General features: G+C 70.5%; 38 protein-coding genes and 1 tRNA gene (1 of these 39 running past the window's edge). 21 read left to right on the forward strand and 18 right to left on the reverse strand.

Going from position 1 to position 57,671, the window contains the following annotated elements; translation table 11 throughout:
• Positions 1 to 164: 164 nt before the first annotated feature.
• The gene (locus tag ACH4EW_RS29165; protein ID WP_398262051.1) at positions 165 to 1,964 is read right to left on the reverse strand and encodes an AMP-dependent synthetase/ligase; all 1,800 of its coding nucleotides are present in this window, start codon (positions 1,962 to 1,964) and stop codon (positions 165 to 167) included.
• Between the two features lie 114 nt (positions 1,965 to 2,078).
• Positions 2,079 to 2,927 carry a formate dehydrogenase accessory sulfurtransferase FdhD gene (fdhD, locus tag ACH4EW_RS29170; RefSeq protein WP_398261985.1) on the reverse strand — a complete coding sequence of 283 codons (849 nt, stop codon included), beginning with the start codon at positions 2,925 to 2,927 and terminating at the stop codon, positions 2,079 to 2,081.
• A gap of 292 nt (positions 2,928 to 3,219) precedes the next feature.
• Between fdhD and ACH4EW_RS29175 the strand changes: the two genes are divergently transcribed.
• Both ACH4EW_RS29175 and ACH4EW_RS29180 read left to right on the forward strand, forming a co-directional pair.
• Positions 3,220 to 4,170, forward strand: a complete 951-nt coding sequence (locus tag ACH4EW_RS29175) for a beta-ketoacyl-ACP synthase III (protein WP_398261987.1) — start codon at positions 3,220 to 3,222, stop codon at positions 4,168 to 4,170.
• A 350-nt stretch (positions 4,171 to 4,520) separates the two neighbouring features.
• Positions 4,521 to 5,195: a class I SAM-dependent methyltransferase gene (locus ACH4EW_RS29180; RefSeq protein ID WP_398262053.1), complete on the forward strand. Its 675-nt coding sequence runs from the start codon at positions 4,521 to 4,523 to the stop codon at positions 5,193 to 5,195.
• A 61-nt stretch (positions 5,196 to 5,256) separates the two neighbouring features.
• Here ACH4EW_RS29180 and ACH4EW_RS29185 read toward each other — a convergent pair whose 3' ends face one another.
• Entirely contained in the window at positions 5,257 to 5,802 is a 546-nt protein-coding gene (locus ACH4EW_RS29185; protein ID WP_398261989.1) for a GNAT family N-acetyltransferase, read from the reverse strand.
• Positions 5,803 to 6,122: 320 nt separating this feature from the next.
• Between ACH4EW_RS29185 and ACH4EW_RS29190 the strand changes: the two genes are divergently transcribed.
• The 16 genes from ACH4EW_RS29190 (at position 6,123) to ACH4EW_RS29265 (ending at position 26,711) form a co-directional block, all read left to right on the forward strand.
• Positions 6,123 to 7,304: an ROK family protein gene (locus ACH4EW_RS29190; RefSeq protein ID WP_398261991.1), complete on the forward strand. Its 1,182-nt coding sequence runs from the start codon at positions 6,123 to 6,125 to the stop codon at positions 7,302 to 7,304.
• 182 nt (positions 7,305 to 7,486) lie between these two features.
• Entirely contained in the window at positions 7,487 to 9,013 is a 1,527-nt protein-coding gene (locus ACH4EW_RS29195; protein WP_398261993.1) for a sugar ABC transporter ATP-binding protein, read from the forward strand.
• A complete protein-coding gene (locus tag ACH4EW_RS29200) occupies positions 9,010 to 10,059 on the forward strand; it encodes an ABC transporter permease (protein WP_398261995.1) in 1,050 nt (349 codons plus the stop codon). The genes ACH4EW_RS29195 and ACH4EW_RS29200 overlap by 4 nt, the downstream gene beginning before the upstream one ends.
• 109 nt (positions 10,060 to 10,168) lie before the next feature.
• Entirely contained in the window at positions 10,169 to 11,206 is a 1,038-nt protein-coding gene (locus tag ACH4EW_RS29205) for a substrate-binding domain-containing protein (protein WP_398261997.1), read from the forward strand.
• 68 nt (positions 11,207 to 11,274) lie between these two features.
• Positions 11,275 to 12,516: a Gfo/Idh/MocA family protein gene (locus ACH4EW_RS29210; RefSeq protein WP_398261999.1), complete on the forward strand. Its 1,242-nt coding sequence runs from the start codon at positions 11,275 to 11,277 to the stop codon at positions 12,514 to 12,516.
• A 12-nt stretch (positions 12,517 to 12,528) separates the two neighbouring features.
• Positions 12,529 to 13,533, forward strand: coding sequence for a sugar phosphate isomerase/epimerase family protein (locus tag ACH4EW_RS29215; RefSeq protein ID WP_398262001.1), 1,005 nt, complete (start codon positions 12,529 to 12,531; stop codon positions 13,531 to 13,533).
• Positions 13,534 to 14,095: 562 nt separating this feature from the next.
• A complete protein-coding gene (locus ACH4EW_RS29220) occupies positions 14,096 to 17,824 on the forward strand; it encodes a ThuA domain-containing protein (protein ID WP_398262003.1) in 3,729 nt (1,242 codons plus the stop codon).
• Between the two features lie 143 nt (positions 17,825 to 17,967).
• On the forward strand, positions 17,968 to 19,086 hold the full coding sequence (locus ACH4EW_RS29225) for an inositol-3-phosphate synthase (RefSeq protein WP_398262005.1): 1,119 nt from the start codon (positions 17,968 to 17,970) through the stop codon (positions 19,084 to 19,086).
• Entirely contained in the window at positions 19,083 to 20,171 is a 1,089-nt protein-coding gene (locus ACH4EW_RS29230; protein ID WP_398262007.1) for an SCO3242 family prenyltransferase, read from the forward strand. The genes ACH4EW_RS29225 and ACH4EW_RS29230 overlap by 4 nt, the downstream gene beginning before the upstream one ends.
• Complete coding sequence (locus ACH4EW_RS29235) at positions 20,168 to 21,025, forward strand: sugar phosphate isomerase/epimerase family protein (RefSeq protein WP_398262009.1); 858 nt, start codon at positions 20,168 to 20,170, stop codon at positions 21,023 to 21,025. The genes ACH4EW_RS29230 and ACH4EW_RS29235 overlap by 4 nt, the downstream gene beginning before the upstream one ends.
• Positions 21,026 to 21,047: 22 nt before the next feature.
• The gene (locus tag ACH4EW_RS29240) at positions 21,048 to 21,713 is read left to right on the forward strand and encodes an EboA domain-containing protein (protein WP_398262011.1); all 666 of its coding nucleotides are present in this window, start codon (positions 21,048 to 21,050) and stop codon (positions 21,711 to 21,713) included.
• Positions 21,713 to 22,561, forward strand: coding sequence for a TatD family hydrolase (locus ACH4EW_RS29245; protein ID WP_398262012.1), 849 nt, complete (start codon positions 21,713 to 21,715; stop codon positions 22,559 to 22,561). The genes ACH4EW_RS29240 and ACH4EW_RS29245 overlap by 1 nt, the downstream gene beginning before the upstream one ends.
• Before the next feature lie 4 nt (positions 22,562 to 22,565).
• Complete coding sequence (eboE, locus tag ACH4EW_RS29250) at positions 22,566 to 23,741, forward strand: metabolite traffic protein EboE (protein WP_398262013.1); 1,176 nt, start codon at positions 22,566 to 22,568, stop codon at positions 23,739 to 23,741.
• Positions 23,738 to 25,147, forward strand: coding sequence for a nucleotide pyrophosphatase/phosphodiesterase family protein (locus ACH4EW_RS29255; protein ID WP_398262015.1), 1,410 nt, complete (start codon positions 23,738 to 23,740; stop codon positions 25,145 to 25,147). Before eboE ends, ACH4EW_RS29255 begins: the two co-directional genes overlap by 4 nt.
• Positions 25,148 to 25,196: 49 nt before the next feature.
• On the forward strand, positions 25,197 to 26,348 hold the full coding sequence (locus ACH4EW_RS29260; protein WP_398262017.1) for a sugar phosphate isomerase/epimerase family protein: 1,152 nt from the start codon (positions 25,197 to 25,199) through the stop codon (positions 26,346 to 26,348).
• A gap of 275 nt (positions 26,349 to 26,623) precedes the next feature.
• Positions 26,624 to 26,711: transfer RNA gene (locus ACH4EW_RS29265), tRNA-Leu, on the forward strand.
• A gap of 211 nt (positions 26,712 to 26,922) precedes the next feature.
• On the opposite strand, the gene ACH4EW_RS29270 is transcribed toward ACH4EW_RS29265, so the two are convergent.
• The 13 genes from ACH4EW_RS29270 to ACH4EW_RS29330 all read right to left on the reverse strand — a co-directional run bounded on the left by ACH4EW_RS29270 (position 26,923) and on the right by ACH4EW_RS29330 (position 39,007).
• The gene (locus ACH4EW_RS29270) at positions 26,923 to 27,129 is read right to left on the reverse strand and encodes a hypothetical protein (protein ID WP_398262019.1); all 207 of its coding nucleotides are present in this window, start codon (positions 27,127 to 27,129) and stop codon (positions 26,923 to 26,925) included.
• A gap of 320 nt (positions 27,130 to 27,449) precedes the next feature.
• Complete coding sequence (locus ACH4EW_RS29275; protein ID WP_398262021.1) at positions 27,450 to 27,656, reverse strand: DUF397 domain-containing protein; 207 nt, start codon at positions 27,654 to 27,656, stop codon at positions 27,450 to 27,452.
• Positions 27,653 to 28,480 carry a helix-turn-helix domain-containing protein gene (locus ACH4EW_RS29280; protein WP_398262055.1) on the reverse strand — a complete coding sequence of 276 codons (828 nt, stop codon included), beginning with the start codon at positions 28,478 to 28,480 and terminating at the stop codon, positions 27,653 to 27,655. The genes ACH4EW_RS29275 and ACH4EW_RS29280 overlap by 4 nt, the downstream gene beginning before the upstream one ends.
• A 687-nt stretch (positions 28,481 to 29,167) precedes the next feature.
• On the reverse strand, positions 29,168 to 30,022 hold the full coding sequence (locus ACH4EW_RS29285; protein WP_398262023.1) for a hypothetical protein: 855 nt from the start codon (positions 30,020 to 30,022) through the stop codon (positions 29,168 to 29,170).
• On the reverse strand, positions 30,003 to 30,875 hold the full coding sequence (locus tag ACH4EW_RS29290; RefSeq protein ID WP_398262025.1) for an aldo/keto reductase: 873 nt from the start codon (positions 30,873 to 30,875) through the stop codon (positions 30,003 to 30,005). Before ACH4EW_RS29290 ends, ACH4EW_RS29285 begins: the two co-directional genes overlap by 20 nt.
• A 29-nt stretch (positions 30,876 to 30,904) precedes the next feature.
• Complete coding sequence (locus ACH4EW_RS29295; RefSeq protein ID WP_398262027.1) at positions 30,905 to 32,092, reverse strand: cupin domain-containing protein; 1,188 nt, start codon at positions 32,090 to 32,092, stop codon at positions 30,905 to 30,907.
• 14 nt (positions 32,093 to 32,106) lie between these two features.
• Positions 32,107 to 32,244 carry a hypothetical protein gene (locus ACH4EW_RS29300; protein ID WP_398262029.1) on the reverse strand — a complete coding sequence of 46 codons (138 nt, stop codon included), beginning with the start codon at positions 32,242 to 32,244 and terminating at the stop codon, positions 32,107 to 32,109.
• Between the two features lie 400 nt (positions 32,245 to 32,644).
• Complete coding sequence (locus ACH4EW_RS29305) at positions 32,645 to 33,478, reverse strand: helix-turn-helix domain-containing protein (RefSeq protein WP_398262031.1); 834 nt, start codon at positions 33,476 to 33,478, stop codon at positions 32,645 to 32,647.
• On the reverse strand, positions 33,475 to 33,990 hold the full coding sequence (locus ACH4EW_RS29310) for a DUF6879 family protein (protein ID WP_398262033.1): 516 nt from the start codon (positions 33,988 to 33,990) through the stop codon (positions 33,475 to 33,477). The genes ACH4EW_RS29305 and ACH4EW_RS29310 overlap by 4 nt, the downstream gene beginning before the upstream one ends.
• The gene (locus ACH4EW_RS29315; RefSeq protein WP_398262035.1) at positions 33,974 to 34,183 is read right to left on the reverse strand and encodes a hypothetical protein; all 210 of its coding nucleotides are present in this window, start codon (positions 34,181 to 34,183) and stop codon (positions 33,974 to 33,976) included. The genes ACH4EW_RS29310 and ACH4EW_RS29315 overlap by 17 nt, the downstream gene beginning before the upstream one ends.
• A gap of 427 nt (positions 34,184 to 34,610) precedes the next feature.
• Positions 34,611 to 35,369 carry a thioesterase II family protein gene (locus ACH4EW_RS29320; RefSeq protein WP_398262037.1) on the reverse strand — a complete coding sequence of 253 codons (759 nt, stop codon included), beginning with the start codon at positions 35,367 to 35,369 and terminating at the stop codon, positions 34,611 to 34,613.
• 285 nt (positions 35,370 to 35,654) lie between these two features.
• Positions 35,655 to 38,204 (reverse strand): FtsX-like permease family protein, encoded by a 2,550-nt coding sequence (locus ACH4EW_RS29325; protein ID WP_398262039.1) that lies wholly within the window; start codon positions 38,202 to 38,204, stop codon positions 35,655 to 35,657.
• Positions 38,204 to 39,007, reverse strand: coding sequence for an ABC transporter ATP-binding protein (locus ACH4EW_RS29330; RefSeq protein ID WP_398262041.1), 804 nt, complete (start codon positions 39,005 to 39,007; stop codon positions 38,204 to 38,206). The genes ACH4EW_RS29325 and ACH4EW_RS29330 overlap by 1 nt, the downstream gene beginning before the upstream one ends.
• Before the next feature lie 297 nt (positions 39,008 to 39,304).
• Between ACH4EW_RS29330 and ACH4EW_RS29335 the strand changes: the two genes are divergently transcribed.
• The 3 genes from ACH4EW_RS29335 to ACH4EW_RS29345 are packed head-to-tail and all read left to right on the forward strand — an operon-like array spanning position 39,305 to position 42,872.
• A complete protein-coding gene (locus tag ACH4EW_RS29335) occupies positions 39,305 to 40,591 on the forward strand; it encodes a sensor histidine kinase (RefSeq protein ID WP_398262043.1) in 1,287 nt (428 codons plus the stop codon).
• Positions 40,579 to 41,268, forward strand: coding sequence for a response regulator (locus ACH4EW_RS29340; RefSeq protein WP_398262045.1), 690 nt, complete (start codon positions 40,579 to 40,581; stop codon positions 41,266 to 41,268). The genes ACH4EW_RS29335 and ACH4EW_RS29340 overlap by 13 nt, the downstream gene beginning before the upstream one ends.
• A complete protein-coding gene (locus ACH4EW_RS29345; RefSeq protein WP_398262047.1) occupies positions 41,265 to 42,872 on the forward strand; it encodes an MFS transporter in 1,608 nt (535 codons plus the stop codon). Before ACH4EW_RS29340 ends, ACH4EW_RS29345 begins: the two co-directional genes overlap by 4 nt.
• A 151-nt stretch (positions 42,873 to 43,023) precedes the next feature.
• Here ACH4EW_RS29345 and ACH4EW_RS29350 read toward each other — a convergent pair whose 3' ends face one another.
• Together ACH4EW_RS29350 and ACH4EW_RS29355 are read right to left on the reverse strand one after the other, a co-directional pair.
• Complete coding sequence (locus ACH4EW_RS29350) at positions 43,024 to 53,970, reverse strand: type I polyketide synthase (RefSeq protein WP_398262057.1); 10,947 nt, start codon at positions 53,968 to 53,970, stop codon at positions 43,024 to 43,026.
• A gap of 72 nt (positions 53,971 to 54,042) precedes the next feature.
• The coding region annotated (locus ACH4EW_RS29355; protein ID WP_398262049.1) for an SDR family NAD(P)-dependent oxidoreductase crosses the window boundary (this coding region is incomplete at its 5' end): on the reverse strand, positions 54,043 to 57,671 show 3,629 of its 3,920 nt. The annotated region continues 291 nt past the right edge of the window.

Consider the following 57,671-nt stretch of genomic DNA (forward strand, 5'->3'; position numbering starts at 1 on the left):
ACATTCCTGTCGGCCCTCCCACCCACGATCCCGGCAATCGTGAGGGACCAACGACCCCACCCCTACTCGAATCACGCCTTTCTCAGCAGAATCCTTCAGGCCGATGCACTGCGAATGAATCCCGGTAGCACGTGCGTGCTCCACCGCTGAGGCACGGCCGCGCCTCAGCGGTACAGCGCGTCGACCTCCGCCGCGTACGCCGTCTCGATCGCCTTGCGCTTCAGCTTCAGGGACGGCGTGAGCAGACCCTGCTCCTCGCTGAACGGATGCGCCAGGATCCGGAACGTACGGATCGACTCGGCCTGGGACACCGCTGTGTTGGCGGCCACCACCGCCCGCCGGACCTCCATCTCCAGGTCCGGATCACGCACCAGATCCTCCGGTCTCATCGGCGGCCGCCCCTGCATGGACAGCCAGTGGTCCACCGATTCCCGGTCCACCGTCACCAGCGCCGCGATGTACGGCCGGTCATTGCCGACCACGATGCACTGCGCGACCAGTGGATGCGCCCGTACCCGCTCCTCCAGGCCGGCCGGCGACACACTCTTGCCGCCCGACGTCACCAGGATCTCCTTCTTCCGCCCGGTGATCGTCAGATAGCCGTCCTCGTCGAGCGCACCCAGATCCCCGGTGGCCAGCCACCCGTCGCGCAGCACTGCGGCGGTGGCCTTCGGGTCGCCCAGATAGCCCGCGAACACATTGTCGCCGTGCACCCAAACCTCGCCGTCCCCGGCGATGCGCACGGTGGTGCCGGGGATCGGCTGCCCCACCGTGCCGTACCGGGTGCGCTCCGGCGGATTGGCGGTGGCCGCCGCGGTCGACTCGGTCAGCCCGTACCCCTCGTACACCGTGATGCCCGCACCTTCGAAGAACAGCCCGAGCCGCCGCTGCATCCCCGAACCGCCGGACATGGCGTGCCGGATCCGGCCGCCCATCGCCTCGCGAACCTTCCTGTACACGACCTTGTCGAAGAACTGGTGCTGCATCCGCAGCCCGGCGGACGGCCGCGGGCCGGTCCCGAACGCCCGCGCCTCCACCGCCTCGGCGTACTTCACCGCGATGTCCACGGCCTTGTCGAACGGCTCGGCCCTGCCCTCCGCCTCGGCCTTGCGCCGGGCGGCGTCGAAGACCTTCTCGAAGATGTGCGGCACCGCCAGGATGAACGTCGGCCGGAACGACACCAGGTCCGGCATCAGCGCCTTCGCCGACATCTCCGGCTGATGGCCCAGCTTCACCCGGCCGCGGACCGCGGCGAGCTCCACCATCCTGCCGAAGACATGCGCCAGCGGCAGGAAAAGGAGAGTGGCGGCCTCGTCGCCCGGCTTGGAGCGGAAGACCGGCTCCCAGCGGGAGGCCATGGTGTCCGTCTCGAACATGAAGTTGGCATGCGTGATCACACAGCCCTTGGGACGTCCCGTCGTACCCGAGGTGTAGATGACGGTCGCCACCGACTCGGGCCTCACCGCGCGCCTGTGGCGGTGCACCACCTCGTCCTCGACATGGGTGCCCGCGTCGACAAGCTCGGTCACCGCGCCCGCGTCCAACTGCCAGAGCCGTTTGAGCTGCGGCAGCCGGTCGATCACCGTCGCGACCGTCATCGCATGGTCCTCGTGCTCGACCACGACGGCGGACACACCGGCGTCGTGCATCATCCAGAAGACCTGTTCGGCCGAGGACGTCGGGTAGACCGGCACGGACTGGGCGCCGACCGTCCACAGCGCGAAGTCGAAGAGCGTCCACTCGTAGCGCGTACGCGACAGCAGGGCCACCCGGTCGCCGAATCTGACGCCGTGCGCGATCAGCCCCTTGGCGAGCGCCAGCACCTCGTCGCGGAACGTCGCCGCAGTGACATCCTGCCAGTGTCCGCTCGCGTCTTTTCGGCCGAGCGCGACCCGGTGCGGATCGTCTTCGGCGTAGTCGAACACCACATCGGCCAGCCCGCCCACGAGGGGCGCGGCCGCCATGGGTGGGACAGTGAACTCGCGCAATGACCTGCTCCTTGTGGCGCTCCGCACAGCGCCGTGACGCTACCCCACCGGGCGGCGCGGCGGGAGGGCCCCGTAACGGCGGACAGGTTCTCAGCCCTGGCCGACCGTCGTCCCCAGGGCAATGCGGTGCTCACCCGCGTACACGTTCATGGAAGGACCCCGCAGAAAGCCGACGAGGGTCAGTCCGGTCTCGGCCGCCAGATCGACGGCCAGGGACGACGGTGCCGAGACAGCCGCGAGCATCGGGATCCCCGCCATCACCGCCTTCTGGGCCAGCTCGAACGAGGCCCGCCCCGACACCAGCAGAATCGCCCGGGACAGCGGCAGCCGGTGGTCGGTCAGAGCCCGGCCGACCAGTTTGTCGACCGCGTTGTGCCGGCCGACGTCCTCGCGGATGTCGAGCAGCTCACCCGTCTCGGAGAACAGCGCCGCCGCGTGCAGCCCCCCGGTCCGGTCGAAGACATGCTGCGCGGCGCGCAGCCGGTCGGGGAGGGCGGCGAGCAGGGCGGGCTCGACCCGGACCGGGGGAGCGTCGGCGACCGGATGCCGGGTCGTGGTGCGTACCGCGTCCAGGCTCGCCTTGCCGCACAGCCCGCAGGACGACGTGGTGTACACATTGCGTTCGAGTGTGATGTCAGGGAGCGGGACGCCGGGGGCGAGCTTCACATCCACGACGTTGTACGTGTTGACGCCGTCCGCCGTGGCCCCGGCGCAGTAGACGATCGACTGCACCTCGGAGCCGTCACCGATCACGCCCTCGCTCACCAGGAACCCCGCCGCCAGCGCGAAGTCGTCGCCCGGCGTGCGCATCGTGATGGCGAGCGGCTTGCCGTTCAGCCGGATCTCCAGGGGCTCTTCGGCGACGAGCGTGTCGGGGCGCGTGGAGACGGCCCCGTCCCGGATACGGATGGTGCGGCGACGTTCGGTGACCCGTCCCATAGCGGTTAAACCCGATTCTGTACGTGTTGGAAGCCGAACCGGGCCTTGACGCAGAGGTTGCCGTGGGTCACCGGATCGTCGTGCGGAGAGGTCCGGCAGGCGTTCTCCGGGACTGCGCCCGCGGCCCGCATCTGGCCACAATGCGGCCTACAGTATGCCTTCTGGGTGGTCAAGGCTGTCGTCAAGCCTCCAACGACCGGATGCTATTCCTGTGGGATCACGTGCCCCCGTACCGGGCAGTAGCGACCAACACTGGATGGTTCCTGCCCTATGTAGCGAGGGGATCTTGTACATGACCGGCTCACGTGTCGTGGCGCTCGGCCACTATCAGCCTGCCAAGGTGCTGACCAACGACGATCTGGCGGCCATGGTCGACACCAGTGACGAGTGGATCACCAGTCGCGTCGGCATCAAGACTCGCCATGTCGGAGGCCCTGACGAGCCGGTGGACGAGATGGCCGCGCACGCGGGGGCCAAGGCGCTCGCCGCGGCGGGGCTGCAGCCCGCCGAAGTCGATCTGGTTCTTGTCGCGACCTCCACCGCGATCGACCGATCACCGAGCATGTCGGCGCGGGTCGCCGCCCGGCTCGGCATGGGCATGCCCGCGGTGATGGACATCAACGTCGTCTGCTCCGGCTTCACTCACGCACTCGCCACAGCCGACCATGCGATCAGAGCGGGCGCGGCCGAGCATGTCCTTGTCATCGGCGCCGACAAGATGGCGGACATCGCGGACTGGACCGACCGCAGTACCTGTGTCCTGCTCGGTGACGGAGCCGGTGCGGCGGTCGTCGTCGCGGACCCGGACGGCGGCGACCGGCCCGGGATCGGCCCCGTTCTGTGGGGATCGGTGCCGGAGATGGGGAACGCGGTACGGATCGAGGGGACGCCCCCGCGGTTCGCGCAGGAGGGGCAGTCCGTGTACCGCTGGGCCACCACGCAGTTGCCGCCCATCGCCCGCAAGGTGTGCGAAAAGGCCGGTGTCGCCCCCGAGGACCTGGCCGCGGTGGTACTGCATCAGGCCAATCTGAGGATCATTGAACCGGTCGCCAGGAAGATCGGTGCGGTCAATGCGGTCATCGCCCGGGACGTAGTGGATTCCGGCAACACATCCGCGGCCTCTATCCCGATGGCCCTCTCCAAGCTGGTGGAACGCGGTGAGGTCCACAGCGGAGCGCCGGTGCTGCTTTTCGGCTTTGGTGGGAATCTTTCGTACGCGGGTCAGGTGATCCGCTGCCCCTGAGGGGCGTTGCAGCGGCTGAGCACCGAGGGCCGGGTCGATCTGCGGCCCGCCCAGGGTGCGGTGGGCGCGGCCGGCGGTGTGCCGGGCCCCCACCGTCGTCGTCGGGGGCGGGCCGGACCTCCTCGGACTGCCACAGGCCGCGCCGGGCGTCGGCGGGCCGGCGGATCAGTGGCAGGGTGCCCAGCAGTTTCCGGATCATCCTCAGCCGGTCGTCGTCGATGTCGCTGACGCGGTCGACGCCCACCCCGTACCGGTCCCTTCTCTGAACTACCGATGGCCCAGGCGAACGGGCGGGAGGGAAGATCGTGATTCTCTGGCTCGCCTCAGCGCCAGGGACTACGGTCGTGAGCGTGATCGAACACAATGCCCTCAGTGTCACCCGCGAGGCCTACGACGCCGCTGCCCCTATGTACGCGCAGCTGTTCCGCGACGAACTGCGTGACAGGCCTTTGGACCGCGCGATTTTGAGTGCCTTCGTCGAGGTCGTCAGTGCGAGTGGGGACGGTCGGGTCGCAGATCTGGGGTGCGGGCCCGGCCATATCACCGCTCATCTGGATGGGCTGGGGCTGGCGGCGTTTGGCGTTGATGCCTCTCCTGCGATGATCAAGTCAGCTCGACAGGCTTACCCGGGCCTGCGGTTCGACGTGGGCTCGATGGCCGCGTTGGACATCGCTGACGGCGCGCTGGGAGGTGTACTTTCACGTTGGTCCATCATCCACACTCCGCCGCGAGAACTCCCCTTCATCTTGGCGGAGTTCCACCGTGTGCTGGCACCTGGCGGCCACCTTCTGGTCGGCTTTTCGGCCAGCGACGACCCGTCTCACTCGACGCAGGTCTTCGATCACGCAGTCGCACCCGCCTATCGGTGGTCGCCTGATCACCTCGCCGCGATGTTGCGCACGGCCGGTTTGGTCGAGGTGGCCCGGATGGTTCGCGAGCCTCAGCCCACCGACCGGCGACAGTTCAAGGAGATTCACCTGCTCGCCCGCAAATCCGAGGCAGGGTCTGCCCAGCCGAACGCGTGACCGCACCCGGCCTGCCGGGCGGAAAACCGTTGGGCTCCAGGCGTCGACTCGTGATCAGGGCTCAGAGGGGATCGAGGAGCATCAGGACCTCGTCCCGGGTGTCGTTGGGCGCGAGGCGGAGTGCCCCGGGCCAGCGACCGACCTCACGCCATCCGAGTCGGCTGTAGAAATCCTCCAGCCCCTCGTCTCCCCGGGCCGCGAGATGGAGCTGTTCGAGCCACAGTTCGGTGCGGGCGATCTTCCGCAGCTCACACATGAGGGCGGAGCCGACGCCGCGTCCGCGGAATTCGGGGTGGGCTTGAAGGTGGTTGACCGTGCCCCAGTGCCCGACGAGCCGGTAGGGGTCACGGTTGAGGACGACCCATCCGGCAAGAACATCGTCGAATCTGGCGGTGATGAGTCGGCTGTGTTGTGGGTGGAGGCGGCTGAGGAGCTTGTCCGTGACGGGCGCGACGTCGTGGTCTTCGACGGGTGGGAAGGGGAAGCCGGCGGCGCCGCCCGCGTTGGTGACTGCGATCCAGCATTCGATCAGCTGACGTCGGAGTTCGGGAGTGACCTCCTGGGCTTCGGTGATCTGGACGAGGTCGGGTATGCGTTTGTGCGTCATGAAAAGCAGCATGTCAGCGGGGTCTGACATCGGGATGAGTCAGCTTTTTGAGTTCCGGCGGCCGACCTCGGTGGCGTGGGCGGCCCTGGACGGCCCGATTCGGCACCGATGAATTCCGGCCCGGCCCGTCCCGGTACGCGCTTCGAACGTCTCCTGTGCCGGTGGCCGGCCCACGACCGGCCGAACGGCTTTGTCCTCGGTGTGGAGAAAGTTGTAGCGGATTCCTGCGCAACTTCTTCCCACTCCCGGCAACCGCTGCTACGTTCCCCTCGAAAGCCCGACGGACAGGCCGATGTGGCGGGGAGGGGCGTGTGAGACGTATGACGGCACGACCCGCGAATGCACATCAGGCGCGACTGCTCGGGCTGTTGCGCGACGGCGGGCCCAACTCACGGGCTCAGCTGGGGGATCAGGTCGACCTCTCCCGCTCCAAGCTCGCCGTCGAGGTCGACAGGCTGCTGGAGACCGGGCTCGTCGTGGCCGACGGACTCGCCGCATCCCGCGGAGGGCGTCGCTCGCACAACATCCGGCTGGCGCCGCAGCTGCGCTTCCTCGGCGTCGACATCGGTGCCACATCCGTCGATGTGGCCGTCACCAACGCCGAGTTGGAGGTTTTGGGCCACCTCAACCACCCCATGGACGTGCGCGAAGGGCCCGTCGCCGTCTTCGAGCAGGTGCTGTCCATGGCGGCCAAGCTGCGGGCCTCCGGGCTGGCCGAAGGCTTCGACGGCGCGGGCATCGGTGTGCCCGGACCGGTCCGCTTCCCCGAAGGGGTACCGGTCGCACCGCCGATCATGCCCGGCTGGGACGGCTTCCCGGTCCGCGAGGCGCTCAGCCAGGAACTGGGCTGCCCCGTCATGGTCGACAACGATGTGAACCTGATGGCGATGGGGGAGCAGCACGCGGGCGTCGCACGCTCCGTGGGCGACTTCCTCTGCGTCAAGATCGGTACGGGCATCGGCTGCGGCATCGTCGTCGGCGGCGACGTCCACCGCGGTACGACGGGCAGCGCCGGAGACATCGGCCACATCCAGGTCGAACCCGAAGGACGCGCCTGCGCCTGCGGCAACCGGGGCTGCCTGGAAGCCCACTTCAGCGGTGCCGCGCTCGCCCGCGACGCCGAGGACGCGGCGCGTGCCGGGCAGTCGGCGGAACTCGCGGGCCGGCTGGAGGCGGCCGGAAAGCTCACCGCCGCCGATGTGGCCGCCGCCGCGGCCGCCGGCGACGCCACCTCGCTCGACCTGATCCGCGAAGGCGGCAACCGGGTCGGCCAGGTCATCGCGGGACTCGTCAGCTTCTTCAATCCCGGACTGGTGGTGATCGGCGGCGGTGTGACCGGCCTCGGCCACACGCTGCTCGCCAGCGTCCGGACCCAGGTCTACCGGCAGTCGCTGCCATTGGCCACCGGCAATCTTCCCATCGTGCTGGGCGAGTTGGGGCCGGCCGCCGGAGTGATCGGCGCTGCCCGCCTCATCAGCGACCACCTGTTCTCACCGGCCTGACCCTGACTTCCGGGCCGGCAGTACATCGGCACACACCGGAAATACCCGAAACACCGGAAATACCTGAGATACCGGAGACATCTGCACCGCCGCACCTGGTACAGCCCTGCTTGCTCACCGGCCTTCCCCAAGCTCTCGGCTGCGCTCGAGCAGGGGAGACCCCATTCGCCGAGGGGATCGTCATGGCACCAGAACCACCCCTGCTCACCATGTCCGGCATCACCAAATCGTTCCCCGGAGTACGCGCCCTCGACGGCGTGGACCTGGAGGTCCAGGCCGGCGAAGTCCACTGTCTCCTCGGGCAGAACGGCGCCGGCAAGTCCACCCTCATCAAGGTGCTCGCCGGGGCGCATCAGCCCGACGGCGGCGAGATCACCTGGCGCGGCGCACCGGCCGCGCTCAAGTCGCCCATCGCCGCGATGCGCCTGGGCATCGCCACCATCTACCAGGAACTCGACCTGGTCGAGGGTATGTCGGTCGCCGAGAACGTCTTCCTCGGCCATGAACCCACCACCGCCCGCTTCGTCGTCCGCACCCGCGAGGGCCGCATGGCGGCCGCCGCACTGCTGAAGCGTCTGGGCCACCCGGAGATCGACCCGGCCCGGGCGGTCGGCGAACTGTCCGCCGCCCAGCAGCAGATCGTCTCCATGGCACGGGCGCTCTCCCACGACGTACGGCTCATCGTGATGGACGAGCCGTCCGCCGCACTCGACCCCGACGAGGTCGACAACCTCTTCCGTGTCGTCGACGCCCTCACCGCCGACGGGGTCGCCGTCGTGTACATCTCGCACCGCCTGGAGGAGATCCGCCGGATCGGCGACCGGGTGACCGTGCTCAAGGACGGCCGCGCAGTCGTCGTGGGACTGCCCGCCAAGTCCACACCGACACGCGACATCGTTGCCATGATGACCGGCCGCAAGGTCGAATACGTCTTCCCGCCACGCTCCACGGGCAGCGCGGAAGCAGCAGTGGCGGAGCCGGTGCTGAAGGTCGAAGGACTGGCCAGGAAGGGCGAATTCGCCCCGGTGGACCTGGAACTGAGGCCCGGCGAGATCGTCGGTCTGGCCGGACTCGTCGGCTCGGGGCGTTCCGAGGTCCTGGAGACCGTCTACGGTGCCCGCAAGCCGAGTGCCGGGCGGGTCACCGTGGCAGGCAAACAGCTCCGGCCCGGCAGCGTGCGCGCGGCCGTCGCCGCCGGCATCGGGCTCGCCCCCGAGGAACGCAAGGCGCAGGCCCTGCTGATGCTCGAATCCGTCACCCGTAACGTCTCCGTCTCTTCGATGTCCCGCTTCTCCCGGGCCGGCTGGATGGACCACAGGGCCGAGCGCGGGGCGGCCCGCGCCGCCACCCGCGAACTCTCACTGCGCCCCGACAACCCGGACACCCCCGTCCGCACGCTCTCCGGCGGCAATCAGCAGAAGGCCGTCCTGGCCCGCTGGCTGCTGCGCGGCTGCCGGGTCCTGCTGCTCGACGAACCGACCCGCGGTGTCGATGTCGGCGCGCGCGCCGAGCTCTACGCCGTGATCCGCCGGCTGGCCGACGAAGGCCTCGCAGTGCTGCTCGTCTCCAGCGAGGTGCCCGAAGTGCTGGGCCTCGCCGACCGGGTGCTGGTGCTCCGCGAGGGCCGCGTCGTGCATACCGCGGACGCCCGGGAGCTCGACGAGCACCGCGTACTCGACCTGGTCATCGAAGGGAGCCCGACGTCATGACGCAGCCCGTCTCCTCGGCGCAGCAGGGCGGGCCGGAAAAGGGGGCCACCCCCGCCTCGGTCGCCGAACCCCGTAAGAAGGGCGGACCTTCGCGCACCTTCGGCCTGCGCGCGGACGTCCGTAACCTCTCGCTCCTCGGCGTTCTCGCCGTACTTGTCGCCGTCGGCGGATTCACCGAGCCCGATGCCTTTCTGGACACCGGGAACCTTCAGCTGATCCTGACCCAGTCGTCCGTCATCGGCGTCGTCACCGTCGGGATGACCTTTGTCATCACCAGTGGCGGCATCGACCTGTCGGTCGGTGCGATGGTCGCGCTCGCCTCCGTCTGGGCGACCACGCTCGCCACCCAGGAGTACGGCTTCGCGGGGATTCTGTTCACCGCCGTGATCGTCGGGCTCGGTGCCGGGCTGGTGAACGGGGTGCTCATCGCCTATGGCCGGATGGTGCCATTCATCGCGACGCTGGCCATGCTCGCCTCGGCCCGCGGGCTGGCCCTCCAGATCACCGACGGCAAGACCCAGATCGTCACCGTCAAGTCGGTCCTCGACCTGGGCCTGCCCGACTCGTACGTCCTCGGCATCCCGCCCCTGGTCATGATGTTCGCCGCGGTGACCTTCATCGGTTGGCTGGTGCTGAACCGTACGACCTTCGGACGGCGTACCGTCGCGGTCGGCGGCAACGCGGAAGCGGCCAGGCTGGCCGGCATCGACGTACGACGGCAGCGGCTCTGTCTCTATCTGCTCTCCGGACTGTGCTGCGGCATCGCCGCATTCATGCTGATCATCCTGTCCGGCTCGGGACAGAACACCAACGGCAATCTTTACGAGCTCGATGCCATCGCCGCAGCGATCATCGGCGGCACCCTGCTCAGCGGTGGACGCGGCACCATCGTCGGCTCTGTGCTCGGCGTCCTCGTCTTCACCACCATCACCAACATCTTCGCTCTCAACAATCTGCAGAGCGACGTCCAGCAGATCGCCAAGGGTGCGATCATCGTCGCCGCCGTCCTGGTACAGCGCCGCACATCGGCGCACGGGGAGACCTGAGCCCTCAGAGCCTGTCGGGCGCACTCCCGGCAGCTCCGCTTCTCCATCCCACCCACCGCCCGTACGCCATGTGTGACATGTCATGCACCGGATGAAGGGTTTGACAGCCATGCCAGAAACCAGCCGCAGACGACTGCTCTTCGGCACCGCGGCCGCCTCCGCGGGCGCCCTCCTCACCGCCTGCACCAGCAACGAGCCCAAGAAATCCCAGACCGCGCAGAGCAATCAGCCCGCCGCCGACGACAAGCCCGGCAAGCCCGTCACCATCGGCTTCGCGGGCCCTCAGGCCGACCACGGCTGGCTCAACGCCATCAACGAGAACGCCAAGTCGCGGGCGGCGAAATACTCCGAGGTGACCCTGGAGATCACCGAGGGCTCCAACGACACCGCCGCCCAGATCGGCCAGGTCAAGACCCTCATCAACAAGAAGGTCGACGTCCTCGTCATCCTCCCTGCCGACGGCAAGGCGCTCACCCAGGTCGGTCTGGAAGCGATGAAGGCGGGCATCCCCGTCGTCAACCTGGACCGGATCTTCGCCTCGCCGCAGGCGTACCGCTGCTGGGTCGGCGGCGACAACTACGGCATGGGCCTCAACGCCGGTACGTACATCGGTGAGCAGCTCAAGGACAAGGCGAACGCCAAGGTGGTCGAGCTGGCCGGCATCGACAACCTGGAGCTCACCAAGCAGCGCAGCCAGGGCTTCGCCGACGCACTGAAGAACTACCCCAACATCAAACTGGTGGCCCGCCAGGCAGCTGATTTCACCGTGGAGTCGGGCCAGGCGAAGATGGCCCAACTCCTTCAGGCACAGAAGAAGTTCGACGCCCTGTGGAACCACGACGACGACCAGGGTGTGGGCGCGCTGCGCGCCATCCAGCAGGCGGGCCGCGACGAGTTCCTGATGGTCGGCGGCGCCGGGGCCAAGTCCGCGATGGATGCCATCAAGGCCGACAACAGCGTGCTGAAGGCCACCGTTCTCTACCCGCCGACGATGGCCGCGTCCGCCATCGACCTGGCCCGCGCCCTCGGACAGGGCAAGGGCATCGGCGGCCTGGCCGAACTGGAGATCCCGACCGGTCTCACCCTCTACTCGGCCGTGGTCACCAAGGAGAACATCGACCAGTACCTGCCGACGGGCTTCAGCTGATCCGCCCCGCAGGAGGGTGCCGACCCTCCTGCCGCACCCATCGAACGACCGACGAGGAGGAAGCCCGGATGGCCCGTAGGGAAGAGACGGATCAGGAGGCCGCAACGCCACCGCCCACATTTCGGCCGATGACGAGTGCGCCGACGCTCGGCATCGGCATGGTCGGATACGCGTTCATGGGCGCCGCCCACTCGCAGGGGTGGCGCACCGCGGGACACGTCTTCGAGCTGCCGATGAAACCGGATCTCGCCGCGATCTGCGGACGCGACCGGGCGGCGGTCGACGCCGCGGCGGCCCGCCACGGCTGGGCAGCGGCGGAGACCGACTGGCGGGCCCTCATCGCCCGGGACGATGTGCAGCTCGTCGACATCTGCACCCCCGGCGACAGCCATGCCGAGATCGCCATCGCCGCCCTGGAGGCGGGCAAGCACGTGCTGTGCGAGAAGCCGCTCGCCAACACGGTCGCCGAGGCCGAGGCCATGACCGAGGCAGCGGAGCGCGCGGCAGCCCGCGGCCAGGTGGCGATGGTGGGCTTCAACTACCGCAAGGTGCCCGCTATCTCGTACGCCCGGCAGCTGATCGCCGAGGGGCGGATCGGCACTCTGCGGCATGTCCGCGCCACCTACCTCCAGGACTGGCTCGTGGACCCCGAATCACCGCTCACCTGGAGGCTGAAGCGGGAACACGCCGGCTCGGGAGCGCTCGGCGACCTGGGGGCGCACATCGTCGACCTGGCACAGTATCTGGCGGGGGAGCTGCTGGTCGGGGTGTCGGCGGTCAGGGAGACCTTCGTGACGGAACGGCCGCTGCTCGCCGGTCCGTCGGCCGGGCTCTTCGGCGCCGCGGACCCGGGAGCGCGAGGAGCTGTGACCGTCGACGACGCTGCGCTCTTCACCGGCCGGCTCGCCTCCGGGGCGCTGGCCTCGTTCGAGACGACCCGGATGGCGGCCGGACGGAAGAACGCGTTGCGGCTGGAGATCAACGGGGAGCGCGGCTCGCTCGCCTTCGATCTGGAACGGCTCAACGAACTGTCCTTCCACGACCACACCGAACCTGCCACCGCGGCGGGGTTCCGACGCATTCTCGTCACCGAACCCCAACACCCCTACCTGGAGGCGTGGTGGCCGCCGGGCCACGCCCTGGGCTACGAGCACACCTTCATCCACCAGGCCCGTGACCTGGTGCGGACGATCGCCGAAGGAGCCGCCCCCGCACCGTCGTTCGCCGACGGACTTCAGGTGCAGCGGGTGCTCGCAGCGGTGGAGGAGAGCGCCGAGAAGAACTCCGTACACACCCCCGTAGTTCTCTAGGAGGTCCTGCGCATGCCCCGTCCCTTCACACTCTTCACCGGCCAGTGGGCCGACCTGCCGCTGGAGGAGGTCTGCCGGCTCGCCCGGGACTTCGGCTACGACGGGCTCGAACTTGCCTGCTGGGGCGACCACTTCGAGGTCGACAAGGCTCTAACCGATCCCGGCTATCTGGACGGGCGGCGGCAGCTGCTCGACAAGTACGGACTGAAGTGCTGGGCGATCTCCAACCACCTCGTCGGCCAGGCAGTCTGTGACAACCCGATCGATGAACGGCACCAGGGGATCCTGCCGGCGCGGATCTGGGGAGACGGTGAACCCGAAGGAGTACGCCGCCGGGCCGCCGAGGAGATCAAGAACACCGCCCGCGCGGCCGCCGCCTTCGGGGTGCGTACCGTCATCGGCTTCACCGGCTCCTCGATCTGGCACCTGGTCGCGATGTTCCCGCCGGTCCCGCCGCACATGGTCGAGCGGGGATACGAGGACTTCGCCGCGCGCTGGAACCCGATCCTGGACGTCTTCGACGCTCAGGGCGTGCGGTTCGCCCACGAGGTGCACCCCAGCGAGATCGCGTACGACTACTGGACCACACACCGCGCACTGGAGGCCGTCGGTCACCGGGCCGCGTTCGGGCTGAACTTCGACCCCAGCCACTTCGTCTGGCAGGACCTCGACCCGGTCAACTTCCTCTACGACTTCCGGGACCGGATCTACCACGTGGACTGCAAGGAGGCACGCAGGCGCCTGGACGGCCGTAACGGTCGCCTCGGCTCCCATCTGCCGTGGGGCGACCCGCGGCGCGGCTGGGACTTCGTCTCCGCCGGGCATGGTGATGTGCCGTGGGAGGACGTCTTCCGGATGCTTCGGGCCATCGAGTACGAGGGGCCGGTCTCCGTCGAGTGGGAGGACGCGGGGATGGACCGGCTGACGGGTGCGCCGGAAGCGCTTGCCACGCTGAAGCGGTATGACTTCGACCCACCGTCCGCGTCGTTCGACGCGGCGTTCGGAGGCGGCGACTGACCGCTGCCGCACCGGCGCTGCCCCCGGACCCGCGTTCCTCGGACGGCGAACCACGTCCGTCAGGAGGTTGAGGACCGGGGTCCGGGGTGGAGTCGAGCCCGGAAGAGGGGTGGGGACGGGGAGAGGGCCCGGGGCCGCACCGCGCTCATTCCTGCCCTCTTCCCTCTTTCGGCCTCACCCACGATTGGCAGCGGCGTCGCAGCGCCTGGGACCTTCGCCTCCCGCGTTGTCGTCAGTCGCGATGACTCCGCCATCACTCCTTCCTCCGCCTTGGATTCGAAGGCCCCAGGCACTGCTCCTTCTCCCACTGCCAATCGTGGGTGAGGCCGTTTGTCCTGGAGCGGGAAGAAGTTCAACAAGACCGTTGCGCCAGGGCTTTCCGTTCCGGACGAACAGGTCTACCGTCCTCATCGCGTACATGGCACATCCCTGGTCACCGGCGCCCCACAGGCCCCGAATGGCCTGCGCGGCAGTCCCCGCGCTGAACGGCACGGCAGCATCCGCCCGTACAACCGGCACGGCAGCATCCGCCCGTACAACCGGCACTCTCCGGAGGACACTCGTGCACAGAACCAGATCCAGAAGCAGGAACAGAACGCGGCTCCGAGTCCGTAAATCCCTCGCGCTGCTCACCGGTGGCCTGCTCGCCGCGGCCGCTCTCGCCCTGGGCGCCTCGCCCGGAGCGGTCGCGGCGGGACCGTCCTCGCCGGCCGCCTCCGACGCCGCGGCCGAGGAATTCCAGCAGGTCACTCTCGCCAAGGGCGTTGCCGAGACCGGTGAGCCCATGACGCTGGCGGTGCTCCCCGACCGCAGCGTTCTGCACACCTCGCGCGGCGGCGAGGTGTGGCTCACCGACAGCGGAGGCAACACCACGCTCTCCGGCGTTCTCCCCGTCTACTCGCACGACGAGGAAGGCCTCCAAGGCGTCGGCATCGACCCGGACTTCAGCGAGAACCGGGCGATCTATCTGTACTACGCGCCCCCGCTGAACACCCCGTCCGGAGACGCACCCGAGAACGGCACCGCCGCCGACTTCGCCAAGTTCGACGGAGTGAACCGGCTCTCGCGTTTCGTCCTCAAGCAGGACGGCACCCTCGACACCGCCAGCGAGAAGAAGGTCCTCGACATCCCTTCCTCGCGCGGCATCTGCTGCCATGTCGGCGGTGACATCGACTTCGACGCTCAGGGCAACCTGTATCTGTCGACCGGCGACGACTCCAACCCGTTCGCCTCCGACGGCTACACCCCGATCGACGAGCGGCCCGATCGCAACCCCGCGTTCGACGCCCGCCGCAGCTCCGGGAACACCAACGACCTGCGTGGCAAGATTCTCCGTATCAAGGTTGCCGACGACGGCACGTACACCGTCCCTGAGGGGAATCTCTTCGCCCCCGGCACGCCCAAGACCCGCCCCGAGATCTATGCGATGGGCTTCCGCAACCCGTTCCGCTTCACCGTCGACAAGCCCACCGGCATCGTGTACGTCGGTGACTACGGGCCCGACGCGGGTGCGGCCGACCCCAAGCGCGGGCCGGGCGGGCAGGTCGAATTCGCCCGCGTGACCAAGGCCGGCAACTTCGGCTGGCCGTTCTGCGCAGGCAAGAACGACGCGTACATCGACTACGACTTCGCGACGAAGACGTCCGGTGCGGCCTTCGACTGCGCCGCACCGAAGAACACTTCCCGGTACAACACCGGGCTGGTCGACCTTCCTCCGGCCGAGCCCGCCTGGATCCCGTACGACGGTGCGTCCGTGCCCGAGTTCGGCAACGGCTCCGAGTCCCCGATGGGCGGACCCGTCTATCACTACGACGCCGGCCTCGACTCGGACGTGAAATTCCCCGAGGCCTACGACGGGAACTTCTTCGCCGGAGAGTTCGGCCGACGCTGGATCAAGCGCATCGACCAGGAATCCGACGGCACGGTCAAGTCCATCAACGCCTTCCCGTGGTCGGGAACCCAGGTGATGGACATGACGTTCGGACCCGACGGTGCGCTGTACGTCCTGGACTACGGAACCGGCTTCTTCGGCGGCGACCAGAACTCGGCGCTCTACCGCATCGAGAACATCGCCGGCGGGCGCTCGCCGATCGCCAAGGCCACCGCCGGCAAGACCTCGGGCACCGCACCGCTCAAGGTCGCCTTCTCCTCGGCCGGAACCACCGACGCCGACGGTGACGCTCTCACCTACACCTGGGACTTCGGCGACGGCGGCACGTCGACCGTTGCCAACCCCACGTACACGTACAAGAAGAACGGCACCTATACCGCGACCGTCACCGCCAAGGACCCCACCGGACACACCGGCTCGGCGAACATCCATGTGACGGTCGGCAACACGGCCCCCAAGGTGAACCTCGAACTCCCCGGTGACGGACAGTTGTTCTCCTTCGGGGACGAGATTCCGTTCAAGGTGACCGTCACCGATCCCGAGGACGGCACCATCGACTGCTCCAAGGTCGAAGTCCGGTTCATCCTCGGCCACGACAGCCACGGTCACCCCATCACCACGGCCAACGGCTGCACCGGCACCATCAAGACCGAGATGGACGGCGGACACGACCCCAACGCCAATATCTTCGGAGTCATCGACGCCTCGTACACGGACGGCGGGGGCGGCGGCCAGGCCGCACTGTCCGGACACGACCAGGCCGAGGTGCAGCCGCGCCACCGGCAGGCCGAGCACTACGGCGCCTCCTACGGCGTCGCACCGCAGAACAAGGCGACCGCGCACGGCGGAAAGACCGTCGGCAACATCCACAACGACGACTGGATCTCCTTCAAGCCGTACCTCCTCGGTGACTCCACCAAGCTGACCGCCCGGATCTCCTCCGGCGGCGTGGGCGGATTCCTGGAAGTCCGGTCCGGATCCCCGACCGGCACGATCCTCGGCTCCGCACCCGTACCGGTGACCGGCGCCTGGGACAACTTCCAGGACATCGACGTACCGCTGCGCGGCGTTCCGAAGAAGTCCACCGAACTCTTCCTGGTCTTCAAGGGAGGCACCGGAGCGCTCTACGACATCGACGACTTCGAGCTCTCCAACAGCGCCCCCGACAGGACCGCCAAGCGGGTCCTCGTCTTCTCGAAGACGGCCGGCTTCCGGCACGACGCGATTGCCGACGGCATCGCGGCACTGAAGGAACTCGGCAAGAACAGCAACATCACCGTCGACGCCACGGAGGCGGCCGGCCAGTTCACCACCAGCAACCTGGCGCGCTACGACGCCGTCGTCTTCCTGTCGACGACCGGTGATGTGCTCAATGGCGACCAGCAGAAGGCATTCGAGAACTATGTGGCCACCGGCGGCGGCTACATGGGCATCCACGCGGCGGCGGACACCGAGTACGACTGGTCGTTCTACGGCGGACTCGTCGGGGCACACTTCTCCTCGCACCCCGCGATCCAGCCCGCCACCGTCCGTGTCGAGGACCACAACAACCCGGCCACCTCCCACCTCGACGCCGAGTGGAACCGCACCGACGAGTGGTACAACTACCGCACCAACCCGCGCGGTCAGGCCAAGGTCCTCGCCACGCTCGACGAGACGACCTACACCGGAGGCACCATGAAGGGCGATCACCCGATCACCTGGTGCCAGACCTACCAGGGCGGCCGCTCCTTCTACACCGGCCTCGGCCACACCAAGGAGTCGTACACCGAACCGGCCTTCCGCCAACTGCTGCTCGGCGGTATGCGGTACGCGGCCGGTCAGGTGCAGGCCGACTGCAAGCCCGTCACCGGCTACCGGTCGATCTTCAACGGCAGGACACTCGAAGGCTGGAAGCAGGCGGGCCCAGGAAAGTTCGACATTGTCGACGGTGAACTGCGCTCCGAGGGCGGCATGGGGCTGCTCACGTACCAGGCCAAGGCACTCGGGTCGTACTCGCTCAAGCTCGACTGGAAGATGCAGGGCGACGACAACTCCGGTGTCTTCGTGGGCTTCCCGGAGTCCGACGATCCGTGGTCCGCGGTGAACAACGGCTACGAGGTCCAGATCGACGCCACCGACGCACCCGACCGCACCACGGGCTCGATCTACACCTTCAAGGCCGCGGACATCAGGGCCCGCGACCGGGTCCTGAGGCCGCCCGGCCAGTGGAACAGCTACGAGATCAAGGTCCAGGGCGAACGTCTCCAGGTCTTCCTCAACGGAGTGAAGATCAACGACTTCACCAACACCGATCCGGTACGGAGCCTGAAGGACGGCTACATCGGCATCCAGAACCACGGTGCCGATGACCACGTGTCCTTCCGCAACATCCAGCTGAAGGAACTGCCCTCGGCATAGGGCGTGTTGCGAAAGTACCGTCCGGCCGGGGGCGGGCGGGCAGGGACATCCTGCCCGCCCGCCGTCCCCATCCGATCCTGTCCCCCTCGTCGCACAGCGCCACTTGCTCTGCCCAGCCAGGACCCCAGCCAGGGAGGCAGCCCGTGTCAGCGCCCGTTGTTCGTACCGGAGTCTGGTTCATCGGAGCACGCGGCTCCGTCGCCACCACCGCCACGGCGGGGTGCGCGGCGGTCGCGGCGGGGCTCCACCCGGCGGCAGGCCTGGTCACCGAGACACCGCCCTTCGCCGACAGCGGGCTGCCCGGCCTCACCTCACTGGTCTTCGGCGGACATGACACGGTCGGCTGTCCGCTGCCCAAACGGGCCGAGACACTGGCCGACGGGGGAGTGCTGCCGCACGGCCTGCCCTCGGCGGTACGCTCCGAACTCGCCGCCGCCGACGCGGAGATACGGCCCGGCGGGCCACTGCCCGGCGACACCCGCAGCGACGAAGAACTCATCACCGCCTTCGCCGCCGACCTCGCGGACTTCGGACACCGCAACGACCTGGCCAGGACGGTCGTGGTCAACGTCGCCTCCACGGAACCGGTCCCGGCCCCCGGTGAGCGGCGGCTGCCCGCCAGCTCGCTCTATGCCGCGGCAGCGCTCCGGGCCGGCTGCCCGTACATCAACTTCACCCCTTCGACCGGGCTGCGCACCCCCGCCCTTCAGGACGCCGTCGCAGGCTGCGGACTTCCTCACGCGGGCCGCGACGGCAAGACCGGCCAGACGCTGCTCCGCTCCGTGCTCGCCCCGATGTTCGTGCAACGCGCCCTGCCCGTACGGGCCTGGTCGGGCACCAACCTGCTGGGCGGCGGGGACGGAGCGGCGCTGGCCGACCCGGGCGCGGCCGCGGCCAAGAACGCGGGCAAGGAACGCGTCCTCGCCGACACACTGGGAACCGCGCCCGAAGGCGAGGTCCACATCGACGACGTACCGGCCCTCGGCGACTGGAAGACGGCCTGGGACCACATCGCGTTCGACGGGTTCCTCGGGGCACGCATGGTGCTCCAGACGACCTGGCAGGGGTGCGACTCCGCACTGGCCGCGCCCCTGGTTCTGGACCTGGCCAGACTGGTGGCCCGCGCCCACGAGAAGGGGCTGACCGGCCCCTTGCCCCAGCTCGGGTTCTACTTCAAGGACCCGGACGGCGGCCCTGCCGCACTCTTCGAGCAGTACATGGCGCTGCTCGCCTTCGCCGAAACGCTGCGGGGGGAGAAGTGACGGTACGGGCCTGGGCGGAGCTGCTGCGGGTGTCGGCGTTGTTCACCGTCCCCGGCGACGCACTCGCCGGGGCGGCCGCGACGGGCCGGCGCCCCGACCGGGGCACCGCGCTCGCCATGGGCGCGTCGCTCTGTCTGTACGAGGCGGGGATGGCGCTCAACGACTGGGCCGACCGCGACGAGGACGCCGTCGACCGCCCGCACCGGCCGATCCCCTCGGGCCGCATCGCTCCCGGCGCGGCCCTCGCGGCGGCAGGCGCGCTGACGGCCGCGGGCCTGGGCCTCGCCGCACGGGCCGGCCGCCCGGCCCTCGCGGTCGCCATGGGGCTGGCGACGACGGTCTGGGCGTACGACCTCCGCCTCAAGCACACCCCGGCGGGTCCGGCGGCGATGGCGGCGGCACGAGGGCTGGATCTGCTGCTCGGGGCCACCGCCACAGGTGCGGTGAAGAGGACGACGGGATCGGGGTCGGGCTCGGGACCGCGCATGGGGTCGGGATCGGGGGCAGGTGCGGGTGCGGGGTCGGGCCCGGGGGCGCGCACGCGCTCGGCCGCGGCTTCGGCTCCGCGTGGCTTCGTTCGCGGCGCCCTCCCGGCCGGTGCCCTCCCGGCCGCCGGCCTGCTCGGGGCGCACACCTATGCCGTCACCGCCGTCTCACGGCACGAGACCCAGGGCGGATCCACCACGACACCCCTCGCCGCGCTCGCCGCCACTGCCGCACTGGGCGCCGCGGCGCTGCGCGAGCAGCGCGGACCGGGGGACGCGACCCCGGATGCGGGACGCGGCAGGAAGCGGGAGCCGCACGGGTCGTACCGGCCATCGGCGCCCCCCGCCTTCACCGCCCCCCGCCTCCTGCTCACCGCGCTCACCGGCTCCTACTTCCGTACCGCCGCGAGGCCCCTCCTCCACGCCGCCCTCAACCCGTCCCCGCCGCTCACCCAGCGCGCCGTCGGCGGCGGCATCCGGGCGATGATCCCGCTCCAGGCCGCCCTCGCCGCCCGCGCGGGAGCAGCAGGTACGGGGCTCGCCGTCATGGGACTCGTACCCCTCGCCCGCACCCTGGCCCGGAAGGTGAGCCCCACATGACGATCCGCCTCGGCTACGGCACCAACGGGCTCACCGACCTCCGCCTGGACGACGCCCTCGCACTCCTCGCCGATCTCGGGTACGACGGCGTCGGCCTGACCCTCGACCACATGCACTTCGACCCCCTCGCCCCCGACATCGCCGCGCGCACCCGCCACGTGGCGTCAAGGCTCCAGGAACTGGGCCTCGGCGTCACCGTGGAAACCGGCGCCCGCTACATCCTCGACCCCCGCCGCAAGCACGGTCCGTCCCTCCTCGACCCGGACCCCGAGGCCCGTGCGGCCCGCACCCGGCTGCTCGTCCGGGCCGTCGGCATCGCCGCCGACCTCGGCGCCCACGCCGTGCACTGCTTCAGCGGCATCACCCCACCGGACACCACCCCCGACACCGCATGGCAGCGGCTCACCGACTCCCTCGCCCCCGTCCTGGACGCCGCCGACCGCTCCGGCATCCCCCTGGCGATCGAGCCCGAGCCCGGACACCTCCTCGCCACCCTCGCCGACTTCCACCACCTCCGCGTCCTCAGCGGCGATCCACCACCGCTCGGACTCACCCTGGACATCGGCCACTGCCAATGCCTGGAGCCCGCCCCGCCCGCCGACTGCGTCCGCGCCGCCGCGCCCTGGCTGCGGCACGTCCAGATCGAGGACATGCGCCGCGGCGTCCACGAACACCTCCCGTTCGGTGAAGGCGAGATCGACTTCCCGCCCGTACTCGAAGCGCTCGACGCCCTCCCGGCCACCGGCTACCGCGGCCTCACCGTCGTCGAACTGCCCCGTCACTCCCACGCCGGCCCCGAACTCGCCCGCACCTGCGTCGAGTTCCTCCGCAAGCACAGTCCGTCGAGCCGCTGAAACCGCCGAAGGGAGCAACGCCATGCCTGAGACCGCGACGACCACCCCGCTGCTGACCCGCAAGGAACTCGACGCACAACTCGGCGGCGCCGCGCGCGCCTGGCTCGACGAGGCCCTCGCCGAGGCCGAACACGCCGCCTCCCACGAGGACATCGAACAGCCCGGCGGCCCGTACGCCGTACCGCCGTGGGAACTGCGGTACGCCGCGGCCGGCCGCTGCTGCGGACTCCAACACGCCGACTCCGTACGCGCCCTGCTGCTCATCGAAGCCCGCGCCGCACTGCCCGCCCTGACCAGGCTCTACGAACAGGGCACCGCAGCCGAACGACGCGCCGTCCTGCTCACCCTGCACCGGCTGGACCTCGGCCCCACCGCCCTTCCGCTCGTCGAGGACGCCCTGCGCACCAATGACACCCGGCTGGTCGCCGCGGCCGTCGGCCCGTACGCCGCCGCCCATCTCGACGCGCACAACTGGCGCCACGCCATTCTCAAATGCCTGTTCACCGGTGTCCCCGTGGATGCCGTCGACCAACTGGCACAGCGCTCGCGCGGCGACGCGGAACTCGCCCGCATGCTCGGTGACTTCGCGGCCGAACGCCTCGCCGCGGGCCGCAGCGTCCCCGCCGGTCTCACCCGCGTGCTCGACCTCACCACCCCCGGCCCTGCCGCCCCCACGGAGGAGTCCTGATGCGCATCTTCGACCCCCACATCCATATGAGCTCCCGCACCACGGACGACTATCAGGCGATGTACGACGCGGGTGTCCGCGCCCTCGTGGAACCCTCCTTCTGGCTCGGCCAGCCCCGCACCTCACCCGCCAGCTTCTTCGACTACTTCGACGCCCTGCTCGGCTGGGAACCCTTCCGCGCCGCCCAGTACGGCATCGCCCACCACTGCACGCTCGCCCTCAACCCCAAAGAGGCGAACGACCCCCGCTGCACCCCCGTCCTGGACGCCCTGCCCCGCTATCTCGTCAAGGACTCCGTCGTCGCCGTCGGCGAGATCGGCTACGACTCCATGACCCCGGCCGAGGACACCGCCCTGGCCGCACAGCTCCAGCTCGCCGCCGACCACGGCCTGCCCGCCCTCGTGCACACCCCGCACCGCGACAAGCTCGCCGGTCTGCACCGCACCCTCGACGTCATCCGCGAATCCCACCTCCCGCCGGAGCGGGTCCTGCTCGATCACCTCAACGAGACGACCGTGAAGGACGCCATCGACAGCGGCTGCTGGGCCGGCTTCTCCGTCTACCCCGACACCAAGATGGACGAAGACCGCATGATCGAGGTCCTCAGGACCCACGGCACCGAGAAGATCCTGGTCAACTCGGCCGCCGACTGGGGCAGGAGCGACCCCCTCAAGACCCGCAAGGTGGGCGACGCGATGCTCGCCGCCGGGTTCGACGAGGACGATGTCGACCAGGTGCTCTGGCGCAACCCCGTCGCCTTCTTCGGGCAGAGCGGACGGCTCCAGCTCGACATCGCCGCGCCGGAACCACTTCACGAGGGCAACTCCATCCTGCGCGGCGGGGAGTGAGGCGATGCGCTTCCGCCACCCCGACGGCTCCACCGTCCACCTCTCGTACTGCACCAACGTCCACCCCGCAGAGACGCTCGACGGGGTCCGCACCCAACTGCGCGACCACTGCGAACCGGTCCGCAAACGCCTCGGCCGGGACAGACTCGGCATCGGCCTCTGGCTCGCCAGGGACGCGGCCCGCAGCCTGATCGACGACCCGTCCCGGCTGCGCTCCCTGCGCGCCGAACTGGACCGCCGCGGCCTGGAAGTCGTCACCCTCAACGGCTTTCCGTACGAGGGATTCGGCGCCGACGAGGTCAAGTACCGGGTGTACAAGCCGGACTGGACGGACCCCGAGCGGCTCGCCCACACCACCGACCTTGCCCGGCTCCTGGCCGGTCTGCTCCCCGACGACGTCACCGAAGGGACCATCTCCACCCTCCCGATCGCCTGGCGCACCCCGTTCGACTCCGACGCCGAGGCGGCCGGTCTCGCACACACCGCGCTCACCACCCTCGCGCAGCGCCTCGACGCGCTGGCCGAACTCACCGGCAAGTCCATCCGTATCGGCCTCGAACCCGAGCCGGGCTGCACGGTCGAGACCACCGCCGACGCCATCGCACCGCTCACCGCCGTCGGACACCCGCGCATCGGCATCTGCATCGACACCTGCCACCTGGCCACCTCCTTCGAGGACCCCGACAGCGCCGTCGACGCACTCGGCACAGCGGGCATCCCGGTCGCCAAGGCCCAGCTCTCCGCCGCACTGCACGCCGAACACCCCCACCTCCCCGAGGTACGCACCGCACTCGCCGCCTTCGCCGAGCCCCGCTTCCTCCACCAGACCCGCACCGGCACCGCCGCCGGGCTGCGCGGCACCGACGACCTCGACGAGGCGGTCACCGGCGGGGCCCTGCCCGACGGCGCCCCATGGCGCGCCCACTTCCACGTCCCCCTGCACGCACCTCCCGCACCACCGCTCACCTCCACCCTTCCCGTGCTCCGGTCCACGCTGGCCCGACTGGTCGGCGGCGCACGACCCCTCACCAGGCACCTGGAGGTCGAGACATACACCTGGCAGGCGCTCCCCGCCGCACTGCGCCCCCGCACCCGCACCCAGCTCGCCGACGGCATCGCCGCCGAACTCACCCTCGCCCGCGACCTCCTGGTCGACCTCGGCCTCAAGGAGCTCCCATGACCGCAGCCGAGCCGACCACCACGCAGCCCACCACGCCCACCCCGCTCCTCGTTCTCGATGTCGTCGGCCTCACCCCACAGCTCCTCGACCACATGCCGCACCTCAAGGCCCTGGGGCAGTCCGGCACCCACGCCCCTCTCGGTACCGTTCTCCCCGCCGTCACCTGCGCGGCCCAGTCCACCTTCCTCACCGGCACCACCCCCGCCGAACACGGCATCGTCGCCAACGGCTGGTACTTCCGCGAACTCGGCGACGTCCTGCTCTGGCGCCAGCACAACGGACTGGTCGCCGGGGACAAACTCTGGGACGCCGCCCGCCGCGCCCACCCCGGCTACACCGTCGCCAACATCTGCTGGTGGTACGCGATGGGCGCCGACACCGACATCACCGTCACCCCGCGCCCCGTCTACTACGCCGACGGCCGCAAGGAACCCGACTGCTACACCCGGCCGCCCGCCCTGCACGACGAACTCACCGAGAAACTCGGCACATTCCCCCTCTTCCACTTCTGGGGCCCCGGCGCCGACCTCGTCTCCTCCCAGTGGATCATCGACGCGACCCGGCACATCCTCGACACCCGCCACCCCGACCTGGCCCTGTGCTACCTCCCGCATCTCGACTACGACCTGCAGCGCTACGGCCCCGACGACCCCCGCTCGTACCGGGCCGCAGCCGATCTCGACCGGGCCGTGGCACCCCTCCTGGACGACGCCCGCCGCGAAGGCCGCACCGTCGTCGCCCTCTCCGAATACGGCATCACCCGCGTCGACCGGCCCATCGACATCAACCGGGCCCTGCGCCGCGCCGGCCTCCTGGAGGTCCACACCCAGGACGGCATGGAATACCTCGACCCGATGGCCTCCCGCGCCTTCGCCGTCGCCGACCACCAGCTCGCCCACATCTACGTACGCCGCCCCGAAGACCTCGAAGCAACCCGCGAGGCCCTCCAGGACCTCCAGGGCATCGATCAGCTCCTCGACGACGAGGGCAAGAAGGCACACGGCCTGGACCACCCACGCTCCGGCGAGCTGGTCGCCGTCGCGGACCCGGATGCGTGGTTCACGTACTACTACTGGCTCGACGACACCCGCGCGCCCGACTTCGCGCAGCTCGTCGAGATCCACCGCAAACCCGGCTACGACCCCGTCGAACTCTTCCTGGACCCCCAGGACCCGTACGTCCGGGTCAAGGCCGCCGCGGCCGTCGCCCGCAAGAAACTCGGCATGCGCTACCGCATGGCGGTCGTACCGCTGGATCCGGCACCTGTTCGCGGCAGCCACGGCCGCCTTCCCACGAGTGACGAAGAAGGTCCGCTCATCCTGTGCTCCACCCCCCACGCGTTCACCGGACCCGTCCGGGCCACCGAAGTGAAGTCCTTGCTCCTCACGCTCGCCGGCCTCGCATGAGACCGGTCCGTGCACAGCGTTTCGGGCATCTTCGAGAAAGAGAGAGACCGTGACCGCGTACAACGACCAGTCCGGAACGGACGGCGCCCTGCGCCGCAGCCTCGGCGTCAGCCGCCGCCACTTTCTGAGCACCTGCACGGCCGCTGCGGCAGCGGCGATCGCCGCGCCCGCCTTCGGCGCGTCGCCGGCCCTCGCCCGGGCCGCATCCGGCAAGGGGCGGGGCCTCGGCCGGGCTCTGGTCCCGGCGGCGAAACGAGGAATCATCCTCTACACCGTGCGCGATGCCACGGGACGGGATCCGCTCGGCACCGACCTTCCCTCGGGCTTCCGTGAGGTCTTCAGGGAATTGGCCCGCTACGGCTACCAGCAGGTCGAGTTCGCCGGGTACGGCCAGCACCCCAACGCACCCGGCGGAAGCAACCTCGAATCGGTGGAAGGCGCGAAGCTGCTGCGCTCGTGGCTGGACGACTACGGTCTGCGGGCCCAGGGCAACCATGGCTTCATCCCGTCGTCCTGGCCGCTGAGCCAGAGAGACCTGGACCAGTTCAAGCGCCACCTCGAGATGGCGAACATCCTCGGCATGGAACACATGGGCACCGGTGGGGACCCCACCGGCAGCGCCTACCGTGCCGACTGGGACGTGGCCGCCGACAAGTGGAACACGCTGGGACGGATCGCTCAGGATGCGGGCATCAAGCTGTACACCCACAACCACGACGCGGCCTACGGCTTCCTGCTCGACGGCGGCCCGCTGGACGCACAGGGCCGCCCCACCCGCAGCTCAGGCATCCGCAAGCTCGAGTACTTCCTTCAGGTCACCGACCCGAAGTCCGTATGGCTGGAGATGGACATCTTCTGGGCGCACGTCGCTCAGTACAAGTTCCACACCTACACCGCGCACGACGGATCGCAGCAGGAGAACATCTTCGACCCGGCGGCACTGGTCCGCTCCCACACCAAGCGCTACCCGCTGTTCCACGCCAAGGACGGCATCGCCAACACAACCAGCGGCAACGGCTACGACATGGTCCCCTTCGGTACCGGGGACATCGACTACCGGACGTTCTTCCGCCGCGTCGGGGCGAAGAACTACCACAACCCGATGGTCGAGCAGGACAACGCACCGAGCTCGACCGTCCCTGCGCAGTCCCTGAACCATGCTCGGACCGGCTACGACAACTTGGCGGCGCTGCGCAAGTAGGCATCGGCGGCACCGGACGGGCGGTCCGTGTCTCACCCCGAAATCCTGGCGACCAGGAACAGCACAAACGCAAACGTGCGCCTGGTGACATCAGGCACGGATTTACCAAGCGTACGCATTCGACGACAGAGTGTACGTAGGGCGGGGCAAGCGCGCCGGTTTGCAGCGAGCCCGTCCGGAGCACCGCACTGACCACAGGAAACGCAGGTGAGAGGCACCCCGAACCCCTGGTATTGTTTTCCATGTCGCCGCGGGAAACCGGGGCCGACCACCTGGTCCGGGTGGCGGAATGGCAGACGCGCTAGCTTGAGGTGCTAGTGCCCTTTATCGGGCGTGGGGGTTCAAGTCCCCCCTCGGACACCAGCAGAGACCCCAGTTGATCTGGGGTTTTTCTGTTTCTCCGGCTATGGCGTGACCAACCACGTGACCAACAGTCGAGCGAACTTCCTGGTCGGACCAGGGATGACAGGCCGAGACGGCTGGCACTGGAAGCGGCCGGCTTCTTCGCTGCCTCGGCGCGACGCCTGCCGTACCGCGCCATGGTGTAGCCCGGCGAGTTGTGCGGGGCGTTCGGCTAGACCTCTACCGGGTTCTCGTGGGCGTCCAGATCGTTCGTGATCTTCGACGCCCGCCAGTCGTGCAGCCGGAAGTTCTCCGGCAGATGCAGACGGTTGCATGCCGTCCGCCGGCGAGCCGATACCTTCTCGGGGTCCTGCGATCCGCCAGCCTCCCCCCGGTACAGCTTGAAGCCGTCTCGGGCGAACACGAGGTCGTGGTCCACCCAGAGATCCCCGAGGTGTTCCCGCTCCGCGTCCTGGCGTTCGGAGGAAGTGCGCCGTCTCGTGGTCGTTGAGGGTCGGGAAGTCCGGCTCAGCCGCCTTGATCTGCCGCTCGGTCGGCGGGTTCGCCGTGTGGGCCGGGTTGACCGCGAGGAGCTTCCTCGGTCCGGTCACCGAATCCAGCGCCGCCGACAGGATGCTGTGGATGTGGCGGATGCTCTTGGGGTCGAGCGGCTTGTCGCCATCGGCCTCGATCGGCGCGGTCTCCCCGACGCCCCGCGTCCGGTGGGGAACCGGACCCGGGGCGTCGCATGATCGTGCGTCAGTGATCGGCGGCGTACGAGACGAAGGCGGCCCACTGCCGGGGCGCGAAGGCGAGCTGGGGGCTCTGCCTGTCCTTCGAGTCCCGCACACGGACGGTGCCCAGGGCGGAAGCGACCTCGACGCAGGCAGCTCCGTCGGGATTGCTGTGGCTGCTCTTGAACCACTCCAGTTCGGTGCCGTCACCGGTCGGGGGCTTCAGGCTCATGTCTCTCCAAGCAGTTTCTCGATGTAGGACAGCGACTCTCGTGGTGTGAGTGCCTGGGCTCGGATGATCCCATAGCGCAGTTCAAGGATCTGGACCTCCCGGCGATCAGAGATCAGGCGGCTAACCAGCTGGATGTCGGTGTGCCCCACGGTGGTGCCCTCCTTCAGTCGCAGGAGATGGAAGGGACCGTCGAGTCCGGCGTTGTCCTCGCGATCCATGGGCAGTACCTGGATCTCCACGTTCCGCATTTGCCCGATCTCCAACAGCCGTTCGAGCTGTCGGCGCAGCACCATTTTGCCTCCGACCGGCCGACGCAGGGCAGCCTCATCCTGCACGAAGTTGAAGGCCGGGATCATCCCCTTTTCGTCGATGATCTGCTGCCGTGCCAGCCGCGCAGCAACGAGCCGTTCCACCTCCTCCTCGGAGAATGCGGGCCGCCGTGACCCGAACACGGCCTTCAGATACTCCGGCGTCTGCAAGAGGCCGTTGACGACGGAGTTGTCGTAGGTGCAGATCTCGACCGCCTTCCCCTCCAACTTCGCCAGATCCCGAACCTTCTTCGGATACCGAGCCTCCTCTGCCTCCTTCTTCAGCCCGGCGATCAGCCCACCGGCTTCCAACACCCCGTCGGCCTTGGCCAGAAACGCCTCGCTCGGCGCCCGCCGCCCCCGCTCCACCGAGGAGACTTGTTCCTCGCTGTAGCCGATGGCCGTTCCCAACTCGGCCTGGGTGAGCCCCTTCCGCTCGCGGCATGTCTTCACGACCCGGCCGACCGTCCGCAGTACGGCCGCCGACTCCTCGTCGTCACCGTCGTACGGCTCCATCCCGTCGCCGCCCTGCGTTCCCTGTCCCGTCACACCCACGCTCGCGCACCTCCGTGTCCGCCCCGTCCGTACCCAACTGCTCGTCGGCGCACCGCGTAACGCCACGCCGCCCGGACAGAGCTGGACAGCACCCGGACAGTGACGCTGCGTACCGTCGTCGTTACTGGTCAGCGTAGAGGTGGCCGACCACGCTGAGTGACATGAATCCCGATACTGCCCACTCGCCGGGATTCCGCCCCGGGCCCACGCAACACACCGCTCCCGCCCGCCACTTCACGATCCCCCTCTCGGCCACCCCGCGCGGTGCCTGCCTCGCCCGCCGCCTCGCGTCCGAGGAAATCCACCGCTGGGGCTGGCCGTACGACTCCGACGTCAACCGGACAGCAACGCTCCTCGTGGCGGAACTGGCCGCGAACGCGGTGCGGCACGGCCGGGTACGGGGCCGCGACTTCCGCCTGCGGCTCACCCTCCGCCCAGGGGGCCCAGCCCTCCGTATCGAAGTCACGGTCCTCGGTGCAGTACATGCGACCGTCTACCGGGCGGTGAAGGGAGCGCGAAGGCGTGGGGGCGTCCCCCGCGTTATCGAGAGCGCCCGAGACAGGCGCACAGGGGCAGAGGGGCACAGAAGGCGAAGGCCAGGAACCCGGCAGAGGGGGATGCCGGGGTCCTGGTGACGGAGTGCGGTCGTCAGGCAGTGACCTCGGAGTGGGCCGGCAGTGGCGGGCGAACGCCCGTAAGTGCTTCCGCGTGGGCCAGGAGACGGGGAGCAAGGTCGGGGTACCAGCCACGGGCTACGGCTTGCAGCATCTCCGCCAGGGCCGCGAGTTCTCCGATTCGGCCGGCGGGGGTGTCGAGAATCGGCGCGAACTCCTTTCGGATGCGGGCGGCTACGTCGGGAACGAGCAGGCTGTTGGCGTGCAGGAGCCCCGCGTCATAGCCGAAGGGCACGAGGCCCCACCGCTCCCAGTCCAGCAAGCACAGGGGCGCGGCGGTGAGGTTGCCCCAGTGCAGGTCACCGTGACCGGTCACCCGCTCCACCTTGGCGGGGGCCGGGACGCCAAGGAACTGGGGGAAAGCCCGTTCGATCCACCCGCCCCGGACGGTCGTCTTCACACCCTCCGCTTCAGCGAGCAGGGCGAGGGCTTGGCGAAGGTCTGCCCACCACCCATCCGGCAGCCCCGGGTCGTGGTCGATGTCGGCCCGGCCCGGGGACACCACGGGTTGCGTGAGGTAGTCCAGGACTTCGGCCTCGAAGGCCCACTCGCCGTCAGTCCAGTCGTGCACCCCGTACAGGCTGGGGCGGGGGACGCCTTCGGGCACGAGCAGGGAGGCACCCACGATGCCTTCCCCCTCCTTCCTGCCCGCGTTCCTCTTCGCCGTCCGGCTCACCCGTAGCCACCGGTCCCCCGATCGGCGTCCGAGGGTGATGCCGAGGAAGCCCCATGCCAGCGACCCCGTGCACCGGAAGCCCAGTGCCTTGGCAGCCCGGTCGTGGGCGGCCTCCATCAGAGCCTGCACCTCCTCATTCAGAGGCGAGTTCATCCGTTATCCTCCTGAGTTCCTGGGTCGTCAGCGGCGCAGCCAGAGCCTTGGCCACATCGTCCCAGTGCTCGCGGGTGCTCGCGGAAGTCAGGACGACATCGAGGCCAGGGCACGAGCCAGCGGCCAGCACGGCAGCGGCTGCGGCCGACAGACCGGGGCGGATGAGGTTCACCAGTTCGGGTGTCATGGCAGCCAGGAGTTCGCCGCCATGCAGGGGAGCGGAGCCGAAGGTGATCAGCCCAGCGTCCTTCGCCTGCACCAGCGGTCCGCCGCCGTTCAGGGCCTGTCTGATCGGGGCATCCGTGATCAGACTGACGGGCATCTGCAAGCCCGTGCAGTGGTGCTCGGCGGAACCAGCTGCCTGCCGGGCGAGCGCGAGCAACTCGGGCACGCTGAACGCCCCGGAGGTCAGGCCCGACCAGGTGGCGACGCCGTACCCGCCGATCCTGCCCGCGTGGGCGAACTCTTCCAGCGCCGTGAAGGCTTCCCGCACACGCCCGTGCAGAGCAGCACGGTCAAGGCCGTGCCCGTGGTGCTCAGGGTTGTGCACGAACACCAGGTCCACGCGCCCGAGTGCGGCCAACGAGCGCTCCGTCTGCCAGCGGACGAAGCCCCGTTCAAGGCTGTGCCTACCGGCCGCCTCGCCTTGGGTGAGCACGCCGTCAGCCAGGGCGCTGCGCCCTTGTACCGCCTCGAAGAACCCCGTCTTCGTGGCTACGCGAACCGTCGGGAACTCCCCGAGAACTGGGCGCAGTTCCTCATGCGCCCGGCCATGGGCATAGTTGGGGGCCGTGTCCACCCAGGGGCTACCGGCAGCCAGGGCGGTGCGTGCCGCCTGACTGATGGCACGCACGCGGTATGTCCCCAGGGAGAGAGCGGCGGTCACAGCGCCGTCCCCACCACTGCGACGGCATGGCCTTCGATGAGGACGGAGACCAGTTCGGCCACCTCCTTGACCTCAAGTCCAGCGGAGTCCGCCAGCTCGCCCAGCGTGGTCGGCTGGTTGGTCAGCAGCGTGCCCAGCGCAGGCGCGGCGGACTCGGCGAAGTCCCACGCGGTACCGGCCGCCGAGAAGGTGACCGTGCCCTGTTCGCGGTTCGCGGTGAGGCGACCCCTCGGAGCGGTGAGCTTGACCGTGATCTCCGTCCGCGCGGGGAGCCCGTCCACGTACGGCAGGGACGGAATCGCGTGGCCCAGGTCCGTCGTGTCGATCGACTCCGCCCACCGCTCCACAAGGCGCGGGTCCGCCATCATGTCGGCCACCTCACGGCGCACGGAGTCGGTGAAGTCCGACTGTTCCGCCAGCGACCCGAAGCGAGGAATGTCCCTGCGCAGCGCGAGGGAGGCCCGGAGTTGATCGACGACCCACAGCATCAGGTCAGCGCCCGTGTGCGGGACCATCCCGAACGTGAGGTGGAGGGACTCTGTCCCCTGGTCAGCGGTGACCGCGTGCCACCAGCCGCGCGGCAGGTATAGCACGTCACCTGGGGACAGAACGAGGTCCGTCACCGGGTCGCCTTCTGGCTCCTCCGGCGACTCCAGGTCCCGGAAGGTGGGCGCCTCACGGGTCATCCCCCACAGGCGCCACCGCTTCGAGCCGTGCAGTTGGACCACCACCACGTCGTGGTCGTCCCAGTGCCGGCCGAAGCCTTCCCGCTCGGTCCACGAGGCGTACACGTTGGCCTGCACGGAAGTCCCGAGGAAGCGTTCCAGCCCCTCCGTAGCCGCCCCCACGGTGGGGTGGATCTTCTCCACCGCGTCGAGGACCAGCGACGCCCCGTCCCTGAGCTGCGCGTGGAGGTCGGACGGTTGGATGCGGGACCAGGTGACCGCGCGGCGGTTCGTGGTCGGGATCGCGTAGCGGTGCAGCGGGACCATCTCGCCGTCAGCCGACAGGCGCAGCCGGGGCGGCTCCAGCCGCTGCGTGGCGATGATCCGGTTCAGGTCATCCCAGGAGAACAGACCCGCCGCGTCGGCGACTCCGGGGAAGTGCGCGTAGGAGCGGTGGTACGTCTGGGCGAGGAACGTGTCCCCGCCCAGACGCCCCGCCCACGAGGCTGCATCAAGCACCGTGGGCGCTCCCGTCAGTCGTTGCCGTCGGAACGGCCACTGCTGACGTCGGACTCCTGCTCGGCACGCGTGCGCGCGGCCACGATCTTCCGCTTCGCGACGAGCAGGCCACCCCCTTCGGGGGTAACCGCAGTGGTGTTCTCTTCCATCATCGGACTTACCTCTCTCTTCTCGGGAAATCCCACCGGGAATCCGGCAGGAAGCAAAGGGCACAGCGACGAGCACGGCGGTTACCGGATCGCAAGGACTCCGGCCATGAACAGGGCCAGGCCGCCGGACATCACGCCGTGCCCGGCGTGGTCAGGCGCCCCGCGCACTGGGGGCACCCGCACGGCGGGTACTTGGTCGGCGCACCCAAGATCACCGCATTGCGCGGGTTCACCTTCACCGTGCGCACCGGGCCGCACGTCCTACCGCCGTCGTACGACACGCGCAGAGTCATGCGTCCGCCGTCGGGGTTTCTCGTTTCGTCTCGCTCGGTCGCCGCCATGAGGGAAATCATTGACCCGGAAAACGGCGGCTGCGTAGTTCTTTCCCGTCATGGACTAAAGATCATGAACGGCAAACGGCAGACCACTCCGCCAGCAAGGCTCGCGCCTCTTCCCCGAACAGCGCATAACTCTCCAGCGTGGAGAACAGTTCCAGATGCATTTCGATGTCTCTTGGGTCTCTCAGGATCACGACACCGGTCGTGTTCTCCGCAGTGGCCAGCGTGTTGTCATAGACGGTGAAGGTGTCCATCGGAGCCATGGGCTTGTATCCCGCGATGGGGATAATGCCGAGCTTCACGTTCGTGAGGTGGGTCAGTGAGGCCAGCCGGTCAATCTGCATCGCCATCGCAGCCGGGGGCAGGAGCGGCCACCTGACGGCCTGCTCAGTCAGGATGAAGGTAAACCGCTTCTTCGTGTCGTAAAGAACCTCCTGCCGCTCCAGCTTCCTCGCGATCGTCTTAGTGGCATCGGCCGGATAATGGGCAAGACTGGCCCGGATGTACTCAGGAGTGGACAGCAGCCCTGTAATCATCGAGAGCAGGAAGAATCGGAACTCCGTAGACGAGGATTCAAGCGCCGCAAGCTCAGTCTGCTTCTTCTCCAGGCCCCTACGCCGCAGCGAGCGAAGGTCTTGCCATTCGGTGTTGGCCAGCCTCGCGAGGGCAATGACCTCCTCGATGACCTCGGGCGGAGCCAAGACGGCCCGGAGGATTCTTTCCAGGTCCAGCAGGCTCGGTTGGGCTTTCCCATTCTCGATCCGGCTGATCTTTGATTGGGACATGTTGCAACGCCGAGCGAGCCGGTCCCCACTGAGGCCGGCTCGCTTGCGTAGTTCTTTCAGCAGGGCAGCAAGTTCCTGTTTTGGCTGCCCAAGCTGTTCAGGATCGAAGGTCACCCGCTGCTCACGTACTCCAGGAACGGAACGGATTCGGCAACGGCAATCCGTTTCCATTGCCGGTACGGCTCCGGGTCGCCCTCGCGCAGTTCCCGGTTGATCTGCGTCCCGTCTCCCCGGTAGTTCATCAGGACCACTTTGGACTCATCGAACATCCAGAAATCCTGATCCGGCAGCCCCGGGTTATTCCGGTCGGTGAGATCGAGAATGCGAATATCCTCGCCCGCCTTCACGTGGTGCCGGTAGTAATACTCGAACTCGAACCGAAGGTAGTCCGAGAGCGGGTGGGTCACGACGTGCACCCTGCCGACGCTCTTTCCTTCCGAGGTCCATTGCCGGACCTCGTCCATCCAGCCGGACGTGTAATCGTCCGGGGAATTCTCACCTGCGAGGAAGCGCTTCAGCTTCTCCGCTTCCTGGGGCATGGTGTAGACGGGCAGCGTCTCCAGCCGCCACGCCTCACGCTCCATGGAATCGAAGCAGTCGTTCCACGCGTCACCATCCAAGTGCACGAATTGCCTCCCTGAGAACCGCCTCGGGGATTTCCACGAGCCCTTCCCCGGCGGGCGGGGTGAAGGCGTTGGACACGTCGCCCTGCACCACGAACGATCCGGTCGCCGTGCGGTACACGTTCGGGCAGTCCTTCTCTCCGCACTCGCCGTTGCCATTGCCCGTGAGCCGGGTGAGTGACGAACGTTCGGACATGCCAAACCCCCTTGCTCTGGCCCCGTTTGGGGCGTCTGCCGAACGACAGTAGAGGGGGTGGCGCTACGCGTCCATGCGTGAACGCGACTATGCGTGTCCTTGCATAAACAGGTCCCGACCGCCTCGGCCCACCCCAGTACGTGGTCACGTACGCGCCTGTGCAGACTGGGCGTAGCCCCGCGCGCTGTCCGGGAAGCCTGACCAGGGACGGAAGCCTCGGAGGAGGGTTGGTCAGGTGACCAACGCATGACCGACAGGGGCCCGAGAGGGCCTGAAACAGCAGGAACGAACAGGAGAAACGCCCGCCGAAATGGAGCCTATTGACGGGCGTACGGTGGCGAGGGCCTCGACCTGACGGTCGCGGTCCTCGTTGCATGTTCGTAGCTCATGGTGATGCGGGTTCGCGCGGCGCGCCGGAGCGCAGGCGTCAGCCGGTCAGCGACGCGATGTGGTCCCGGACGGCCCCGGTCACGGCCGCCGCGTGGTCGTTGAGGTAGAAGTGCCCGCCGGAGAACGTCCTCAGTTCGAAGCCTCCCGAGGTGTGCTCGGCCCAGCCGCGGGCCTCCTCTGCGCTCGCCACCGGGTCGCTCTCGCCGAGCAGCGCGAGCACGGGGCAGGGCAGGGCGGGCCCGGGACGGTAGCGGTACGTCTCCACGGCCTCGTAGTCGGCGCGGATCACCGGCAGCAGCAGGGCCCGCATCTCGGGGTCCTCGAACATGCGCGGGTCGCTGCCGCCGAGCCTGGCCATCTCGGCCACGATGCCCTGGTCGTCGCGCCGGTGCACGTTCTCGTCGCGGAAGCTGGTCGGCGAGCGGCGGCCGGAGACGATGACGGAGAGCGGCGGGGCGCCCTCATCCGCGAGCTGCCGCGCCACCTCGAAGGCGACCAGGGCGCCCATGCTGTGGCCGAAGAAGGCCAGCGGGCGGTCCGCCCAGGGGCGTATCGCCGCGGTGGCCTGCCGCGCCAGCTCCTCGACGGAGCGCACCACGGGTTCCTTCCTGCGGTCCTGGCGCCCCGGGTACTGGACGGCCAGCACCTCGATGCCGGGCTTCAGAGCCGCGGAGACGGGGTGGTAGTAGGTCGCGGCGCCGCCCGCGTGAGGAAAGCAGACGAGCCGGGTCCTGGCGTCCCCGGACGGGTGGAAGCGCTGGATCCAAGCGCTCTTTTCCTGAACGCTGCTCGTCACCTGGGGCCCCTTACGGATGGGTGGAGTACCGGAGCGGGATTGCGCCCGCCGGAGAAGCCTCTCAACGCGCCCGCCCCGGGCCAACCCCTAGCTGGGGTGCCTAGGGGGCTTGCGACCTGGGGGGCCGATAGGGAGCGGGAAAGCGGAAAAGAAAGGGGTCCCACCGCCCGGGGGAGGCGGTGGGACCCGGTCGGATGCCCTGCCGGGGGTTAGGACATCCAGCCCTTGGGGGTGGCTTGCCCGGTGGCCCCGGGGGATGGGCCACCGGGTTGCGGTGTCGCGGCACTAGGCTGCCGCGGTCGCCGCCTCCACCGGGCGGAACCTGGTGGCGCGCCAGGTCGGCAGCAGGGTCGCCGCGAAGGTGATCACGACAGCGCAGGCCACGACCGTGAGGTAGATCCACAGCGGTACGGACGGGACCACCTTGTCCAGCTTGGCGAGGCTGTAGGGGAAGAAGGTGATGGTCGCGGCGACCGTGCCGAGGAACACCCCGACGATCGCGGTGAGCACGCTCTCCACGCTCATCATCGCCATGACCTGCTTCCTGGTGAAGCCGGTGAGCTGCTGGAGCCCGAACTCCCTGCGGCGGCGGCCGGTGGCCGCGATCAGAGTGTTGATCACGGAGATCGCGGTGTATCCGACGATCAGCCCCACCACCAGGTAGTTGATGGTGGCCAGTTGCTGCTGGCCCCCGGTGCGCCCGGCGGTCAGCGCGCCGCTGTCCGATACTTCGACGCCCGGCTGGTCCTTGACGAGCGCGGTCACCGCGGCGGTCACCCTGGCGGGGTCGGTCCCCGCGGCGTGGTGCACCAGGATCTGCTTCGCGACCCCGTCGGTGGTGTGCGGGGCCAGCAGCGGGGCGGGCATCAGCAGCGCCGTCGCGTCGCCCTTCGGGTGGTAGGTGGCCACCACCCTCACCTTGACCGGGGTGCCGTCGCCGAGCCTGAGGGTGACGGTGTCGCCGACCTTGCGCCCCAGGGACTCGGCGTGTTCGACGGGCAGCGCGACGCTGTCGCCGCGCAGGTCGGACAGCGACCCGGTGGCGGCGTGCACCGTGAGGCTGCCCGCGTCGTCGATGCCCTGGAGTGGCCAGCCGTCGCCGGTCTGGCCGGTGTCTTCGGGGCTCTGCACGAAGCCGGTGCTGGTCACGTAGGAGGACGCCGCGTCGACGCCCGGCACCTGCCGCACCCGGTCGAGCGTGCCGGGGGCGAACCCGCCGGCACTGGAGGTCACCACGTCGTCCGCGCGCAGGACCCCGTTGCGCGCGGCCCGGTTGGAGGCGTCCTCGATCTGCTGCATGTACAGGGTGCCGCTGGCGACGCCGGTCAGCAGGATGATCGGAGTGATGGTCGAGGCCATCCGGATGGTGTGGGCGCGGGAGTTGAGCACCGCCATGTACCCGGTGAGGCCGGTCAGCGCGCGCAGCGGGCCCTGGAGCAGCCACACGATCGCCTTGGTGAAGCCGGGGGCGAGCAGTGCCAGGCCGATGGCCCACATGATGCAGGCGGGGCCCGCCGTGCTGGCCGTCAGGTCGCCCTTCATCATCGTCACGGTCATGACGGCCATGCCGACGCCGCCGACAAGGAAGAGCACCGACAGCACGATCCGGGTGCGGGTCAGCCAGCGGCCCTCGATGGCGCTGCTCGCCAGGGCCTCGGTGGCCCGGGTTTCGGCGACCTTGCGGGCGGTGATGTACGCGGCGCCGACCGCCGCCAGCAGCGAGGCCACGACGGCGACGACCGCGGGCGCCAGGCTCTGCCGGAACTCGACGGCGCCCGAGATGATCCCGGCGTCGACCAGCTTGTCGAAGAGGAGGTCGCTGAGCAGCGCGCCCGGCAGGCAGCCGAGCACCGAGGCCAGGACGGACACGACCAGCGTCTCGCCGAGGATCATGCGGCGCAGTTGGGACGGGGTGGTGCCGATCGCCTTCAGCAGGGCCATCTCACGCTGCCGCTGCTGCACGGTCAGACCCAGCGTCGAGGACGCCCCGAACATGGCTACCAGGATCGCCCAGCCGCCGAAGATCGCGGAGAGCATGATGAGGTTCTCCTGGCCGGCGGCGGCCTGCGGGAACTCGGCGAGCCCCCGGTTGTCGCCGGTCAGCGTCACGGCGGCGGCGCCGTCCAGGGCCTTGTCGATCCGGTCGCGCAGCTCGGTGACGTCCGTGCCCGGCTTGGGCAGCACCCCGATCGCGTCCACGGTGTCGCCGCCGCTGAACGCCGCGGCCTGCTCGTCGCCGAAGAACACCGCGGGCTGTGACGCCGTACGTCCACCGGACTGCTTGACGATGCCGGTCAGTTGGAACTCCTGGGTGCGCCCGGCGGCGACGATCCGCACCTGGTCGCCCACGTGGGCGCCGGCCAGCTCGGCGAGACCGGAGTCGAGCACCACGTCACCCGCCTTGCCGGGCCGCGACCCGGAGGTGAGGGTGTAGGGGGCGAGCCGGGCGGAGTCCCAGCCGTGGCCGAGCGGGCGGTGCTCGTCGCTGGTGGCACTGTCGGACAGGTGCGTGACCGGGTGGCCGTCGCGGACGACGGCCACGGGGAAGGACGCGTCGGCGACCGCCCGCTCCACCCCGGGCACATCCTCGACCGCGCGCAGCCGCGCCTGGTCGAGCCGCACCCGCTCGGAGAGCTGGGAGCCGTCGTACTTCTGATCGCCCGCCACGACGATGGGCGCCGCGGCGAACCGCTGGGCCGGCACCGCGTCGCGGACGCCGCTCTCCATGAGCCCGCCGCAGGCCATGATGAGGGCCGCGCCGAAGAACATGGCGATGAAGGTGGCCACGAATCCGCCGAGTCGGAACCGTAGCGTGCGCAGGGCCAGGGACAACATCAGTACATGCCTCCGGCGGCGGTGGGCTGCTGGCCGTACGCGCCGGGCACCTCGTCAGCCCACGCACCCAGGCGGGTCATGCGCTCCGCGACCGCCTCGGCCGTCGGGTTGTAGAAGTCCCCCACGAACCGGCCGTCGGCGAGGAACACCACCCGGTCCGCGTAGGACGCGGCCACCGGGTCGTGCGTCACCATCACGATGGTTTGCCGCAGCGCCCGCACGGACTCCTGCATCAGCAGCAGCACCTCGCGGGCGGTACGGGTGTCGAGCGCGCCGGTCGGCTCGTCGGCGAAGATCACCGCGGGCCCGGTCACCAGGGCGCGGGCGATCGCCACGCGCTGCTGCTGGCCGCCGGAGAGCTCGGCGGGACGGTTGTTCGTACGGTTGCCGAGCCCCACCCGCTCGATGACCTCCGCCACCCGCTTGCGGTCGGGACGACGCCCCGCGAGCTTCAGCGGGAGGGTGACGTTCTGCACCACGGAGAGGGCGGGCAGCAGGTTGAACGCCTGGAAGATGAAGCCGATGCGCTCGCGCCGCATCTTGGTCAGCGTGGTCTCGTCGTAGTCACTCAGGTCCTCGCCGTCCAGCAGGACGGTGCCCGAGGTCGGCCGGTCGAGCCCCGCCGCGCAGTGCAGGAAGGTGCTCTTGCCCGAACCCGAAGGACCCATCACGGCGGTGAAGCTGCCGCGCTGGAAACTCAGGCTGACGCCGTCGAGCGCGGTCACCGAGTTGGCGCCCTGGCCGTACACCTTGCGAACGGTGTCGAGCCGTACTGTGTCGTCTACAGCGCTGGTCGTGTGCATTCAAACTCCCTGAAGCTGTCGCGTGAGGGACGCGATCACGTTGTCAACGCTATGGACGGGCAGGGGGGTAGGCCGATGGGTCTTCTTCCACAAGTGGGGTAGAGAAACTCCTACCCCTGACCTGGACCAATCCCCACCGCTTCACCGGTGTTCACATGCGATCCTTCAGAAGGACGTGGGACTGGGCCGGGTCATGAGTCGGGCCACCCGGAACACCCCGGGACCACAAACCGTGCGCGCCGCGTGACCGCGCACGCGGGGGCGTGTGCGGCCGGGGGACACAGGAGGTTGGGGCAGTTGGACAAGGTTGGGGCCGCACGGTCACCGAAGCGGCGCGGGCTCGCGGAGCGGCTGCGCTGGTGCGCACGGGGGCTGTTGGTCGCCGTGCTCTCCCAGGCCGGCAGCGTCGTCCTGTTGAGCGTCACGGTCATCACCCTGGCCACCCTGGTGGTCGGCATAGGCTTCCTCATCCTGCCGGTCGTCATGATCGCCGTGCGCGGTCTCGCCAACTTCCACCGGCGCACCGCCCGCGAATGGTCGGGCGAGGCCATCGACACCCCCTACCGGCACACCGCCGCGGACGGTGCCCACGACACCGAGGGCACCTTCGCCCACTGCCGTCGACTGCTGTCCGACCCCGCCACCTGGCGGGACATCCTGTGGATGCTGCTCGACGCCCCCGTGGGCCTCGTCCTCGGGCTGCTGCCCGCGGCCTGCGTCGCCTACGGCCTCAACGGCATGTTCGTCACCCCGTTCCTCTGGGAGAGCATGGGCCCGCACTGGGGCTTCGGCGCGACCTGGTTCATCACCGACCAGGGCGACGCCAACCTCGCCATCCCGCAGGGCCTCCTCCTCGTGGCGCTCGGCCTGCTGATCGCGCCGACGCTGGGGCGGCTGCACATCCGCTTCAACCGCGCGCTGCTCGCGCCCACCCGCAACGCCCGCCTCACCCTGCGCGTGGAGCACCTGGCCGAGACCAGGTCGGACGCGGTGGAGGCGCAGGCCGCCGAGCTGCGCAGGATCGAGCGGGACCTGCACGACGGGGCGCAGGCCCGCCTCGTGTCGCTCGGCATGAAACTCGGACTCGCCGACACCCAACTGGAGACCAACCCCGCCCTGGTGCGCCAACTCCTGGCCGACGCAATGGAGTCCAGCAGCCAGGCGCTGAACGAACTGCGCGACCTGGTGCGCGGCATCCACCCGCCGGTGCTCGCCGAGCGCGGGCTCGACGGCGCCGTCAGGGCACTCGCGATGGCCCTGGCCATCCCCGTCGAGGTCTACATCGACATCCCCAGACGGCCCCAGCCGCCGATCGAGTCCGCCGCCTACTTCGTGATCGCGGAGGCGCTCGCCAACGTCACCAAGCACAGCGGCGCGAACCGTGCGAGCATCCGGCTCTGGTACGCCGACGGCAGACTCCGCGCCCAGGTCGGCGACAACGGGCGCGGCGGCGCCAAGGCCGAGGGCGGCAGCGGCCTGCGCGGGCTCCAGCGCCGTCTGGCGGCCTTCGACGGAGAACTCGACATCAGCAGCCCGGTGGGCGGACCGACCCTAGTGACGATGGAGTTCCCGTGCGAGTTGTGATCGCGGAAGACCTGGCACTGCTGCGTGAGGGCCTGGTACAACTGCTCACCGCACACGACTTCGAGGTGATCGAGGCGGTGGACAACGGCCCGGCGATACTGCGGGCCCTGCTCACCCACCGGCCCGACGTGGCCATCGTCGATGTGCGGCTGCCCCCCACCTTCACCGACGAGGGGCTCCAGGCCGCCGTCCAGGCCCGCGCCCAGGTGCCGGGGCTGCCGATCCTGGTGCTGTCTCAGCACGTCGAGCAGATGTACGCACGGGAGTTGCTGTCCGACCAGCACGGCGGCGTCGGCTATCTGCTCAAGGACCGCGTCTTCGACGTGCGCCGCTTCGTCGACATGGTCAAGCAGGTGGCCTCTGGCGGGACCGTGATGGACCCCAAGGTGGTCTCCGAGCTGATGACCAAGCACGACACCGAGACCAGCCCGGTGCACAGCCTGACCGAGCGGGAGCGCGAGGTGCTCGGCCTGATGGCCGAGGGCCGCTCCAACGCGGCTATCGCCGCACGGATGTTCTTCTCCGAGAAGGCGGTCAGCAAGCACACCAACAGCATCTTCTCGAAGCTGGGCCTCGCCGCGTCCGGGGACGACAACCGCCGTGTCCTAGCGGTACTCGCCTACCTGAACGCGGAGGCTCAGCACCCGCCGACGAAGCAGGAGCGGAGCACCCCATGAGCCACGCCGCAGCGGCGTCCATCCAGCCGCCCCCCCGGGCCGGACGAAAGCAGTGGACAGGACTCGCCGTCCTCATCATCGCGGTCCTGCTGGTCTCGCTCGACATGCAGGTCCTGTCCTATGCACTGCCGTTCATCAGCGCCACGCTGGAGCCGAGCAGTGCGCAGCTCCTCTGGATCGTCAACATCTACCCGTTCGTCCTCGCCGGGCTGCTCCTGACGATGGGCGCGCTCGGCGACCGCATAGGCCGCAAGCGGCTGCTGTTGAGCGGCGCCGTCGTCTTCGGCGTGGCCTCCGTGGCGGCGAGCATCGCCTCCAGCCCCTCGATGCTGATCGCGACCCGCGCCCTGCTCGGGCTCGGCGGCGCCACCCTGATGCCGTCCACTCTGTCGCTGATCCGCACCATGTTCCGCGACGACGGGCAGCGCAGGATCGCTATCGCCGTGTGGACCGGAGCGTTCGCCGGCGGGGCCATCCTCGGCCCGCTCCTCGGCGGCGTGCTCCTCGAACACTTCTGGTGGGGCTCGGTCTTTTTGGTCAACCTGCCCGTGATGGTGCTGCTGCTGGTCCTCGGGGCGTTGCTGTTGCCGGAGTCCAGGGCCGAGGAACCCGCCAGGTTCGACCTGTTCAGCGCCGCCCTCTCGCTGGCCGCGGTGCTGCCCGCCGTCTACGGAATCCAGCAGATCGCCGAGGACGGTGTCAGCGCCGTGCCCGTGGCCGCGTTCGCCGTGGGCCTCGCGGTCGGCTGGTACTTCCTCCGGCGCCAGCGCACGCTCGCCGAACCCCTCCTCGACATACGGCTGTTCGACGACCGGGCGTTCAGCGCGTCCATCGCGACGAGCGTGCTCGCCATCTTCTCCCTGGTCGGCTCCGGCCTTTTCACCGCCCAGTATCTCCAAATGGTGCTGGGCTTCGGCCCGTTGAAGGCGGGCCTGTGGGCGCTGCCCGCCGCGGGCGCCGCACTGGTCAGCTCGGGGCTCGCTCCCGTGCTGGTGCGTTTCGTGCGCCCCGCGGTGGTGGTGACCTGCGGCCTGGTGGTCGCGGCGCTCGGGTACGGGGTGCTCGCCCAGATGCACGCCGACTCCGGCGTCGGGATGCTCGCGACCGGCACCGTGGTCATGGCGGCCGGTATCACCCTCGTCATGACCACCACCTCCGACCTGGTGATCGCCACCGCCCCGCCGGAGCGTGCCGGGTCCGTCTCCGGGCTCTCCCAGACCGCCACCGAGTTCGGCGGCGCCTTCGGCATCGCCATCCTCGGCAGCATCGGCACCGCGGTGTACCGGAACGACGTGGCCGGGCGGGTACCGGCGGGGCTGCCGCAGGGCGCCGTAAACTCCGCGAAGGACACCCTCGGCGGCGCCCTGGAGGCATCCCGCCATCTGCCTGCCCGCACCGGCGGCGAACTCCTCGCCGTGACACGGGAGGCCTTCGCCCACGGCCTGCGCGCCGCCTCCTGGACCGCGGTCGGGCTGCTGCTCCTCATGGCGCTGGTCTCGCTGGTCCTGCTGCGGCACGCGCGGGGAGCGTCCCCCGAGACGGCTGAGGCGCCCGCCGTGGCAGGCGCGGACGGCGAGATCCCGGCGGTACGCGGGCGGGGCTGAGCCCGGTACGTGACGAAGGAGGCCGGCCACCGTTTCCGCGGTGGCCGGCCTCCTTCATCGTCTGCCGCTGTGCAGTTGTGGGTACGGCCGGCCGGTCCCGGGGTGACCCCGGTCCCGGCCGACTCACCGGCGCCGGCCGGTGCGAGCCGTGTCAGTCGGCATCCAGCTCGCTGTCGAGGATGTCGAACAGCTCGTCCGCGGAGACCGACTCCAGTTCCGCCCGGTCGTCTTCGAGCGTGCGCTCGTCGCCCGGCCCGGCCATCTCGCTCCACTGAGCCACCAGCGCCCGCAGCCGGGCCGCGACCCTGGTGTGCGCGGCCTCGTCGGGCACGGCCGCGCTCATCGCGGCCTCAAGGCCTGCCAGTTCGGCCTCCAGGGCCTCCAGGGGCGACGCCGCGGCCCCGTCCCCGACCAGCTCGGCCCGCAGGTGATGGGCCGCGGCCAGCGGAGTCGGGTGGTCGTAGATCAGCGTGGACGGCAGCCGCAGCCCGCTCACGCCGCCCAGCCGGTTGCGCAGTTCGAGCGCCATCAGCGAGTCGAAGCCCAGCTCCACGAAGCCACGCATCGGATCGACGTCCTGGGCCCGCGCGTGGCCCAGCACCTCCGCCGTGTGCCCGCGCACCAGGTTCAGCAGGGTGCGTTGCTGCTCCTCGGGTGCCATGCGCGCCAACCGGCCCGCGAGTTCGGCGCCCAAGGCCCCGTCCTCCGTACTGTCACCGCCACGGGCCACGGCCCTGCGGGCGGGCGCCCCGGGCAGTGCGCGCAGTATCGCGGGCACACCCTCGGCGCCCTGGCCGGTGGCGGCGCGGGTGACGTCGAGCGCCATGGGGAGCAGCACCGCGCGGCCCGGGGTGCCCCCGGCAAGCGCCGCGTCGAACTGCGCCAGGCCCTCGTCCTCCAAGAGTGCCCGTATCCCGGAGCGCTCCATCCGCCGCACGTCGGCCTCGGCGAGCCGGCCGCCCATCCCCGTGCCCGCACTCCACAGGCCCCAGGCCAGCGAGAGCCCGGCCAGGCCCTGGGCCCTCCGGTGCTGTGCCAGGGCGTCGAGGAAGGCGTTGGCCGCGGCGTAGTTGGACTGCCCGGCCGCGCCGAGTGTGCCCGCCGCGGACGAGAACACCACGAACGCCGCGAGATCCGCGTCCGCCGTCAACCGGTGCAGGTTCAGCGCCGCGTCCACCTTGGGCCGCAGCACGGTCTCGAACCGCTCGGGCGTCTGCGAGTCCAGCGTCGCGTCGTCGAGGACTCCCGCGGTGTGGATGACACCGGTCAGCGGGTGTGCGGCCGGAATCCCGGCGAGCGCGGCCCTCAGCGCGCCCTCGTCGGCCGCGTCACAGGCCACGATGTCGACACTCGCGCCGAACTCGGTGAGCTGGGCGGCGAGTTTGTCGGCCCCGTCGGCGGCCGGGCCGCGACGGCTGAGCAGCAGGAGATGCCGTACGCCGTGCTCCGTGACGAGGTGACGCGCGAGTACCCGGCCGAGCCCGCCGGTGCCGCCGGTGACCAACACGGTGCCTTCCGGCGCCAGTCGGACCTTCCGGGTCTCCGTTTCCGTGCCGTCCGCTCCGTCGGCGGCGGCCGTGACCCGTGCGAGCCGGGGGGCGAGCGCGGTGCCGTCGCGCAGGGCGACCTCGGGTTCGCCGCCGGTCGCCGCCGCGGCGGCGGGCAGGGACTTCCAGGACTCCGGCGTGCCGTCCACGTCCACCAGCGCCACCCGGCCCGGGTGCTCCTCGCGCACGGCGCGCACGAGGCCCCACACCGCGGAGCCCGCGAGGTCGAGCACGTCCTCGGCCCCGCCGCCGGGGCGGGGCGCGGACACGGCCCGCCGGGTGACGACGACGATTCGGGTGTCGGTGAACCGCTCGTCCACGAGCCACCGCTGGAGCAGCGACAGCACACGCCCGGTCGCGGTCCGCACTGCCGTGGCGGTCCTCGCGGACACCGGGACCGGCTCGGAGCCGGACGGTGCCGTGTCGGGTCCCTCGTCACCGTGGAGCACCACGATCGCGGGTATGTCGGCAGGCAGTTGGGCCTCGGCGTCCGCCCCCCAGGCATCCGCCGCGGTGTGCGCGCCGGACGGCCGTACGGTGAGGAGCGCCGCCGCCGGGTCGCTCACCGAGGAGAGCGGCACGGGTGTCCAGTCGACGCCGAACAGCGGCTGCTGACCGGCCCCGGCGCTCGGAAGCTGCTCGGCGGTGATGGCGCGCAGCAGGAGCGACCCCACGGACACCACGGACTCGCCCCTCGCGTCCGCCGCGACGACGGACAGCGCGTTCTCCGCGGTACGGGTGATCCGCACCCGCAGCCGGGTCGCCCCGGACGCGTGCAGGTTCACGCCCCGCCACGCGAACGGCAGCAGCATGCCCGACTGCTCGCCGCCGCTCTCGAAGCCCCCGAGGTCGGAGGCGTGGAGCGCGGCGTCGAGGAGCGCCGGGTGCAGCCCGAAGGCGGTTACGTCGCCGTGCGCCTCGTCGGGGAGGGTGACTTCGGCGTAGACGTGGTCGCCGTCGCTCCAGGCGGCGGTGAGGCCCTGGAAGGTGGGGCCGTAGTGGTAGCCCTGGTCGGCCAACTCCTCGTAGGTGTGGTCGAGGGGGACCGGCTGGGCGTCGGGCGGCGGCCAGGCGGTGAGCGCGGGGCCGGGGGCGGTGGGTTGGGGTGTGAGGGTGCCTTCGGCGTGCTGGGTCCAGGGTGCGTCGGCGGCCTGGAGCCGGGAGTGGATGGTGAGGGTGCGGCGCCGCTCGTTGTCCGGGGCGCCCACGGTGACCTGAAGGTCGAGGCTCTGGTCCTCCGGAAGTGCGAGCGGCGCTTGAAGGGTGAGTTCTTCCAGGTGGGGGGTGCCGGTGTGGTCCCCCGCGTGGATGGCGAGTTCCACCAGCGCGGTCCCGGGCAGTAGCACCGTGCCCATGATGCGGTGGTCGGCCAGCCAGGGGTGGGTGTGGGCGCTGAGGGAGCCGGTGAGGATGGTCTCCTCGGTCCCCGCGCGCTGGAGCACGGCCCGCAGCAGGGGGTGCTCGGCGGAGACCTGCCCCAGGGCGGTGACATCGCCGAGTTCGGGGGTGGTCTCCAGCCAGTAGCGCCGGTGTTGGAAGGGGTAGGTGGGCAGGTCGACCGGGCGGGCCTGGTCGTGGGTGTGGAGGGTGGTCCAGTCGATGGTGTGGCCGTGGGCCCAGAGTCGGGCCAGGGCGGTGAGGGCTTCGGGTTGTTCGGGCCTGTTCCGGCGCTGGAGGGGGATGGTCTGGGCGTCGGTGTCCTCGGGGAGGGCGTCGGTGGCCATGGCGGTGAGGACGGCGTCGGGGCCGATCTCCAGGAAGGTGGTGACCCCGTCCTCGGTCAGGGCCCGTATCCCGTCGGCGAAGCGGACCGCTTCCCGTACGTGCCTGACCCAGTACCGGGGCGAGGTGAGGTCGGCGGGGGTGGCGAGTTGCCCGGTGACGTTGGAGACGACGGGCAGCGTGGGCTCGTGGAAGGTGAGGCCGTTCACCACGCGTTCGAACTCGTCGAGCATGGGGTCCATCAGGGGTGAGTGGAAGGCGTGGGAGACCTTGAGGCGGGAGGTCTTGCCGCCCTTGGCCTTTACGGCCTCGACGACCGCCTCCACCGAGGCGGCAGTACCGGAAACGACCACGGAGCGGGGGCCGTTGACGGCGGCGATCGCCGCGTCGTCCACCCCGTCCAGCAGTTCGTGTACGTCGTCCTCCGTGGCCTGGACGGCGGCCATCACGCCACCGGCCGGGAGGGCCTGCATCAAACGGCCCCGGGCCGCCACCAGCGCGGCCGCGTCCGCGAGGGAGAACACGCCGGCCACGCAGGCGGCACTGATCTCGCCGATGGAGTGTCCGGCCAGCACGTCCGGGCGCACGCCCCACGAGGCGACGAGCCGGAACAGAGCCACCTCGACGGCGAACAGGGCGGGCTGCGCGTACTCGGTGCGGTCCAGCAGAGCGGCCTCGTCCGAGCCCTCCGCCGCGAACACCACGTCCCTCAGAGGCCGCGGGAGCAACGGGTCGAGGTGCGAACACACCTCATCCAAAGCATCCGCGAACACGGGGAAGGCTCCGGCGAGTTCACGCCCCATACCGATGCGCTGGGCGCCCTGACCGGTGAACAGGAACGCCAACCGGCCCTTGACCGCGGTCCCTTCGACCAGGCTCGTCGTGGTCTCACCGGCCGCCAGGGCCCGCAGGCCCGCGATCGCATCGTCGCGGCCGGTGCCGAGGACGACCGCGCGGCGCTCAAGCTGCGCACGCTTGGTCGTGAGCGCCACGGCCACGTCCACCGGGTGGGGGGCGTTCTCGCCGTCCAGCAGCTCGGCCAGGGCCTGCGCCTTGGCACGGAGCGCCGCCGGGCTCGCGGCGGACACCGGGAGCAGCACGGGGCCTGAGGGGGCGGGGTGCTCGGCGGGGGTGTCCTGAGGGGGTTCCGGAGCCGGTGCCTGTTCCAGGATGACGTGAGCGTTGGTGCCGCTGATCCCGAAGGAGGACACGCCGGCCCTGCGTGGCTCCTCGCCGCTCCAGGGCACGGCCTCGGTCAGCAGTTCCACCTGACCGGCCGTCCAGTCCACATGGGGCGTCGGCTCGTCCACGTGCAGGGTCTTGGGCAGTACGCCGTGACGCATGGCCATGACCATCTTGATGATTCCGGCGACACCGGCGGCGGCCTGGGTGTGGCCCAGGTTCGACTTGACGGAGCCCAGCCACAGCGGGTTGTCGGCAGGGCGGTCCTTGCCGTAGGCGGCGATCAGGGCCTGCGCCTCGATCGGGTCGCCCAGGACCGTGCCGGTGCCGTGCGCCTCCACCGCGTGGATGTCGGTGGGGGAAAGGTGGGCGTTGCTCAGCGCCTGGTTGATGACGCGCTGCTGGGACGGGCCGTTGGGGGCGGTGAGGCCGTTGCTGGCGCCGTCCTGGTTGACGGCGGAGCCGCGAACCACCGCGAGCACGGGGTGGCCGTTGCGCTGGGCGTCCGACAGGCGCTCCACCACCAGCACGCCGATGCCCTCGGAGAGACTGGTGCCGTTCGCCGCCCCCGCGAACGCCTTCGCCCTGCCATCGGACGCGAGGTTGTGCGCCCGGCTGAAGTCGATGAACGTCTCGGGTGTGAACATCACCGACACACCGCCCGCGAGCGCCAGTTGGCATTCGCCGTTACGCAGCGCCTGCACGGCCAGGTGCAGCGCCACCAGCGACGACGAGCACGCGGTGTCGACGCTCACGGCAGGGCCTTCGAGGCCGAGGGTGTACGAGACGCGGCCGGAGGCGACGCTGCCCAGGCTGCCGTTGCCGAGGTAGGTTTCCACGCCCTCGGGGACGGGGGAGTTGCCGAGGCGCGAGGCGTAGTCGTGGTACATGATGCCGGTGAACACGCCGGTGCTGCTGCCGCGCAGGGCGTGCGGGTCGAGCCCCGCGCGCTCCAGCGCCTCCCACGACGCCTCCAGGAGAAGGCGCTGCTGGGGGTCGGTGGCGAGCGCCTCGCGGGGGGAGATGCCGAAGAACTCGGCGTCGAAGTCCGCCGCGTCGTAGAGGAAGCCGCCCTCGCTCGTGTGGCTGGTGTTCGGCCGCACCCCGCTGGTGTCGCAGATCTCCGCGATGTGCCAGCCGCGGTCCTCGGGGAAGGCCGAGATCCCGTCGCGGCCCTCGGCCAGCAGCTCCCACAGCCCTTCCGGGCTGGTGACGCCGCCGGGGAAGCGGCAGCTCATGCCGACGATCGCGATGGGCTCGTCGGGGACCGTACCGGCCAGGGCCACCGGGGCCGCGCCCTCGGGTTCGTCGGCGCCGCCGAGTTCGGTGCGCAGGAACTCCGCCAGGGCGACCGGCGTCGGGTGGTCGAAGACCAGGGTGACCGGCAGCCTGATGCCGACGGCCGCGCCCAGCCGGTTGCGCAGCGCCACGGAGGCGAGCGAGTCGAAGCCCAGGTCCTTGAAGGCGCGGTCCGGGTCGACGGCCTCCACGCCCTCGTGCCCGAGGATGCCCGCGACCTGGGTGCGTACCAGGTCGAGCAGCAGACGGCGGCGCTCGGGCACCGTCATCCGCAGCAGCCGATGGGCCGGCGTGTCGTCGCCGTCCGCCGCGGCGGACGCCACCGCGCGTCGCGCCACGGGCCGCACCAGACCGCTCAGCAGGGGCGGCAGGGTGCCCGGGCGGTTGCGCAGCGCCTTGAGGTCGAGCCGGATCGGCAGCAGCACCGGGGCCTCGTCCGAGACCGCGCTGTCGAAGAGGGCGGCGCCCTCCTCCCCGGACAGGCCCCGCACACCCGACTGCGCCATCTGCTCGACGTCCGACTCGGTCAGATGGGTCGTCATGTTGGACTTCTGCGCCCACAGGCCCCAGCCGAGGGAGAGAGCCGGTAGCCCTGTGGCCTTGCGGTGGTGGGCGAGGGCGTCGAGGAAGGCGTTGGCTGCGGCGTAGTTGGCCTGTCCTGTGCCGTCGAGGGTGGCGGCGGCGCTGGAGTAGAGGATGAAGTGGGTGAGGTCGAGGTGGGTGGTGGCGTGGTGGAGGTGCCAGGCGGCGTCTGCTTTGGGGGTGAGTGTGGTGTCGAGGTGGGTGGGGGTTTGGTTGGTGAGGGTGGCGTCGTTGAGGGTGCCTGCGGTGTGGATGACGCCCTTGAGGTGGGGGAGGGTGCCGACCAGTTCCGTGACCTGGGTGGGGTTGCCGACGTCGCAGGTGTGGAGGGTGATGTTGGCGCCGAGGTCGGTGAGGTGTTGGGTGAGGTGGGCCGCGTTGGGTGCGGTGGGGCCCTTGCGGCTGGCGAGGGCGAGGTTCTTCACGCCGTGCTGGGTGACGAGGTGTTCGGCGATGAGGGTGGCGAGTCCGCCGGTGCCGCCGGTGATGAGGAGGGTGTCCTCCGGGCCCCACGCCTCGAAACCGGTCTCGGCCGTGGTGTCCGGCGTCGCGCGTACGAGCCGGGACACGTGGGCGACGCCGCCGCGCAGCGCGAGTTCGGGCTCGCCGCCCGTCAGCGCCGTGGCGGCGAGCCGCCGTGCGGACTCGGGTGTGCCGTCCGTGTCGACCAGCACGAAGCAGTCCGGCGTCTCGGCCTGCGCCGCGCGTACGAGCCCCCACACCGACGCGCCGACCAGGTCCACCGGCAACCCCCCGGGGCCCACGGCGCCCTGGGTGACCACGGCGAGACGGGACGACACCGGGCGGTCCTCGGACAGCCACCCCTGGAGCGCGACCAGCACGGTGCCGAGGGCGCCACGCAGCAGCTCCGGCACCCGCTCGGCGTCCGTCACGTCGACCGGCGGGACCGGGAGGACCAGCAGCTCCGGCGCGGCGTCGGCGCCCGCGGGCTCGCCCGCCGGAAGCAGCGCGGCGTGAGCGGCGGGGTCCGTGGCGTCGTGGCCGGGCAACAGGGACCAGGGGGTCTCGGGGGCGGAAGAGGCGTCGTCGGGCTTCGGCTGCCACTCGACCCGGAACAGCGAGTCGCGGTGCGGAGCCGGCGCGGTCGACAGGCCGTCGAGCGCGACCGGGCGCAGGATCAGCGCGTCGACGGACGCCACCGGCGCGCCCGCCGGGTCGAACAGGCTCAGGCTCAGCGCGTCGTCCCCGGCCGGTGCGACCCGCACCCGAAGCGCCGCGGCACCCACGGCCCGCAGGCTCACCCCGCTCCAGCTGAAGGGCAGCCGGATCTGCTCGGCGGCGCCCGATGCGGCGACGGTGTCGAAGGGACCGAGGCCCGCCGCGTGCAGGGCCGCGTCGAGGAGCGCGGGGTGCAGGCCGAACCTGCCGGCCTCGGCGCGGGCGTCCTCGGCCAGGGCGACCTCGGCGAACACCTCGTCACCGCGCTGCCAGGCGGCGGTCAGGCCCTGGAAGACCGGGCCGTAGCCGTAGCCCTCGTCCGCCAGCCGCTCATAGAGGTCCGTCACATCGAGCGCGGTGGCGCCTTCCGGCGGCCACGGGGCCGAGACGTCCGCGGGCTCGGGTCGCGTCGACTCGGGGACCAGGAAGCCGGTGGCGTGCCCCGTCCACCCCGTCTCGTCGTCGCCGCCGTCCGGATCGGCGTCGGCCGGTGGGCGCGAGTGGATCGCCACCGGGCGCCGACCGTCCTCGTCGGGCACGCTCACGAACACCTGGAGCTGGACGCCGCCCTTCTCCGGCAGCAACAGTGGTGCGGTCAGGGTGAGTTCGTCGACGCGGCCGCAGCCCACCTGGTCACCGGCGCGGATGGCGAGTTCCACCAGCGCCGTGCCCGGCAGCAGCACCGCGCCACCGGCGGCGTGGTCGGCCAGCCACGGGTGGGTGTCGAGACCGATCCGGCCCGTCAGCAGCGCGCCGTCGGCGTCGGCGAGGCCGATCACGGCGCCCAGCAGGGGGTGGTCGGCGCCGTCGAGCCCGGCCGAGGCCACGTCGGAGCCGCCCGCGTCCGGGCGCGGCCAGTACGAGCGGCGCTGGAACGGGTAGGTGGGCAGGTCCACCCACGACGGCTCGTACGGCGCGAACGTCGACTCCCAGTCCACGCTCACTCCGCGCGCCCACGCCTCCCCCAGCGAGAGGTAGAAGCGGTCCATTCCGCCGTGGTGCCTGCGCAGCGAACCCAGCGCGGCGGCGGGCCGCCCGGCGGCCTCCCCGGTCTCCTCGACGCCCATCGACAGCACCGGGTGCGGGCTCGCCTCGATGAAGACGGTGTGTCCCTTGGCCAGCAGTGCCCGAGTGGTCTCCTCGAAGCGCACCGTCTGGCGCAGGTTGCGGTACCAGTACGCGGCGTCGAGCCCACTGGTGTCGATGACGGACGCGGTCACCGTCGAGTAGAACGGGATGCGCGAGGCGCGCGGGGTGATGCCCGCGAGGACGTCGAGCAACTCGTCCTCGATGGCCTCCACATGGGCGCAGTGTGAGGCGTAGTCCACCGGGATCTTCCGCGCCCACACGTCGTCCGCCCGGAGTTCGGCGAGCAGTTCGTCGAGCGCTTCGGAGTCACCCGATACGGCCACCGAGCCCGAGCCGTTGATCGCGGCCAGGGACAGCCGCCCGTTCCAGCGGCGTAACCGCTCCTCGACCCGGTCGGCGGGCGAGGACACCGACATCATGCCGCCGGGGCCCGTCAGCCGTCGCGCGATGGCCTGGCTGCGCAGGGTCACCACCCGGGCGGCGTCCTCCAGGGAGAGGGCGCCCGCGACACACGCCGCGGCGATCTCGCCCTGCGAGTGGCCGACGACGGCGGCGGGCCGCACCCCGTGGGAGCGCCACAGCTCGGCCAGCGACACCATCACGGAGAACAGCACGGGCTGCACCACGTCGACGCGCTCCAGGGTGGGCGCGTCGGGATCGCCGCGCAGCACGGCCAGCAGGTCCCAGTCGGTGTACGCGCTCAGCGCCTCCGCGCACTCGCGGATGCGCTGAGCGAACACCGGTGCCGAGTCCAGGAGTTCGAGCGCCATCCCGGCCCACTGCGAGCCCTGCCCGGGAAAGACGAAGGCCACCTTGGCCCGGCTCCCGGCCGTGCCGCTCGCCAGGTTGTCGGGGGTGTCGCCCGCCGCGGTGGACCGCAGCCCCGCGAGCAGCCCGTCCCTGTCGCCCGCGACCAGCACGGCCCGGTGCTCCAGCGCGGCGCGGGTGGTGGCCAGCGAGTGGCCGAGGTCGGCGAGGCGGAGACCGAGGTCGCCCGCGACCAGCTCGGCGAGCCGCCCCGCCTGCTCGCGCAGCGCCGCCTTGCTCTTCGCGGTGAGGAGGTACGGCTGCGCGGTCACGGTGTCCGGCTCGGCGGACGGGGCCGCCTCGGCCTCCGGCGTCTGCTCGATGATCACGTGCGCGTTGGTGCCGCTGAGCCCGAAGGACGAGACCGCGGCGCGGCGCGGGCGGTCGCGCTCCCACGGCAGCGGCTCGGTGAGCAGCCGTACGGAACCGTCCTCCCAGTCCACCTTGGAGGAGGGGGTGTCCACGTGCAGGGTCCTCGGCAGCACCCCGTGCCGCAGCGCCATGACCATCTTGATCACCCCGGCCACGCCGGCGGCGGCCTGGGTGTGCCCTATGTTCGACTTGACCGAGCCGAGCCACAGAGGATCGTCCGCGGGACGGTCCTTGCCGTACGTGGCGATGAGTGCCTGGGCCTCGATGGGGTCACCGAGGACGGTGCCGGTGCCATGGGCCTCCACGACGTCGACGTCCGCAGTGGCGAGACCCGCGTCGGTCAGCGCCTGGCGGATCACCCGCTGCTGCGAGGGCCCGTTCGGCGCGGTCAGGCCGTTGCTCGCGCCGTCCTGGTTCAGTGCCGAGCCCCGCACCACCGCGAGGATGCGGCGGCCGTTGCGGCGCGCGTCCGACAGCTTCTCCAGGACGAGCATGCCGACGCCCTCGCCCCAGCCCGTACCGGCGGCGGAGTCGGCGAAGGACCGGCAGCGGCCGTCGCGCGCGAGCCCACGCTGACGGCTGAACTCCACGAACGTACGGGCCGTGGACATCACGGTGACACCGCCCGCGAGCGCGAGACCGCACTCGCCCTTGCGCAGCGCCTGCACCGCCAGGTGCAGCGCCACCAGCGACGACGAGCAGGCCGTGTCGATCGACAGGGAGGGCCCTTCGAGCCCCAGCGTGTAGGAGACGCGGCCCGAGACGATGCTGCCGTCGGTGCCGGTGACCATGAACCCCTCGGCGCCCTCCGGCACCGTGCCCACCCGCACCGGGTAGTCCGTGGCCATCACACCCGCGTACACACCGGTCCTGGTGCCCGCGAGGGACTGCGGATCGATCCCGGCACGCTCGAACGCCTCCCAGGACACCTCGAGAAGCAGCCGTTGCTGGGGGTCGGTGGCGGTGGCCTCGTGCGGGCTCATTCCGAAGAACGCCGCGTCGAACTCCGGCGCCCGGTGCAGGAACCCGCCCTGCCCGGTGTAACTGGTGTGCGGCCGGATGCCCTCCGGGTCGACCATCCTGTCGAGGTCCCAGCCCCGGTTGCCGGGGAAGCCGGTGATGGCATCGGTGCCCGAGTCGATGAGCGACCACAGGTCCTCCGGGGACTCCACGTCCCCCGGGAAGCGGCAGCTCATGCCCACGATCGCCACCGGCTCGGCGGCGGCGGCCGTGGCCTCGTCATAACGCCGGCGCAGCCGCTCGTTCTCCAGCAGCGATGCGCGCAGCGCCTCGGCGATCTTCTGCACGGGTGTGTCCACGGTCGTCACTCGCATTCCTGCTCGCTCGTATGACTTGAGTCGATTACGACGGGGCAGGGGCCCCCGTCCCGGTCACTGGGGCTGTTCTGAGTCGCTGCGCTCGAATGCCTCGCGTACGAGATCGTCGATGTCCATCGCCAGGATCGCGTCGCTCTGGTCTTCCTCGCCGCCGTGCCCGGCGGCGGCTTCCGAACCGTCCGCCGCCACCGCGCTGTCCGCCGGGGATCCGGCCGAAGCCAGAGCGAGCAGCGCGTCGAGCAGCCCCGCCTCCCTGACCCGGGCCAGCGGCACCGAGGCGATGATCTGCCGCAGTGTGTCCTCGTCCGCCTCCGCGGCCCCCCGCGCCTCGGCCGCCGCGAACTCAGCGCTCGCGGTGATCTCTTCGACCGCGGGCAGCAGTTCCTCCAGCAGGTACTTCGCCAGGGCCTGCGGTGTCGGATAGTCGAAGATCAGCGTGGCGGACAGCCGCTGCCCCGTCGTCTTCTTCAGCCGGTTGCGCAGTTCCACCGCGGTGAGCGAGTCGAACCCGGAGTCCTGGAACGCCCGCGCCGGGTCGAGCGTGGAGGCGTCGGCGTGCCCGAGCACCGCGGCCACCTCGACGCAGATCATGTCTTCGAGCAGCCGCAGCCGTTCGTCCCCGTCCAGCGGCGCCAGCCGCTGTTCGAGCGTCGCGGGACCGACGGGAGCGGCCTGCTCCGCGGTGTGCGCGGTGGGCCTGGCCGCCGCGGGGGTGACCGCCTGGTGGAGGTTGTCGGTGAGGGGTGGTGTGGGGTGCTGGGGGTTGACCTTGATGGGAAGGAGCGTGGGATGAGGGGTGGCAAGGGCGGTGTCGAACAGGGTGAGGTTCTGGGCGGTGGTCAGGGGCATCAGGGGGCCGTTGCTCAGCCGCTCCAGGTCGCTCCTGGTGAGGGTGGCGGCCATGCCCTGACCGGTGTTCCACAGGCCCCAGCCGAGGGAGAGAGCCGGTAGTCCTGCGGCCTTGCGGTGGTGGGCGAGGGCGTCGAGGAAGGCGTTGGCTGCGGCGTAGTTGGCCTGTCCTGTGCCGTCGAGGGTGGCGGCGGCGCTGGAGTAGAGGATGAAGTGGGTGAGGTCGAGGTGGGTGGTGGCGTGGTGGAGGTGCCAGGCGGCGTCTGCTTTGGGGGTGAGTGTGGTGTCGAGGTGGGTGGGGGTTTGGTTGGTGAGGGTGGCGTCGTTGAGGGTGCCTGCGGTGTGGATGACGCCCTTGAGGTGGGGGAGGGTGCCGACCAGTTCCGTGACCTGGGTGGGGTTGCCGACGTCGCAGGTGTGGAGGGTGATGTTGGCGCCGAGGTCGGTGAGGTGTTGGGTGAGGTGGGCCGCGTTGGGTGCGGTGGGGCCCTTGCGGCTGGCGAGGGCGAGGTTCTTCACGCCGTGCTGGGTGACGAGGTGTTCGGCGATGAGGGTGGCGAGTCCGCCGGTGCCGCCGGTGATGAGGAGGGTGTCCTCCGGGCCCCACGCCTCGAAACCGGTCTCGGGCGCCTCGGCCGGGGCGGCCTCCGCCAGCCGGGCCGCGTACACGCGGTCCGACGTGATGGACACCCACGGCTCACCACTGGCAACCGCGGCGGGGAAGTGGTGGAGCGACGCCTCCGCGCCGCCCCAGCCCGCCAGCACGAAACAGCCCGGGTTCTCCTCCTGGGCCGCACGGACCAGGCCCCCGACCGCCGCGTCGACCAGGCCGGCAGGGCCGCCCGTCCCCTGGGTCACGACGACCAGCCGGGACGACGAAAGCCGCTCCTCGGCCAGCCATTGCTGGAGCGTGCCCAGCACATCGCCCAGGACCGTACGCAGCCGCTCGGGCAGCGTCGCCTTGCCGTCCGGGTCCGCCGTGTCGAACTCGACGGCCGGGCACGGCAGCAGCACCACCTGGGGCACCGTGTCCCCGAGCGAGGCCAGGTCCTGGCACGCCCTCAAGCCCGTCCAGGACCACTTGTCCGCCTCGGGGCCGAGCACCACCCAGTCGCCGGGGGCCTCCTCGACCCCGGACGTCGCGACCGGGACCCACTCCACGTGGTACAGCGGCAGCGAACCGTCGCGCGCCGCCGCGATCTGCTCGGCCGACACCGGACGCGCCGCCATCGAGCGCACGGTCGCCACCGGCGCGCCCGCCAGGTCGGCCAGGTCGAGCGACACCGTCTCCGCGTTGCCGCCGACCGCCGAGAGCCTGACCCGCAGCGCGGTCGCCCCCGAGGCGTGCAGCGACACGTCGCTCCACGCGAACGGCAGGCTCGCACCGCGCCCCGGCTCCCTGGTGTCCCCGCCCAGCAGTTCGCTCGCGTGCAGGGCGGCGTCCAGGAGTGCCGGGTGGAGGCCGAAGGCACCGGCGGTGCCGTGCGCGTCCTCCGGCAGGACCACCTCGGCGAAGATCTCTCCGCCGCGCCGCCAGGCGGCACGCAGGCCCCGGAAGACCGGGCCGTACTCGAGCCCTTCGGCGGACAGCGTCTCGTAGAGCCCGCCCACGTCGACGAAGGTGGCGCCCTCCGGCGGCCACACCCCGAGATCGGCCCCGCCGCGCGACGCTCCCGTGCAGGCGGCGAGGGAGCCACTGGCGTGCTTGGTCCAGGCGTCCGGCGCGGCGTCCAGGACCCGCGAGTACACGCTGACCGCGCGCCGCCCCGACTCGTCCGGCTCACCCACGGTCACACGCAGGTCCCGGGCGACGCCCTGGGGCAGGACGAGCGGCGCTTCGAGGGTGAGCTCCTCCAGCAGCCCGCAGCCCACATGGTCGCCCGCCTGCAACGCGAGTTCGACGAGCGCGGTCCCGGGCAGGATCGCGGTGCCCATGACGACGTGGTCGGCAAGCCAGGCGTGGGTCTGGAGGCCGATCCGCCCCGTCAGCACCACACCGCTCGACTCCGGCAGGGTGATCGCCGCACCGAGGAGCGGGTGCTCCGCGGCGGCCAGACCCGCGCGGGCCACGTCGGCCTGCTCGGCCACTGCGTTGATCCAGTAGTGCTGGTGCTGGAAGGGGTAGGTGGGCAGGTCGACCGGGCGGGCCTGGCCGTCGGTGTGGAGGGTGGTCCAGTCGATGGTGTGGCCGTGGGCCCAGAGTCGGGCCAGGGCGGTGAGGGCTTCGGGTTGTTCGGGCCTGTTCCGGCGCTGGAGGGGGATGGTCTGGGCGTCGGTGTCCTCGGGGAGGGCGTCGGTGGCCATGGCGGTGAGGACGGCGTCGGGGCCGATCTCCAGGAAGGTGGTGACCCCGTCCTCGGTCAGGGCCCGTATCCCGTCGGCGAAGCGGACCGCTTCCCGTACGTGCCTGACCCAGTACCGGGGCGAGGTGAGGTCGGCGGGGGTGGCGAGTTGCCCGGTGACGTTGGAGACGACGGGGAGGGTGGGCTCGTGGAAGGTGAGGCCGTTCACCACGCGTTCGAACTCGTCGAGCATGGGGTCCATCAGGGGTGAGTGGAAGGCGTGGGAGACCTTCAGGCGGGAGGTCTTGCCGCCCTTGGCCTTCACGGCCTCGACGACCGCCTCCACCGAGGCGGCAGTACCGGAAACGACCACGGAGCGGGGGCCGTTGACGGCGGCGATCGCCGCGTCGTCCACCCCGTCCAGCAGTTCGTGTACGTCGTCCTCCGTGGCCTGGACGGCGGCCATCACGCCACCGGCCGGGAGGGCCTGCATCAGCCGTCCCCGGGCCGCCACCAGGGCGGCCGCGTCCGCGAGGGAGAGCACGCCGGCGG

The organism is Streptomyces sp. NPDC018000, assembly GCF_044328025.1.
Lineage (GTDB): Bacteria > Actinomycetota > Actinomycetes > Streptomycetales > Streptomycetaceae > Streptomyces.

Bases quoted from the DNA above. Each gene is read 5' to 3' on its own strand.
- ACH4EW_RS29165 (WP_398262051.1), bottom strand. From the start codon at position 1,964: ATGGCGGCCGCGCCCCTCGTGGGCGGGCTGGCCGATGTGGTGTTCGAC.
- fdhD (WP_398261985.1), bottom strand. From the start codon at position 2,927: ATGGGACGGGTCACCGAACGTCGCCGCACCATCCGTATCCGGGACGGG.
- ACH4EW_RS29175 (WP_398261987.1), top strand. From the start codon at position 3,220: ATGACCGGCTCACGTGTCGTGGCGCTCGGCCACTATCAGCCTGCCAAG.
- ACH4EW_RS29185 (WP_398261989.1), bottom strand. From the start codon at position 5,802: ATGACGCACAAACGCATACCCGACCTCGTCCAGATCACCGAAGCCCAG.
- ACH4EW_RS29190 (WP_398261991.1), top strand. From the start codon at position 6,123: ATGACGGCACGACCCGCGAATGCACATCAGGCGCGACTGCTCGGGCTG.
- ACH4EW_RS29195 (WP_398261993.1), top strand. From the start codon at position 7,487: ATGGCACCAGAACCACCCCTGCTCACCATGTCCGGCATCACCAAATCG.
- ACH4EW_RS29200 (WP_398261995.1), top strand. From the start codon at position 9,010: ATGACGCAGCCCGTCTCCTCGGCGCAGCAGGGCGGGCCGGAAAAGGGG.
- ACH4EW_RS29205 (WP_398261997.1), top strand. From the start codon at position 10,169: ATGCCAGAAACCAGCCGCAGACGACTGCTCTTCGGCACCGCGGCCGCC.
- ACH4EW_RS29210 (WP_398261999.1), top strand. From the start codon at position 11,275: ATGGCCCGTAGGGAAGAGACGGATCAGGAGGCCGCAACGCCACCGCCC.
- ACH4EW_RS29215 (WP_398262001.1), top strand. From the start codon at position 12,529: ATGCCCCGTCCCTTCACACTCTTCACCGGCCAGTGGGCCGACCTGCCG.
- ACH4EW_RS29235 (WP_398262009.1), top strand. From the start codon at position 20,168: ATGACGATCCGCCTCGGCTACGGCACCAACGGGCTCACCGACCTCCGC.
- ACH4EW_RS29240 (WP_398262011.1), top strand. From the start codon at position 21,048: ATGCCTGAGACCGCGACGACCACCCCGCTGCTGACCCGCAAGGAACTC.
- ACH4EW_RS29245 (WP_398262012.1), top strand. From the start codon at position 21,713: ATGCGCATCTTCGACCCCCACATCCATATGAGCTCCCGCACCACGGAC.
- eboE (WP_398262013.1), top strand. From the start codon at position 22,566: ATGCGCTTCCGCCACCCCGACGGCTCCACCGTCCACCTCTCGTACTGC.
- ACH4EW_RS29255 (WP_398262015.1), top strand. From the start codon at position 23,738: ATGACCGCAGCCGAGCCGACCACCACGCAGCCCACCACGCCCACCCCG.
- ACH4EW_RS29275 (WP_398262021.1), bottom strand. From the start codon at position 27,656: ATGAGCCTGAAGCCCCCGACCGGTGACGGCACCGAACTGGAGTGGTTC.
- ACH4EW_RS29280 (WP_398262055.1), bottom strand. From the start codon at position 28,480: ATGGAGCCGTACGACGGTGACGACGAGGAGTCGGCGGCCGTACTGCGG.
- ACH4EW_RS29285 (WP_398262023.1), bottom strand. From the start codon at position 30,022: ATGAACTCGCCTCTGAATGAGGAGGTGCAGGCTCTGATGGAGGCCGCC.
- ACH4EW_RS29300 (WP_398262029.1), bottom strand. From the start codon at position 32,244: ATGATGGAAGAGAACACCACTGCGGTTACCCCCGAAGGGGGTGGCCTG.
- ACH4EW_RS29315 (WP_398262035.1), bottom strand. From the start codon at position 34,183: ATGTCCGAACGTTCGTCACTCACCCGGCTCACGGGCAATGGCAACGGC.
- ACH4EW_RS29325 (WP_398262039.1), bottom strand. From the start codon at position 38,204: ATGTTGTCCCTGGCCCTGCGCACGCTACGGTTCCGACTCGGCGGATTC.
- ACH4EW_RS29330 (WP_398262041.1), bottom strand. From the start codon at position 39,007: ATGCACACGACCAGCGCTGTAGACGACACAGTACGGCTCGACACCGTT.
- ACH4EW_RS29345 (WP_398262047.1), top strand. From the start codon at position 41,265: ATGAGCCACGCCGCAGCGGCGTCCATCCAGCCGCCCCCCCGGGCCGGA.